Source organism: Pseudomonas sp. PDM26, assembly GCF_019219185.1.
Taxonomy (GTDB): domain Bacteria; phylum Pseudomonadota; class Gammaproteobacteria; order Pseudomonadales; family Pseudomonadaceae; genus Aquipseudomonas.
Genome location: NZ_JAHUWC010000008.1, coordinates 57,672 through 114,929 on the forward strand (window position 1 = coordinate 57,672; position 57,258 = coordinate 114,929).

Here is a 57,258-nt window from a genome sequence, read left to right on the forward strand (position 1 = left end):
CTTTGGCGCTGGTGACCAGCCACCCGAGAATCGGTGTGAAGATCATGAAAATGTACAACGCCCAGTGCATTAGCCTGGCCAGCGTCGTTTGCCAGTGTGGCGAAGCCGGGAAGATCTCCGGGGGGCGGCCGAGACTGCGCGCCAACAATCGCACCCAGACCAGAACGAAAACGGTCAGGCCGAGCATGAAGTGTAATTCAACCATCAGCGTGCGCCCGCCACTGCCCTTGGGAAAGATCCCGCGAAACTCGATACAGGCGTAAACCAGCGCCAGCAGGACCAGCATCAACCAATGCAGTGCGATCGATACGGTGCTGTAGCGCGATTCGGAGTTTTTCCACGGCATACGGTGTTCCTCAGAGGTCCGGTTTAAAGCCACCGTTCTTGTCCGACGGTGAGCGTTAACTGTAATCCTGTTTTACCGGGTTTGCCTGAGGCGATTGGTCGCTGGATGCTCTGCTTCGGGTAACAGGCAGAAAAACACTGTAGGAGCGAGCTTGCTCGCGATGGTCGCCAACGATGACGCATACCCACTGGGTAACCGCGGCATTCTTGAGACCATCGCGAGCAAGCTCGCTCCTACAGGGGGGGAATTGCGTTTTTTAGCTGGACTGCGGCATTTCGCCGTTGGCCAGACGCTTGTTGATGTCAGCGATCACGTCCGGCAGATCGGTGATGGTGTCGATCATGTAGTGCGGGCGCGAACTTTCGAACATCGCGTGGATGCGCTTGCGCTCGCTGTCCAGTTGGTCGCTTTCCAGCGCGCGATAACCTTCGTAGTCCAGGCCCAGGGCGTTACCCGAGCAGATCAGCGCCACGGTCCACATGCCGGCGCGGCGACCTTCGAGAATGCCCGGCACAGTGTCATCGATCTTCACGCACGCGGCGACATCGTCAATGCCCAGGGCGATGACGTTGGCCAGTGCCTGGGCGGGCCATGGGCGGCCGTTCGGGACTTCGTCGGTGGCGACCACGTGATCGGCGACGTAGCCGTTGGTGGCGGCCAGTTCGACCACTTTGTCCATGACCAGTTTCGGGTATCCGGAGCAGGAACCGATCCTGATCCCTTGCTGGCGCAGGTTGGCGATGGTCTCCAGTGCCCCCGGAATCAGCGCCGAGTGTTCGGCGATTTTTTCGATTTGCAGCGGCATGAAGCGTTGGTAAATCGCAGTGACGTCATCGTCGCTCGGCGTGCGGCCGAACACTTTGCGATAACGCTCGGCAACCTCCGGCAGATCGCACAGGGTGCGGATGTGGTCCCACTTGCCCATACCCATCGGGCCTCGGGCTTCTTCGATGGACACCTGGACATCGAACTCGGCGAACGCCTCGACGAAAATCTGTGTCGGGGCGAAGGAACCGAAGTCGACCACGGTGCCGGCCCAGTCGAGGATGGCGGCTTGCAGTTTGGTTGGGTTGGTGTAGTTCATGGTGATCTGAGTCCTGTAATAACTGGCTATTGGAGAGCAGCTTTTACCGTAGGAGCGACGGTGCGGCGATCCGACTTGCTCGCGATGGTCTTTCATTCAACATGTGAGTCGACTGACCGGGCCTCATCGCGAGCAAGCTCGCTCCTACAGGGGAATGCGGTGTGGCTTAGATTTCGAGCACTTCCATCTCGCGCAACACTTCAGCAATCGCCGCCACGGCTTCGCGCATTTCGGCTGGCTGGACATGGCCGATGCAGCCGACGCGGAAGGTTTCGACCTGGGTCAGTTTGCCGGGGTAGAGGATGTAACCCTTGGCCTTGACCCGTTCGTAGAACTCCTTGAACTGGTAGCGAGGATCTTTTGGGGCATGAAAGGTGGCGATGATCGGCGCCTGAATAGCCGCCGGCAGGAAGCTGCGCAGCCCCAGTTTGCCCATCTCTTCCATCAATGCCTGGCAGTTGGCGGCATAGCGTTCGTGTCGGGCCGGCAAGCCACCTTCTTCGTTGTATTGCAGCAGGGCTTCGTGCAGCGCCGCGACCACGTGGGTCGGCGGGGTGAAGCGCCACTGGCCGGTCTTGGCCATGTAGGCGTGCTGGTCCTGCAGGTCCATGGCCAGCGAATGCGAGTTACCGGTGGCGTTGGCCAGGGATTCTTTGCGAGCGAAGACAAAACCCATGCCCGGCACGCCCTCCAGGCATTTGCCCGAGGCAGCGATCAGTGCGTCGAACGGCACTTGCTGCGCATCCACCGGCAGGGCACCGAAGGAACTCATGGCGTCGATGATCAGGCGCTTGCCGTGTTCTGCGACGACCTGGGCGATCTGCGGCAGCGGATTGAGGATGCCGGTGCTGGTTTCGCAGTGAATCAGGGCGACGTGGCTGATGCCGGTGTCGGCACGCAGCAGGCGGTCGACGTCGGCGGCGGTGGTCGGCTCGTCTTCGGCGGTTTCGAAGGTGCTGTAGGCGCGGCCGAGCACTTCACAGATTTTCGCCAGGCGTTTGCCGTAGGCGCCGTTGATTAGTACCAGAATCTTGCCATCGCGAGGCACCAGCGTGCCGATCGCTGCCTCGACCGCGAAGGTGCCACTGCCTTGCAGGGGTACGCAGTGGTGAGTGGCGGCGCCGTTGATGATTGCCAGCAGTTGCTCGCAGAGGCTGGCGGTCAATTGATTGAAACGGTCATCCCATGAGCCCCAGTCGATCATCATCGCCTGACGGGTGCGGGCCGACGTGGTCAACGGGCCGGGGGTGAGCAGGATGGGTTCGGCAGTACTCATTCTCGTGTCCTCGCAATCGATGGGATGAAGCGTTGGTGCCTAAATTGCAATTTGCCGTGTTATCAATCAAATTGTTTGTTGTTATGCCAGCCATCAGTGAGAGTTATTCATGAACCTGTTTCAGCTGCGCGCATTCGATGCCGTGGCGCGGGAAGGCAGCTTTACCCGGGCGGCGGCGCGGCTGTTCATCAGCCAGCCGGCGGTTACCGGGCACATCAAGGCCCTGGAGGAGCACTACCAGATCACCTTGCTGCGCCGCACCGCCCGCCGAGTGGAACTGACGGAGGAGGGCACCAAACTGGCGGCCATCACCCGGGCGATGTTCGGCCTGGCCGAAGAGGCGCAGGTGATGCTCGAAGCCAACCGGCAACTGCTGACCGGGCGTCTGGAGGTGGCGGCGGACGGCCCGCACATGGTCATGCCGATGCTTGCCAGCCTGCGGGCGCGCTATCCGGGGATCACGGTGAACCTGCGCCTGGGCAACGCCCAGGAAACCCTGGCAGCGTTGTTGTCCGAACATGCCGACGTGGCGGTGTTGACCGAAGTCGAGCCGCGCAAAGGCTTGCATCTGCAGGCGCTGAACGAATCACGGATTTGCGCGCTGGTGCCCGCCGGGCATCCTTGGGCGCAGAAGACCAAAGGCGTGCAGCTCAGGGAGCTGGATCAGGTGATCATGGTGCTGCGCGAACCGAGTTCGATTACCCGGCGCACCTTCGATGAGGCTTGCGCCCAGGCCAAGGTCAATCCACGGGTGTTGCTGGAACTGGACAGCCGCGAAGCGGTGACCGAGGCGGTGGCCGCCGAACTGGGGGTGGGGGTGGTGTCGTCGGTGGAAGTCAGCCACGACCCGCGAGTGGCGGCGGTGCCGATTATTGGCGAGGGGTTGGTGAATCGGCACATGATGGGGTGCATGGAGCGGCGACGGGACTTGCGGTTGATTCAGGCGTTTTTCGGGTTGGCGCCAGTGTAGGAGCAGCCTTCGGCAGCTCCTACGCTCAGTCCAGACTTTCGCGCACCATCTCGAGAAAAGTCGCCACCACCCGCCGCGAACTCTGTTCGCGCAAGCACACCAGCGTTTCAGTCAGCCGTCGTTCGCAATCGGTAATCGGCAGTGCACAAACCCTGGAGTCGGCGCCAAACTCGGCAGCCGACACCACGCCCACCCCAATCCCGACCACCACCGCTTCCCGCGCCGCCTCCCGACCTTCGACCTGAATCGCCGGGCGAATGTGGAACCCGGCGCGTTGCATTTCCTCCTCCAGGGTCTGTCGGGTCACCGAACCGATTTCCCGCAACACCAGCGGCGTGTCGTCGAGGTCCGCGAGGGTGATGGATTCGCGATCGGCCCAAGGGTGATTGCGCGACACAAACGCGACCATCGGGTCGTTACGCAGGGGCAGGGAAATCAGGCGTTCATCGCTGACGTCACGGCCCAGTAACGCCAGGTCGGCCTGATAGTTGAACAGTCGAAACAGCGACTCATCGGTGTTGCCGGTTTCGATCTTCACGCTGATCCCGGGGTAGCGTTCGCAGAAGCGGGCAATCTGCGGCAGCACATGCACCGGTGCATCCACCGCCAGAATCAGGCTGCCGGTCTGCAAGGCCTGGGAATCCTGCAACAGCTCCTGGGCTTCGGCCTCAATCACAAAAAGCCTCTGTGTGACGCTGAGCAGGCGCTCGCCCAGATCGGTCAGGCGCACCGAGCGCTTGTTGCGGTGAAACAGCAAGACGCCGTAGCGCTCTTCGAGTTTGCGCACCTGGTCGGAAATCGCCGGCTGCGTCAGAAAAAGCCGCTCGGCGGCTTTGGTAAAGCTTCCATGGACCGCTACGGCATGGAAGGCTTTGAGCTGGGCGTGGGACACCGACATGGGAATCTCCAGTAACAAGCTGACCTTATATTTGAAATACGATAAATCGATTTCACTTATTAATCAGTAATTGTTTTTATCCACCTCAGCACCGCTGACGGGTCAGTCGAACAGCAGCGGGTGCCATGAGCCTGGGCGTGCAAAAACAGGACTCATCTGACCGGTATCCGCCGTAGGGACAGGGCGATATCGCAGTGCTCAACAATAAAAAAACAGGCGTTTTCTTCCAGTTCTGCCGGCACACTCACACCCTGAGGTCAGAACCACAATGAACAAGCACATCGGCACCATCAAGCGTTGGCGCATGCAGATCTTCGCGATCACCTGGCTCGCCTACGCCGCGTTCTACTTCACCCGCAAAGCCTTCTCGGTCGCCAAACTCGGTATTGGCGAAGACCCGACCTTCATGCTCGATAAAATGGCCATGGCCAACCTCGACGCCATCTACCTGACGGCCTACGCCGTCGGCCAGTTCACCTGGGGCATCCTTGCCGACCGCTTCGGCCCGCGGGTGGTGGTGCTCGGCGGATTGCTGATTTCCGCCGCCGTGGCGCTGGTGATGGGCAACTTCGCAACCTTGCCGATTTTCGCCACCTGCATGCTGATCCAAGGGCTGGCGCAGTCCACCGGTTGGTCGGGGCTGTGCAAGAACCTCGGCAGCTTCTTTCCCTCCGAGCAACGCGGGCGGGTATTGGGCCTGTGGAGTTCCTGCTACGCCTTTGGCGGTCTCGTGGCGTCGCCGTTTGCCGGTTGGTGGGCGTATACGCTCATCGGCAGCTGGCATGCGGCGTTTGTTTCCAGTGCGGCGGTGGTTGGGCTGGTCGCCGTGCTGTTTTTTATTTTCCAACGCAACAAACCGGAAGACGTCGGCTTGCCGGCGGTGGAGCCGGAACCCGAGCTGACCGCCGAACAGGCTGACGCGCAAAGCAAAATCAGCATGTGGGAGCCTTTGAAGGAAATCCTGCGCAACCGCACGGTGCTGGTGCTCGGGCTGGCGTACTTCATGCTGAAACCGGCGCGCTACGCGATTCTGCTGTGGGGGCCGGTGATCGTTTTCGAACAGATGCCTTCGGTGGGCAAGGTCGGCGCGGCGATCATTCCGACCTCGTTCGAGCTGGCCGGGTTGCTCGGGCCGATCCTGATTGGCCTGGCCTCGGACAAACTGTTCGGCGCCCGGCGCATGCCGGCCTGCGTGATCAGCCTGTTGGCGCTGACCGTGTCCCTGGCATTTTTCATGGGCGCCCTGCATACCGGCAGCGTGCTGCTGGTGGTGGCGCTGCTGTTCGTCATGGGCCTGACCCTCTATGGGCCGGACTCGATGATCAGCGGCGCGGCGGCCATCGATTTCGGTACTGCCAAGGCCGGTGCCACAGCAGCCGGTTTCGTCAACGGCTGCGGCTCGGTCGGGGCGATTCTCGGTGGGCTGCTGCCAGGCTACTTCGACACCGTTACCGTGTTCATTGTCTTCGCCGGCTGCGCCATGTTCTCGGCGCTGGTGTTGATTCCGCACTGGAACAGCCGCCCCGGTGGCCTGGGTACTCACTTCGCCTACGTACCCAATAAAGCGATGACCATCAAACCCCTGCGTACCTGAATCCTGTCCCTCGTCGCCTGCTGCGTCTGCGGCAGGCTGGCGTGTGGGCCATTGACTGGAGATTTCCCATGAGACCCTTTTGGCTGGACCAGGCCTTGAAGGCTGATGCATCCGAAACCTGTCCGCCACTGGAAGGCGACAGCCGCGCCGACGTGTGCATCGTCGGCGGCGGTTATACCGGGTTGTGGACCGCGATCATGCTCAAGGAGCAGAACCCCGAGCTGGACGTGTTGCTGATCGAAGCGGATATCTGCGGCGCCGGGGCCAGTGGACGCAATGGCGGTTGTGTGCTGTCGTGGTCGGCCAAGTATTTCACCCTTGAGCGGCTGTTCGGCGTCGAAGAGGCCGTGCGTCTGGTCAAGGAGTCCGAGCGCAGCATCCATGCCATCGGCGCCTTCTGCGAACAGTATGCGGTGGACGCCGATTACCGCCTCGATGGCACTCTTTACACCGCCACCAATCGCGCTCAGATCGGCTCGACCGACGCTGTGATCGCGGCGCTGGAGCACAACGGCATCAACTCGTTCACCCGTCGGCCAGTGGCCGATGTGCAGCGCATGGCCGGTTCCAGCAAGCACCTGGAGGGCTGGTTTTCCCCGGCCGCGGCCAGTGTGCAGCCGGGCAGACTGGTGCGTGGCTTGCGCCGGGTCGCCTTGCAATTGGGCGTGAGGATTCACGAAAACACCGCGATGACCGGGCTGGAAGAGGGCAAGCCGGTGGGCATTCAAACCCCCGGCGGCACCGTTCGCGCCGACCGGGTGGTGCTGGCGATGAACGCCTGGATGGCCCGAGCGTTCCCGCAGTTCGAGCGCAGCGTGGCGATCGTTTCCAGCGACATGCTGATCACCGAGCCACGGCCGGATTTGCTCGACGAAATCGGCCTGACCAGCGGCGTCACGGTGCTCGATTCGCGGATTTTCGTGCACTACTACCACAACACCCCGGACGGCCGGATCATGCTTGGCAAGGGTGGCAATACCTTCGCTTACGGTGGACGCATGCTGCCGGTGTTCGATCAACCTTCGCCTTACGCCGGTTTGTTGCAGGACAGCCTGGCGGATTTCTTCCCGGCGTTTGCCGACGTCAAGGTCGAAGCGACCTGGAATGGTCCGTCGGACCGTTCGGTGACCGGGCTGCCGTTTTTCGGGCAGATGAGCGCCAGTGGCAATGTGTTCTACGGTTTTGGCTACTCCGGCAGCGGTGTCGGGCCTTGCCATATGGGCGGGCAGATTCTGGCGTCGATGGTCCTGGGCCTGGACAACCCCTGGACCCGTTCGCCACTGGTCAACGGACCGCTGGGTTTTTTCCCGCCGGAACCGATTCGCTACATCGGCTCGCTGATGGTGCGCAACGCCATCCGCCGCAAGGAGCGCGCCGAGGATCACGGGCGTCGGCCGCGGCATCTGGATGTGCGTCTGGCGAAGTTCGCCGCCGCGGCCGGCAAGGCTGACAAGGGCTGAGTGTCAGGGCGCAAGGTCCGAGCGGCTGAGCAGCCAGGCGAACAGCAGGCGGGTATCGCCACGGGGCTCACGCGGACGAGGGCCGCGAGGTTGTGGCCGAGGGCCCATGGCCGTACAGAGCACCGGGCGATCCGGGTCACTGTCGAGGAAAATCACCAGTACCTCGCTGCCGGCCAAGGGCAGGCGGGACGGATCGAGCCAGTCCTCGGCGGTGGTCAGCGCCAGCGGCAGCCACAGGCCATCGGACGCCTCTGCCACTGATTGTGTGACGGGCCAGAGGTTCACCTGAACCCGGCCATCCTCATCCACCCTCGACGGTTGCCCGACCAGGCCGCACACTTGGCCGGGCTGATACCCGGGAATGCTCGGCCTGGGTTGTTTGAGCGAGGGCCTGAACACTGTCGACCAAGGGATGGCGCTGAATTGATTGCAGTAGCCCGGGGTGATGTCCGGGGAGTCGTCGGACAGAATCGACGAATGATGCCCCTGATGGCGGATTTCGGTGACCAGCCATTGATCATTGAAATTCGCCAGTGGATGTTCGGCCACCTGTACGATCCGGCCGCTGCGTAATGCGCCCTGATTACTTTGGCCGTGGATCTGCAGGTGTCGGCAACGCAGACGTTCCAGTTGTCGACGGCTGAGCTGATCGCGATGTTGTTGTTCGTGGGCGGGAAAGTGTCTTGTCGTGGCGAACGAGTGATTGGCTGCGCCGTCGCTGGTGTCCGCTGCACCAGGATTGCTGGCACCCGGGCGCACGGGGGAGAGCGTCGCGTCATGGCGCTGGAACAGTTCGCTGATCACCGGTTCCTGATGTTCGTCGAGGGCGTCACTGCACATCGGCATGAGCAGCGGTTCCTGGGGGAAACTCAGGCTGTCATCGGCCAACACCAGGACATGGCTGTCGCGTTGATGCTCGAAGTGGTAGTGGATGCCTTCTTCCTCGCACAGTCGTTGCAGCAACGCCAGGTCGGTTTCATCGTATTGAATGCAAAAAGGTCGCAGGGGATAGTGCCCGGTTGCCAGTTCAAAGCGATAACTGCCGGCGGGCAACCCGTGTTCCTCGAGCAATTGGCGCAGGATCATGGGCACGCTGGCGCGCTGGAAAACTCTTCGGCGTCCTTGCTGCTCCAGCACTTGGACACGGGACACCAACACCAGCTTGTAAGCGACCCGGTGCCCGGTTCGATGTTCACAACTGGCGCTGTGCAGCAGGCCATGAATGCCCTGGTCGTGGCCAAATTCGAGGAACGCCGGTTGCTGCAGCAATCGTTCGAGGCTCAGGGCCGGTGCCAGCCCGATAACCTCGATATCGAATCGATAGGGCTGGTTGAGTGCTTCATGACCGCTGAACCGGACTACCTGGAAACTCAGGTCATCGTCCAGAAGCGTCAGAGTGGTGGGACTTTCCTTGTCGTTGTGCATCGAACGCGCTACCGCCGTGGAATAGGGTGCAAAGCGTACGAAACCCCAGCGCATTGCGGGCACGTTAAAGCGACATTTCCGAATCGCCCTACAACCGCTGGTGAAGATGTCGATGCAAGTCGGGATTTTTTGGTCGATTGCCAACTTTAGGCCGTATAAACTTGCACAAAGCGTCGGCCAATAGATGTCTCGGCGCCACAGATGCCACAGATAAGAGAGTGAGAAATGGGCGCACAGTGGAAGGTTAAACACAAAGAAGCGGCAGCCAATGCCAAGGGCAAGATCTTCGGCAAACTGGTGAAAGAAATCACCATTGCTGCGCGCAACGGCGCTGATATTGCTACCAACGCGCACTTGCGCCTGGTGGTTGAACAGGCCAAGAAAGCTTCGATGCCCAAGGAAACACTGGATCGCGCCATCAAGAAGGGCGCGGGCCTGTTGGGCGAGACCGTGCAATACCATCGCGTGACTTATGAAGGTTTCGCCCCGCATCAGGTGCCGTTGATCGTTGAGTGCGTGACCGACAACATCAACCGCACCGTGGCCGAGATCCGCGTGGCGTTCCGCAAGGGCCAACTGGGTGCTTCCGGCTCCGTGGCCTGGGACTTCAACCATGTCGGCATGATTGAAGCGTCGCCGGACACCCCGGACGCCGATCCGGAAATGGCCGCCATCGAAGCCGGTGCACAGGATTTCGAGCCGGGTGAAGAGGGTGCAACCCTGTTCCTGACCGAGCCGACCGACCTCGACGCGGTACAGAAAGCCCTGCCGGAACAAGGCTTCACCGTGCTGTCGGCCAAACTGGGCTACCAGCCGAAAAACCCGGTCAGCGGCCTGAGCGATGAGCAGATGGCGGAAGTCGAAGCGTTCCTCGAAGGCCTCGATAACCACGACGACGTGCAGGACATGTTTGTCGGGTTGGCGGGTTGATCGAACTGGCCTGGATCTGACTTGTGGCGAGGGGGCTTGCCCCCGTTGGACGGCGAAGCCGTCCCAAAAGCGACGGCTGCTGCGCAACCGAACGGGGCGGTTCGGCGTTCCGACAAGCCCCCTCGCCACATTGTTTTGTATTTACAACTTGGACTCAGCTAATTCCTGAACAACTTCATCAAACCCAGGCCGCTCCAGCACCTGCGGCTGACAGCAACGCTGTTCTAAATCCTCCAGCGCCCCACGCAGTGCATCGCTCAACCCCGAGTCGATTCGCGCCAGCAACTCCCCCAGCAACACCCCGAACGCTCGCACCTCGATCCTCTGCAAGGCACAGCTTTCAAGGCTGTCGGAAATCGCGTGGAACGACGCCGCGCCAAAATCCCCCAGCAAGCAATCACCCTGTTCATTCCACAGAATATTGTGCCCATAGAGATCGCCGTGGGTGATGCCATGACCGTGCAGGTGCTCGGCCACCGAGGCAATGCCCGAGGCAATGCGCAGCGCCACCGCGGCACTGAAACGCAAATCGTCGGGGTAAATGTCGCGGCTGCACGACGCCAGGCTCGGCAGCGCGGCGAGGTTGCGAAAGCTCGGCGGGATCAACTGCATGACCAACCCGGCGGTTTGCTGCGGGTGATCGACAATCCGCCCCTCGACGCGGATCAGATTCGGGTGCAGGCCAGCGGTGATGCAGGCGTTCATCTCGTGCAGCGGCGAGCCATCGCTGGTCATTTCGCCCTTGTAGAGCTTCACCGCAACTGGCGTGGCCGGTTGGTCAGCCGGTTGCCAGACGGCCTGATGAATCACCCCGGACGCCCCTTCGCCGAGTTTCTTCTCCAGACGCAGCGCCGACCAGTCAATGCGCGAAGTGGCGTCGAGGGCCGCGGCATCGGCTTCGGTTTCCAGCGGGTTACCGGCGTACGCCAGCCAGGTCAGGCTCGGCAGCTCCAGCAGCCATTGCGGCAACCCGGTCAACCGGTTGGCGGCGATGCGGATCAGTTCCAGCCGATGACACTGACGCAATGACTCCGGCAGCACTTGCAATCGGTTGCCGGCGAGCATGAGCTTTTGCAGGAACGGGCGCTCTCCCAGTTCGGTCGGTAAGGTTTCGATGCAGTTGTCGGTCAGGATCAGCCAGCGCAGCAGCGGTGGCAGCGCCGCTGCGGGCACGTGGGCGATGCGGTTGGCCTTGAAGCCGATCATCGTCAGTGCGGTGCATTGGCCCAGGCAGGCCGGCAACTCGGTGAAACGGTTATCGGAACAGAACAGCACGCGCAAACGGGTCAGGCGATGCAAGTCCTCCGGCAGGGCGCTCAAGGCATTGCCGCTGAGATTGAGCACTTCCAGCGAGTCCGCCAGATCGAAGATCTCCCGAGGGAATTCGGTCAGGCCGTCGACCAGATCCAGCCGCGTGATGCCCGACAACTTGCCGGCACGCAATTGAGCAAGGGTATGCATGAACAGGTTCGCTTTTGATCAAGGAATAGGCGCGTGGCACCGCAAATGCGCGACATGATAGCGGGAAAGATGTGGCGACTGTCAGGCCGCCTTCGTCGGAACGCCGACCGGAGCAAGCCCGCACCCACAAGGTCATGCCGATGCCCACACAGCTGTGCCTGGCCAGTGACCTAGCGCTCGATACTGCGGTTCCACCGCGCACTCCATGCCGGACGTTGTTCGTTGACCTGATCCCAATCCACGGCAATCGCCGTATCGAGGTACTGTTTCATGGCTTCGACCTGACCATGGGTTCGCTCGGTGGTCGGGGTGTTGGGGTTGGACGGAATCTGGTCGCCATCCTCGAGTGCGACGGCCTGGGCTTCGGGGGTCAGCAAGAAGGCGGCAAGTTTTTGCGCCAGCTCCGGTTGCGTGTTGTTGGCGATTGCGCATTCGGCGACGTTGAGCACCACGGCGCCTTCCTTCGGCTGTGCGTATTCCACTGGCATGCCCTTGAGCTTCAGAGCCGTGACCTGGGTCGGCGTCAACGGGAACAGCGCCGCTTCGTCGGTCTGAAGCATTTCGGAGATCTTCGACGAGCTCGGAATGTATTCCAGCACGTTACGCCCGACGGTGTCCGGCCAGGCCTTGAAACCAGGGTCGACATTGGTTTCGGTGCCGCCCTGGATCCGGTTGAACATCAGGAAACCGTGCAAGCCGAACGTCGAAGAGGCCATCGACTGGAACACCAGTTTGTCCTTGAAGCGCGGGTCGGCCATGTCCATCCACGAGGTCGGCGCGCTCCAGCCTTTTTCTTTGAACAAGCGGGTGTTGTATGCCAGCCCGGTGACCCCGAGGCTGACCGCCACGGCCTGGTCCTTGATCCGTCCCTTGGCCGGAATCTGTTCCAGCGTCGGGCTGTCTTCGAGTTTGTCGCACAGACCCATGGAGATCGCGCGGTACATGATGCCGTCGTCGAGGAACATCACGTGCATTTGCGGGTTGCCCTTGCTGGCCTGGACCTTGGCCAGGATATCGGCGGAGGTGCCCGGCACGATCACCACTTTGACGTTGTTGGCCTTCTCGAAAGCCGGCAGCACCTTGTCGGCATAGAGCCGTTCCATGGTCCCGCCGTTCATGCCCAGATAAAGTGTCGGCTCGGCCTGGGCCTCAGTGACCGTGAGCAGGGCGCCCACGCAAGAAAAACTTAGCCAGGAGAAACCGAGCAGTGCACTGCGTTTGACGTTATTCATTGGCGCGACCTTCCTCTATCAAGCTACGGAGATGGAGTGAAACCGGGTGATGGAAAACGCATCCAGCGACGTCTTTGATGCGCCGCTACAGATGATTTCGGTGAGCGCCTGGCCCACCGCGGGTCCGATCTGGAAACCGGCGCCGGCAAAGCCGAACGCGTGCAACAGACCGGGTTGGGTGCCACTGTGGCCGATCACCGGTTGGCGATCGGGCAGATAACCTTCGGTGCCGCTCCAGGTACGAATCGCCTGGGCACCTTCAAGAAACGGGTAGAGCTCGACGGCCTGGCGGAGTATTTCCAGCACTGCGCCTTGACCGGGGCGGGCGCGGGTCTCGTCGAGGGCAAAGCCCTGGCCGCCGCCCAGTACGCAATTTCCCCGGGTAACCTGACGGGCATAAATGCCACCGCCCTCAACGCCGGTGCTGGCATCCATCACCAGCGGCAACGGTTCGGTGACCAGCATCGCCGGATGACCTGAATGCATCGGCACCGGTTCGCCGAACTGCGCGGCCAGGCTGCCGGCCCAGGCTCCGGCGCAGTTCAACAGACAGGGTGCACGCCATTCCTGGCCGGTTTGCGTACGCACACGAAACCGTTGCCCGTCATGTTCTACCGTGCTCACCGCGCATTGTTCGTAAACCTGTGCGCCCTGTTGCCGCGCCGCCCGAGCGAACGCCGGAGACACCAGGCGCGGGTTGGCGTGACCATCGTCCGGGCAATAGGACGCGCCTGCCGCCACGTCTCCAACCCACGGAAAACGCGCGCGCAATTGGCTTCGGTCGAGCACTTGCAGATCGAGGCCGAACCCCCGACTGCTATCGGCGTAGTCCTGCAGGGCTTGCAGATCGTTGAGGCTGCGGGCCAGTTTGAGGTGACCGCTACGCTGGTATTCGCCGTCGATGTCGATCAGTTGTGGCAACTGCGCCCAGATTTCGTGGGCCTTTTGCGACAGCGGCAATTGCGCCAGGGGACGACCCTGACGCCGCACGCCGCCGTAGTTCACTCCGCTGGAATGTGAGCCGCAGAAATCCCGTTCCAGCAGCGCCACGCGCCGGCCGGCCCGACTGAGAAACAGGGCGGCGCTTGCACCGACTATGCCACCGCCAATGATGACTGCATCGACTTCGTTCAAAGCTCGATCTCCAGGCCAAACGGTAGCGGTTTGATCGGTGCCTGGGCGCGCAACCGGCCGATATCGGACACGGCGCGCCGGCTCTGGCAGGCAATGATTTCTGCTGCTGCGGCACCGCACATCCGACCTTGGCAACGCCCCATGCCGACACGACAATGAGCCTTTACCCGGTTGATTTCCCAATGACCTTCGCGCACCACATCGCGAATATCCCCGGCGCGTACTTCTTCGCAGCGACAGACCATCACGTCATCGGCGAGACCAGCGGCCCAGTTGTCGGGAAATGTAAAGGCACGTTCGAGGCCCTGACGAAATTCGCCAATGCGTTCCAGGCGGTGCTCCAGTAGCGCAGGGCGCTGTGCCGGAATCAGATGCCCCATGTCTTCGAGCAGTGCCAAGGCGGCGCGCTCACCGGCCATTTCCGCCGCGTCCGCACCCATGATGCCGGCGCCGTCGCCCGCCAGATAAACCTCGGCGACACTGCTGCGGCCCGCACGGTCACGCTGCGGTAACCAGGCGCGATTGAGCGGGTTCCAGGCGAATTCACAGCCGAGCAGATCGGCCAGTTGGGTTTCACTGCGCAGGCCGTGAGCGAAAGCCACCGCGTCGCAGTCCAGTGAGTGGTTGCCCTTGGCGTTGGACCAGCGCAGCGATTGCACGCGTTGCTCGCCGTCGATGGCTGCCAGGGTCGCGCCTTGATGCACAGGGATGCCGTGCGCGGTCAGCCAGCCGCGGTAATAAATGCCTTTGGCTAGCGTGGACGGTTGCGCCAGCAGGCCAGGCAAGGCTCGGGCCTGTGCGCTGAAGGGTGAGCTGTCGAGCACCGCGACCACGTTGGCGCCAGCCTTGGCGTATTGATAGGCGACCAGGTACAGCAACGGGCCGCTGCCGGCAAACACCACGCGTTCGCCGATGGCGCAGCCCTGGAACTTCAAGGCGATTTGCGCCGCGCCCAGGCTGTAGACCCCCGGCAATGTCCAGCCCGGTACGGGCAGAATCCGGTCGGTGGCGCCGGTGGCGACGATCACCCGGGAGAACGCCAAGCGTGCTGCGCGGCCGTTGCGCAAGGTGTCGAGGGCGCCGTCTTCGGCATTCCACACCAGGGTTTCGGGGCGGTAATCGATTTGTTCGCGCAGTGCGTCAATCGTCTGATGCAGCGCATTGGCTTTGCGTGCTTCAAAGCCATACAGCTTGACCGGCGATCGTTTGAAGTTGGCCGGTTGACGCCGATAAATCTGCCCGCCGCCGCGTGCGGCTTCGTCCAGCAGCATCGGACGCACGCCGTGGGCAACCAGCGTTTGCGCCGCACGAATGCCCGCCGGACCGGCGCCGACGATGACCACAGACTTCATACTCTTACCCCACAAGGGATCCGGTTTCTGCAGATGGAATGTTTATTCATAACGATCGCCCCGGTTCGCGACAGACCTGCTGCCCGGCTTCGAGCAGTGTCGAGCAGGCGCGCACCCGGCGACCATCGCCCAGTCGCACCCAGCAATCCTGACAGGCCCCCATCAGGCAGAAGCCGGCGCGGGGTTCGGCGCTGAAGTCGCTGCCGCGCAGGTGTTCGCTGCAAGTCAGCACGGCGGTCAGCACGGTATCGCCGAGCAAACCGCTGACGGGATGGCCGTCGAGGGTAAAGTCCAGGGCCGGGCGGTCAGCTTCGGCCAGTCGTTTCAGCAGAGCCATGGCGCCCTCATTGTTTACCCACCAGCACCCGATCCAGGCCGTAGACCCGATCAAGCAGAATCATCGTCAGCGCGGTCAGCGCAATCACCAGTGCCGACACCGCCGCCATCATCGGATCGATGGACTCAGTGGCGTACACATACATGCGCACCGGCAGGGTTTGTGTGGCCGGCGAGGTGACGAAAATCGACAGCGTGACTTCGTCGAAACTGTTGATGAACGCCAGTAACCAGCCACCGGCCACCCCCGGCAGAATCATCGGCAGGGTGATCTGGCGGAACAGCGTGAAGCGCCCGGCGCCCAAGGATTGCGCAGCGTGTTCGGCGCTGCGATCCAGGCCAATGGCCGAGGCCAGCACCAGACGCAGCACATACGGTGTAATCACCAGCACGTGGGCGAATATCAGCCAGACGAAGCTGCCATTGACACCCAGCAACGCAAACAGGCGCAGCAACGCCACACCGAGTACCAGGTGCGGAATGATGATCGGTGACAGAAACAGGCCGTTGAGAAAGTCTCGACCGGGAAACTCGAATCGAGTGATCGCCAGCGCGGCGGGCACCGCAATCAGCGTCGCCAGGGTGGCGGCACTGAACGCCAGGATCAGGCTGTTGTAGAACGCGTCGACAAAATCGGCACGCTCGAACACCGCGCGAAACCAGCGTAGAGAGAACTCCGTGGTCGGCAGGCTCAGGGTGTTTTCCGGGGTGAAGGCCACGAGGCAGACCACCACCAGCGGCGCCATCATGAACAGCACCACCAGGGTATGAAACAGCAGGGCGAAAGGACCGTTCCTGGACATGACGAATTATCCCAATGACTTCTTGTAGCGGCCTTCGATCATGCGATTCCACGACAGCATGATCAGCAGGTTGATGAGCAGCAGAGCCACGGCAATAGTCGCGCCCATGGGCCAATTGAGTTCCGACAGGTATTGGTCGTAGATCAGCGTGGCAACCATCTTCAGCCGACGACCGCCGAGCAGGCCGGGGATCGCGAATGAGCTGGCGGCCAGGCCAAACACGATCAATGTGCCGGACAATACACCCGGCATGACCTGTGGCAGCACGACCTGGCGAATCACCGTGAAGTGACTGGCACCCAGCGACTGCGCGGCTTGTTCGGCGGCGGGATCGAGTTTCTGCAGCGAGGTCCAGACCGGAATGATCATGAACGGCAGCATCACGTGGACCAGCGCAATCACCACCGCGAACGGTGTGTAGAGCAGCTTCATCGGTGAGCCGCCGAGGGCTTGCAGGGTCTGGTTGACCAGGCCGTCGGCGCCGAGCAACAGGCTCCAGCCGAAGGCGCGCACCACCACCGAAATCAGCAGCGGAGTGAGGATCAGAATCAGGAAAATCGAGCACCAGGGTGTGCCCATGCGGCTGAGGATGTAGGCCTCGGGCACGCCGATCAGCACGCAGAGCAAAGTGGTCAGGGCGCTGATCCACAAGGTGCGCAGAAAGATCTCGTAGAAATACGGATCGCCCAGCAGGTTGCTGTAGTGCTCGACGGTGTAGGCGTCGCCGTTGATCCCCGAGCTGTAGTCGAAGACGTTGAACGACAGCACCAGGGTCAATCCCAGCGGGATGATCAGCAAGCCGAGGTACAAGGCCAGGGCCGGTGCGGACAGCCAATACCCCTGGCGTCCCTGGCGGGTGGCGGTGAGCGTACTCATGCTGGCACCTCGTCGACACTCAGCACTCGCAGCAGCGCCGCGTCCCAGTCCAGGCCGACTGCAGTGCCTTCGTTCAAGGGGGCTGAGCCATCGTTGCGGCGCACGACGCAGAGCTCGCCCAGGCTTGTCCCGACGCCGTACAGCCATTGGCTGCCGAGGAAAAACCGACTGACGATCTTGCCTTGCAAGCGACCGTGGCCGGCATCGCGCAGATCGATTTTTTCCGGGCGCAGGCTCAGGGTCAGATCACCGTTGCCAACACTGCACACCTGAACCGCGCCGGCACCATTGCGCTCGCCGGGCAGCAGATTGGCCTTGCCGACGAATCCGGAAATGAACTCGGTGCGCGGGTGTTCGTAGAGGGTGTAGGGCGCGTCGATCTGGGTGATGCGCCCGGCCTGCATCACCACGACACGGTCGCTGATGGACAGCGCTTCCGACTGGTCGTGGGTGACCATCAGCGTGGTGATTGCAACTTCGCGCTGGATGCGGCGGATCTCGAATTGCATCTCTTCGCGCAAATTGGCGTCGAGGTTGGACAGTGGCTCATCCAGCAAAAGCACCGGCGGCTGAATCACCAGGGCGCGGGCCAGGGCGACGCGCTGGCGCTGGCCACCGGAAAGCTCCCGCGGGTAACGCTCGGCAAGCTGATTCAGGCGCACCAGTTTGAGTACCCGGTCGACTCGCTGCTGGATATCGGCGTTCGGCACTTTGCGCATGCGCAGGCCGAAGGCGACGTTGTCCTTGACGGTCATGTGCGGGAACAGCGCGTAGCTCTGGAACACCACCCCCAATCCGCGGCTGGCGGGTTTGGCGTGGGTGATGTCGCGGCCATCGAGCACGATGCGCCCGCTGGTGACTTCGACGAAGCCGGCAATCATTTGCAGAGTGGTGGTCTTGCCGCACCCCGAGGGGCCGAGCAAGGACACGAACTCACCTTTCTCGACCGAGAGGTCGGTGGCGACGACGGCGTCGATTTCGCCGTAGCGTTTGCAGAGTTTTTCAAGTTGCACAAAAGCCATGACCGCGCTCCACCTGAGATTGTTATGCGTCACCCAAAGGCGCGCTTTTTTGTATGGGCAGATACGAAAAGATGTTGCCGGGGTGCGTGGCGCTCGACTTGAGTCGGCTGCCGCTGTTGTTCGAATCGCCCCTGTCTGGACGCAGAGTAGGACGAAGACTAGGATGGGCTCAATGGTCTATTTCACTGAGGCGATGACTATTTTAAGTTTTATTCGATCAGTAAATTAATAATCGGAAAATAAGATGCAAGATTCCATTGAGCGGAATGAAAGCAGAAATGAAGTCGGTGTTGGCGCCGTCTCAAGATTGTTTGCGGTACTGCGAACACTGGGTGATACCGTCGAGGGCGGCGAGCGGGTGACGCAACTGGCGCAGCGCATCGGTTTATCGCAACCGACGACCCATCGGTTGCTGCGCAGCCTGATGGACGAGGGCATGGTCGAGCAGGATGCGCGCAGTAAACGCTATCGCCTGAGCCTGGATTTTTTCGCTTTGGCGGCTCGTGCGGGCAACACCGGAAACTTGCGCGAACTGGCACGGCCGGCGCTGCTGAGACTCTCGGCGTCGCTGGGTGATTCGTTGTTTTTGCTGGCGCGCTGCGGCTTTGATGCGATCTGTCTGGACCGCAGCGAAGGGCCGTTCCCGATCCGCACCTTTACCGGGGACATCGGCGGGCGTGTGGCGTTGGGCGTGGGTCAGGGCAGCCTGGCGATTCTGGCGTTCCTGCCGGAGGAAGAACGCGACACCGTCATCCATTACAACTTGCCGCGCCTGAAAGACTTCCACCTGTATGACGAGGTGTTCCTGCGCTCGGAAGTCGACAACGTGCGTGCCCTGGGTTACGCCGGGCGCAATACCGGCGTGCTGCAGGGCATGGCCGGGGTGGCCGTGCCGATTCTCGATCGTGAAGGTCGTGCGGTGGCGGCGTTGAGTGTGGCGACCGTGAGTGACCGATTGGGCCCGGATCGACTGCCGACGGTGGTGGACATGCTCAAGCGCGAAGCGGCGCTGATCGGGCCGCGGATCAATCCGTTCGACCCGCTACTGCGCCGGCCTTCGCAGGTGTTTGGGCAGGGATGAAAAGATCGCAGCCTGCGGCAGCTCCTACAGGGAAATGCATTCCAAATGTAGGAGCTGCCGCAGGCTGCGATCTTTTGATCTATCAGAACCGGGTGGTTTGCCTCAACATCCGCGCCGCCGGCGTATCCGTCGGGCTGACCATCGCATAGTTGTAGCCGCTCCCGGACCAATACTCGGCCTGCAGGCCGCCATCACTACGGCTGCCCCTGGGCAGCAGGAAGTTTTTCGGCCCTGGCGGGCGTACGTAGAAACTGACTTTCTGCCCGCCCTGGTTCTCGTAGACCACCATCGCCGCCGGGCCTTGCTCGGTGCTCAGCAGGCGCCCGCTGACCGGTTTGAAACCGGCATCCGAAAGGTCGGGCAGGCGATTGGCCTGAGTGAAGTAACGGTCGAGCCAGCCTTGCATATCGCCGTCCGCGCCGACTTTGTAATCGGCCGGCAGGATGCCTTGCTGGGCAATCAGGCGATAGGCCTGCATAGCGTCGGCCATCGGTGCCGGGGCGCTGACCAGGGTCATTTCCCGTGCTTGCCAACCGCTGAAACCGCCGACGCTGACCGCGATCAACAGCACCGCCGCGCTGGCCAGATGCCGACGGGACTGGCGTTTCAGGTGTTGGCGAATCACGGCTGGATCGAGGTTCGGATTGACCGGTTGCTGCAAGGCGCCACTGAGGGCCGCGCGCAGTTGCTGGGCGTCCAGTTGCCAGGCGCGCACTTGCGCAGACATTTGCGGATTGCTTGCCAGAAAAGTCTCTACCAGGCGTCGGTCGGCGTCGCTCAGTTGGTGGTCGACGTAGGCGTGCAGGTCACGCTCGCTGGGGGGCATGCTGATCATTTGAGTCTCCGCAGGGAAGGGCGGTTGATTTCGCCATCACTGAGTTGGCGCAGGGCCTGGCGAGCCCGGGACAGGCGGGACATCACGGTGCCGATGGGGACGTCGAGAATCCCGGCGACTTCTTTGTAGCTCAGGCCTTCCACCGACACCCAGAGCAGCAGCGCACGTTGCTCGGTGGGCAGTCGGTCGAAAGCGCTGAGGGTCGATTGAGCGATAACGGTGCGCTCCACCGAGGGCTGGGCATCGTCACGCCCGATGAAGAATTCAAGCATGCGCGCATAGCGTCGGGAGCGGCGGTGCGCATCGAGAAACTGCCGATAGACAATCGAGAACAGCCAGGCGCGCAAGTCGCCCTCGGCGCGTTTACCGCTCCAACTCGACAATGCCCGCTCCAGGCTCGCCTGCACCAGGTCGTCAGCGCTGCTGGTGTTGCGCGTCAACGACACGGCAAACCGTCGCAATCCTGGAATGATTTCCCTCAGTTGTTCGTCGATATCGTTCATGAAGCTCTGACTAGTCGCTACGCTTGGAACTAGGAAGACGTCCGGTACCGGAGGTTATTCCACGTCAGAAAAAATAAACACCGCATGTGGGAATAAACCTGCGTGCGGTTCGTCTGCTTGATTCTTCTCACTTGTGGCCGATGGCCCTGGAGTCTTTCATGGTAGATCGATCATCACCGCCCCCCCGGCCACCCTTGAGTGCGGCGAGCCTGACATTGCGTCTGGCTGGCATTGCCGTGGTCGTTGCCGCAGTGGCTGCGGCATTTGCCTACGTCAACGGCACCCTGGACCCACAGCGCCTGACCCCGAAAAAACTGATCAACGTGCTGGAAGCCAACAACGGCGTGCATCCGGGTTTCCGTCGCAACCATTCCAAAGGCGTGTGCGTGATCGGGCATTTCGAGAGCAGCCTTGAAGCGCGCAGCTATTCCACCGCTCAAGTGTTCAACGAAGCACGGACACCGGTGGTGGGGCGTTTCGCCTTGGGGGCCGGTAACCCAAACGCGCCGGACAGTGCCGCGCCGATCCGCAGCATGGCCTTGCGCTTCACTCAGGCCAACGGCCAGCAGTGGCGCACCGGGATGAACAGCATGCCGGTGTTCCCGGTGGGCACGCCCGAGGCGTTCTATCAATTGCAAAAAGCCCAGTCGCCAGACCCGGCCACCGGCAAACCGGACCCCAACACGGTATCGGCGTTTTTTGCTTCGCACCCGGAAGCCGCACCGTTCCGGGCCTGGATCAAGACCGCCAAGCCGTCGGCCAGTTACGTGACCGAAAACTACAACAGCGTGAATGCGTTCTACCTGGTCAACGCGGCCGGCCAACGCCAGGCCGTGCGCTGGAACATGGTGCCACTGGCCCAGGATGCACCGGGGGGCACAGCACCGGAGGGCAATGATTTCCTGGAGAAAGACCTGATTCAGCGAATCGCCGCCGGCCCGTTGCGCTGGCAGTTGAACATCACCCTGGCCAACCCCGGCGATCCGGTCAACGACGCCAGCAAGGCCTGGCCCGAAGGGCGCAAGGTGTTGAACGCTGGCACCCTGGTGCTTGAAAAGACTCAACCGCAACTCAACGGTGAATGCCGTGACATCAACTATGATCCGCTGGTGTTGCCGGCCGGGATCGAAGGTTCCAACGACCCGTTGCTCGCCACCCGTTCAGCCGCTTACGCCAATTCCTACCTGCGTCGCACCAGCGAAGTCAGCCAGTTGCCCGCCGCCAAACAGGAGGCCCAGCAATGAGCAACCAACCGAACCACTTCGCCCCGCTGGCGCGCCTGCTGCACTGGCTGATGGCGCCGATGATCATTGCGATGCTGTTTATCGGCGCCGGCATGGTCGCCTCGGTGTCCGAGCGTCATGAATGGTTGATTCATCTGCACAAACCCTTGGGCATCGCGATTTTGCTGTTGGTGATCGTGCGCCTGGTGGTGCGTTTCTCCACCACACAGCCACCATTGCCGGCGGACTTGCCGGGTTGGCAGGCGCGAGCGGCCAAGGCGTCGCATGTGTTGCTGTACGCCTTGATGCTGGTTCTGCCGCTGCTGGGCTGGGCGATGATTTCGGCGTCGGGCGAGCCGGTCATGCTCAGCAGTTCATTGCTACTACCGTCGATTGTGCCGGCGAACGCGCAGGTGTTTGCGTTTTTGCGCAAGGCGCACGGGTATCTGGCGTATCTGCTGTTTCTGACTGTGTTACTGCATTTGGCGGCGGCGTTGTTTCACGGTTGGGTGCGTCGCGATGAGGTGCTGGACAGCATGTTGCGGGGCAAGGATCGCGGATAATAGCCGAGCGAAAAAAGATCGCAGCCTGCGGCAGCTCCTACATTGGAATACGTTTCCCTGTAGGAGCTGCCGCAGGCTGCGATCTTTTGATCTTAAAGGGCAATCAACGCAGGCTATCAACCATCTCGGCCGCGGTGGTCAACACATCCTTCCCCAACTGTTTCGACCGCTTGCCCGACCAGCCCGTCAACGGGTTCGGATGATCGTCGTGATCCTTGAACGGCATTTCCAGGGTCAACGACAGGCAGTCGTACTTCTGCCCGACGCTATTACAGGCCAGCGTCATGTTGGCCCGGCCCGGTTCGTCACGGGCGTAGCCGTACTTGGTCTGGAAGTCTTTGGTGGTGTGCTTCAGATGGCTGCGGAAGTGTTCCTCAAGCTTTTCGATTCGCGGCGTGTAACCAGGGTTGCCTTCGCAACCGGCGGTGAATACGTGGGGGATTTCCTCGTCACCATGGACGTCGAGGAACATGTCGACGCCGTATTTTTCCATCTGCTGCTGAACGAACAGGACTTCCGGGCTGATTTCCTGACTGGCGCTTTGCCAGGCGCGATTGAGGTCCTGGCCCATGGCGTTGGTGCGCAGGTTGCCGTGGAAGGCACCATCCGGGTTCATGTTCGGTACCAGGTACAGGTCGGCGCTGGCCAGTAGTTTATTCAGCACAGGGTCGTCGTGTTTTTCCAGGCGTTCGATCACGCCTTCCATGAACCACTCGGCCATGTGTTCACCCGGATGTTGCTGGGCAATCATCCATACCTTGCGTCGGCCCTCGGCCCCAGTGCCTTTGCGCAACAACTGGATGTCTCGACCTTCGACACTTTTGCCGGTGGCCAACAGTTCGGTGCCGGCCTTGGTCAGCGCCTGCTCGACCAGCCAGTCGTGGCGGCCGCGGCTGTAGGGTTCGAAGTAGGCGAACCAGGCGTGGGTCTGCTCGGCTTCAAGGCTGAAACGCAGGCAGTCGCCTTCGAAAATGGTCGGTACGCGGAACCAGTTGACGTGATCGTAGGACGCCACCGCCTGATAACCGGTCCAGGCTTTGTTATAGGAGGATTGGCTGGCATTGTTCAGGCGAAACCAGTGTTCCTGGCCAACATGCAGGCCGCTGGCCTTGAAGTGGAACCATTGGAAATGGTTGCTTTTGGTATCGGGGCGGATCGCCAGCAGGGGCTTGAGCGGGTCGCTGACATCGATTACCTGGATGTTGCCGCTGTCGAAATTGGCACTGATGTCGAGGGAGGATTTAGCCACGGTTGGGTTCCTGATCAAGATTTTTATGGCGGCCACTTTACACGCAAGTGCAGGGCCTTAGGAGCGCAGAAAAACCGTCTCACCACCAAGACGCCTGTTCACTTTGCGACTCAAGGTTTGCTACGAAGTCCTCCAACCAAGCGTAGCGATCATCCGTGTTACCACCAGCACCGTTTTGAAGCCTTCAGGTGACAGGATGGGGCATTTCAACTCGTTCCGGATCAATACCCTTGTCTGCAACCAGCCGTCGTGATGGCTGATACATCAATGCAATCAAATACCTGCAATCGATGCGCTGAATCTGGCACGCAATGTGCTTTTTTGGATTTATGGATAATTGGATACAAAAATACAAAAGGTGCACTGATGAAATTCGCCCCTGCCTATACCGAGCGCCAGCCTGTTACTGCTGAGGAGGAGGCTTACAACTTTCTCCTGGAAGCCATTTGCAAAGGACGTTACCGCACCGGCGAACGGCTGATCGCCGAGGACATCGCCGGTGAAATCGGCATGAGCCGCATGCCGGTGCGCGAAGCGTTCCGTCGTCTGGATGCCGACGGCCTGGTGACGTTGCGGCCCAATCGCGGCGCCATCGTACGGGGTCTGAACATCGACGAAATGCGTGAAGTGTTCGAGATGCGCAGTGCCCTTGAGGGGCTCGCCATCCGGGTGGCTGTCAGCAAAATGACCGAGCGCCATTTCAGCCATCTGGAGCGTCTGCTCGACGAGATGGACGACTACCGCGAGGACGGTGCCGAGTGGGTCAGCCGTCATCGCGCCTTCCATGAATACCTGTGCAGCCTGAGTGAACGCCCGCGCCTGATGCGGCAAATTTCGGCGCTGTACTCGGTGATCGAGCCGCACATGCGCCTGTGGCTGCAACACGCCGACAAGCCCCGCAGTGCCCGGGACGAACACGCCTCGATCGTGGCCGCGTTGCGTTCCGGCGATCCGGATAAAGCGGCGGCGGTGGTGTGCGAGCACATCGAAGGAACGATTCCGCGTCTGATTCAGTTTCTTGAGGCTCATCAATAGAAGAACAAACACATTTCCCGTAGGAGCTGCCGCAGGCTGCGATCTTTTGATCTTTTCAGAAGCAACATCAAAAGATCGCAGCCTGCGGCAGCTCCTACCGGACATTCGTTGCAGCCACCTGGAGTATTGCCATGTACAAGCCTTGCGCGTTAGCTGCTGTCCTTTCCTTAAGCCTCTGCTCGCAATGGGCGCTGGCGGCGCCTGAACTTCCCGAGCGGTTAAGCAAGAGCGAGAAGATCGTCTATTGCTCCGGCATGGATTCGCCACCGCTGGTGTCGTTTGACCTCAAGCAAAAACCGGTCGGACTTCAGGTGGATATGGGCGAGGCGATTGCCCAGCGCCTGGGTGACAAAAAAGTCGAATGGCGGATCTCTCCGTTCGCCGGGCTGATCCCGGCGCTGCTGGCGCAGCAGTGCGACATGATCGTCGATCAATTGTTCGACAAACCCGAACGCCGTGAAGTGATCGACATCGTCAACTTCATGTATTCCAGCCAGTCCATCGTGGTGCCCAAAGGCAATCCGAAATCGGTGAACACGCTGGAAGATCTATCGGGGCTCAAGGTCGCGGTCAGTAATGGTTCAACCATCCGCGTGCTGCTGGGCAAAGAGAACGAAAAACTCGAAGCGGCCGGCAAGGCACCGATGAAGCTGGTGGTCTACAACGTCGACGCCGATGCGTTCCAGGCCTTGCGCATCAACCAGGTGGACGCTTTCGGCACCACGGTCGAGTCTGCCGGTCATTACCAGCAACTGGCCCCTGACTTGTTTCAATCAGCGGTGCCTGCTTTCAACCGCATCCTGACCGGTTTCGGTGTGCGCAAAAGTGATCCGCAATTGACCGTCGCATTGACCGAAGTCTTGCAAGGCATGCGCGCCGACGGAAGTTACGAAGCGCTCCTCAGTAAATGGCATGTCGGCAGCGACAAACTGGACTGAGGACGAACCTGATGAACTTCAATTGGAATGTGTTCTGGCAATACCTGTTACAGCCCAGTGATGTCTACCTGACGGGATTGTGGCTAACGTGCCTGATCAGTGTGTCGGCGATGTTGCTCGGCTGTGTACTGGGGTTGATCGCAGCGTTGATGAAGCTGTCGAGTAACCCGCTGTTGCAATACCCGGTGCGCTTTTATGTGTGGCTGATGCGCGGCACGCCGCTGCTGGTGCAGATCGTGTTTCTGTACACGGCGTTGGCGGCGGGCGGGATTTTCCGCTTCGAAGACCTGGACCTCGGCTGGTTCATCGTGCCCGGCAACATTCAGGCGGCGATCATCGCTCTGGGCCTCAACGAAGGCGCGTACATGGCCGAGATCATTCGAGCCGGTATCGGCGCGGTGGACAAGGGCCAGTACGAAGCCGGGCGGTCCCTGGGCATGACGTTTCCCAAGTTGATGCGCCGTATCGTGTTGCCCCAGGCCTTCCGGGTCATCGTTCCGCCGCTGGGCAACGAGTTCAACGTGATGTTGAAAAACACCACACTGGTCAGCGTGATCGGCGTGCAGGAGTTGTTGCTCAGCACGCAAATGGTGACCTCGGCGACCTTCCGGGTGTTCGAGTTGTATCTGGTGGTTGCCATTTACTTCCTGGCCTTGACCACGCTCTGGGGCTTTTTCCAGCGCTGGCTGGAGACACGCTTCGGCCAGTCCGATCGTCCGGCTCCGGCCGCCAGCCGCATGTTCGGTCGCAACACCATGAAACTGTTGAGAGGGCGTTGAGATGGCGCACATGAGTGAAGAGCTGGTCATCGAAGCGCTGGATATTCACAAGTCGTTTGGTGACCTGGAAATTCTCAAGGGCATTTCGCTGCAAGTGAAACGGGGTGAAGTGGTGGTGCTGATCGGCGCCTCTGGTTCAGGCAAAACCACCTTTATTCGCTGCATCAATCTGCTTGAGGACATTCAGTCCGGGCAAATCCGTGTCAGCGGCCAGCCCATGGGTTACCGCACCCGCGCCGATGGCAGCCTGGTCCGGGACTCGGAGCGCAACATTGCGCGTCAGCGCCGGGACATCGGCATGGTGTTTCAGCGTTTCAATCTGTTCCCGCACATGACCGCCCTGGAAAACATCATCGAGGCGCCCATCCATGTGCTCGGCGTGCCTCGCGCGGCAGCGGTGGAGCAGGCGCAGGCGTTGCTCAAGCGGGTCGGGCTGGCCGAGAAGGCGGATCACTACCCATCGATGCTGTCCGGCGGGCAGCAGCAGCGGGTGGCCATCGCCCGGGCGCTGGCCATGAAACCCCAGGCGATGTTGTTCGACGAGCCCACCAGCGCCCTTGACCCGGAGACGGTGGGTGAAGTGCTGCAAGTCATGAAGGAGTTGGCCGAGGAGGGCATGACCATGGTCGTGGTCACCCACGAAATGGGCTTTGCCCGCGAAGTGGCCGATCGGGTGGTGGTCCTCGATCAAGGCGAGCTGATCGAGCAGGGGCCACCCGAGCAGATCTTCAGCCAGCCGAAGCACGCCCGTACCCGCGCCTTTCTCAGTCGCGTGTTGTAGGAGCGAGCCGGCTCGCTCCTACAGGTTTTTATGAACATTACTTTTGTGTGAGTCCTGCCATGTTCAAGTTATCTGCCCACGAGTATCCCTACACCTCACAACGTCAAAGCGTTTTCGCCAAGCGCGGCATGGTCGCCGCCACGCAACCGCTGGCGGCCGAAGCCGGAATTGAAATCATGCGTCGCGGCGGCAATGCCATCGATGCGGCCATCGCCACGGCAGCAGCATTGACGGTGGTCGAGCCCACCGGTTGTGGTATCGGTGGTGACGCTTTTGCCTTGGTCTGGACCCAAGACAAACTGCACGGCCTGGCTGCCAACGGCGCCGCCCCGCAAGCCCTGAGCATTGAGGCAGTGAAAGCGGCCGGTCATGAAAGAATGCCGCTGCATGGCTGGACGCCTGTCACTGTTCCTGGCTGCCCGTCGGCCTGGGCGCAATTGTCCCGGCGTTTCGGTCGTCTGCCCTTTGCGGACTTGCTGCAACCGGCGATCAGTCTGGCGCGGGACGGATTTCCCGTTTCGCCAGTGGTGGCCTTGCAGTGGCAAGCCGCGCTGGAGGATTTCACCCCGGACCGTAGCGACGTGCTTGAGAGCTGGTTCGAGACCTTCCTGATCGAAGGCCGTGCCCCCCGCGCCGGCGAGCTGTTCCGTAACCCGGCCCAGGCACGAACCTTGAGCGAATTGGCCGCCACCGAGTGTGAAAGTATTTATCGTGGTGCGCTGGCGCAGAGGCTGGATGCGCATTCGCGGGCCACCGGCGGCTATCTGCGCGCCAGTGATTTGCAGGACTACAGCGCCCAGTGGGTTGAGCCGATCAAGGTCAACTATCGTGGTGTCGACGTCTGGGAGATTCCTCCGAGTGGTCAGGGACTCGTGGCGTTGATGGCGTTGAAGATTCTCGAGGGCTTTGACTTCGATCATCGCGACAGCCAGCAGACCTGGCATCGTCAACTCGAGGCCATGAAACTCGCCTACAGCGATGGTTTGCACTACATCACCGATCCGGTGCACATGCGGGTGGCGGTGGACGATCTTCTCAGCGATCACTATTGCGCTCATCGCCGGGCGCAGATTGGTGAACAGGCCGTGGCGCCCCTGCCGGGTGATCCCCACGCCAGTGGCACGGTCTATCTGGCCACCGCCGATGGGGAGGGCAACATGGTTTCGTTCATCCAGAGCAACTACCACGGCTTTGGTTCCGGCGTGGTGTTGCCTGACAGCGGTATCGCCCTGCAAAACCGCGGTGAAGAGTTCAGCCTTGATCCCGGGCACTCCAATTGCCTGGCGCCTGGCAAAAAGACCTTCCACACCATCATTCCAGGGTTTCTTACAAAAGATGGTGAAGCGATGGGCCCCTTTGGTGTCATGGGCGGCTACATGCAACCGCAAGGGCATGTGCAGATGGTCATGAATCTGGTGGATTTCGGACTCAACCCTCAAGCCGCGCTGGACGCACCGCGTTGGCAATGGTTGGGGGACATGAAGGTGGGCATTGAGCAGGACGCTTCGCGGGATATGGCGGCGGCGCTGGCGCGTCGCGGGCACGAGGTTGAGGTGGCATGCGATCTCACCAGTTACGGGCGTGGGCAAATTATCTTGCGCGATCCTGAAACCGGTGTGTTATGCGGTGGGACAGAGCCACGAGCGGACTCACATATAGCGGTGTATTGAAGAGCAGGAGAGGGGGCGAGGAGTTGGGGGCGTCCTCCTTGACGCCGCCGCAGCTTAGAGAGTGTGCGACTGATTCTCAAGTGCTATCTGTCGTTGGTTTGAACCAATGATGCCGGGCTTTTCTTGCCAACTGGAATTCTTTTGATATCATCCGCGCCATCGAATTTTCGGCACCCAAAGACTTCATTAGCCTGAAGCCAAAGCCAGAAAAACTGGCAAAAAAAGACCCGGCAAAAAGCCGGGTCAAAAACCGTGTTTAGCCTGATGAGGAGATAGTCCAGGAGACCGACCTAAGGTCACCTGGTCCATCGACTGATCTCGCGACCAGATAATGCAATAGTAATCATTCTCGTTTGCAAGTCAATCGTTTTTACTTGCTCGATAGGAAAATTCTTTCCTGTCTTCTCGATTTGCGTTCTCACTTCAACAGTTTTCATACTTCTCCAGCGATCGATCGACCATCGCCTTGGCCATGTCGATCATGTGCACCGTCGAAAATGCCAGGTCGCGGTTTGCGCCTTGCAGGTGATTGGCTGATTCGGACGCGGTGGCGGCAGCACAGCGCAACAGGTCCAAAGCATGGACCAGCGCCTCTTCGCCGGTGATGTTGCGGTTCACATCAAAAAAACGCGGTTCGGTCACTTCCTCTGAAATAGCTGGTTTCAAGTAATAGTCCAGCGCGCGTTGTGCCGCCGCTGAGCCCTGGGGCGATGTAAGGGTGGTGTCGATTTGCATGTCCGACAGGTCATTGGCGGGTGGGTTCATGGTGATGGCAAGCTCCGTGTTGGATTCAGATCCGTGAATCGATCCTAGTACGAAATGTATTTGTGACGATAATTTAAATACTACAATTTGTGTTTTGATGGCCGGAGTCGTCCACGTATCGTGCCGCACATGGATAAATGGATTGAATTGGTCAAGGCCAAGATGAGTGAACTCAAAATCACTCAAGAGATACTCGCTGAGCGCCTCGGGATGTCCCAGGGCGGCATTGGCCACTGGCTCAACAAACGTCGTGAACCCGGCATCGAAGACATGAACCGTGTCCTGCGGGCGCTGGGTCTTGAGTTTCTCGAAGTGGCGCTGGTAATCCGGGAACCGCAGGCGTCAACGGACGACGAAATCCCTCTGACACAGAAGTACAATCCGTACTTCCGCTACCCGGTCAGTGACTGGCGCGAACCTGCCGAAGTGCGCGATGGCGAGGTCGCGGTGTATGGGAAAGGGCACTTTGAATTGTCCGATTATCACGCGCAGGGACCGGCATTCTGGTTGAGAGTGTCAGGTGATGCGATGACCGCACCCACTGGTATCAGTATTGCGGAAGGCATGCTGATCCTGGTGGACCCGGCGGTGGAAGCGGTGCCCGGCAAACTGGTCATTGCCCGGTGGCCGGACAGCGCCGAAGCCACGTTCCGCAAGCTCATCGAAGAGGGCGGGCAGCGTTATCTGGTGCCGCTCAATCCGACGTATCCGAAAGCCCTGTACGCCGAAGATTGTCGAATCATCGGCGTAGTGGTTCAGGCAACTGCCAGGTTCTGATCAGATCGGTCCTCGCGATGCGTAGGACCGATCTTCATTTCACGCTTCTTCCAGTTCGACCAGTGCACTACCTTCGCTGACCATCTCGCCTTCCTGGCAATACAGCGCCTTGATCACCCCGGCATGGGGCGCGCGAATGCTGTGCTCCATCTTCATCGCTTCCAGTACCACCAATTGCGCCCCGGCTTCGACCGATTGCCCGGCCTCCACCAGCACGCGGACGATGCTGCCGTTCATCGGTGCGGTCAGCCCGCCATGATGGCTGTGGCTGGCCTCGACGGCGCTGATCGGGTCGTAAGCCTCGATGCGGCGCAACTCGCCATCCCATTGCAAATACACCTGTTCGCCACGGCGTATTGCGCGGTGTTGACGGCGCACACCAGCCTGCTCGGTCAGCAGCTGCTCGCCCTTGAGCCGAGCGCTGTGGGCATCGATGTCGCCCAGCGTGAGCGCCCGGTCCTGGCCTTCACAACTCAGGTGCAGGGTGATTGCTCTCGGCAAACCGGCACGCAGGCCATTGCGCGCCGCCCACGGCGAACCCGGGTCATCGGCGCGGGTTGCAGGCGGCTGGCTCTGGGCAAACGCCTGGGCGGCGGCCTGCCAGAAATCATCGCTGAGTTCCGCCGGCGTCGGCAGCAACTGTTCCTGATAGCGCGCAATGAAGCCGGTATCGAGTTCGGCAGCGGCAAATGCCGGGTGACCGATGATGCGCCGCAGGAAATTGATGTTGGTCTTCAATCCGCCAATGGCGAATTCGTCGAGCATGCTCAACAGGCGCAATCGCGCCTGTTCACGATCTTCGCCCCAGGCAATCAGCTTGCCGAGCATCGGGTCGTAGAAAGGCGAAATTTCATCGCCTTCTTCAACACCGCTGTCCACTCGACGCCCCGGCCCCTGGGCGGATTCACGATACAGCTCCAGGCGACCGGTCGCCGGCAGGAAGTCATTGCCCGGATCTTCGGCATACAACCGCACTTCGATCGCGTGCCCCACCAGCGGCACCTGGTCTTGCGTCATCGGCAACGCTTCGCCGCGTGCCACGCGAATCTGCCAGGCCACCAGGTCGAGGCCGGTGATGGCTTCGGTGACCGGGTGTTCTACTTGCAGGCGGGTGTTCATCTCCATGAAGAAGAACTCGCCCCGCGCATCCAGCAAAAACTCAACGGTGCCGGCACCGACATAACCGATGGCCTGCGCTGAACGCACAGCGGCTTCGCCCATGGCGCGTCGCAGCTCCGGGCTCAGGCCAGGTGCTGGCGCTTCTTCGACGACTTTCTGGTGACGGCGCTGAATCGAGCAGTCGCGTTCGTTGAGGTACAGGCAGTTGCCGTGCTGGTCGGCGAACACCTGGATTTCCACGTGACGTGGTTTAAGCAGGTACTTCTCCACCAGCATCCGCGAGTCGCCAAACGACGATTGCGCTTCGCGCTGGGCCGAGGCCAGGGCTTCGGCCAGTTGGCTGACGTCCTCGACCACTTTCATGCCTTTGCCGCCGCCACCCGCGGTGGCCTTGAGCAGCACCGGGTAGCCGATGCGTTCGCAGGCGGTGCGGAAGGTTTCCAGGTCCTGGGCTTCGCCGTGATAACCGGGCACCAGCGGCACGCCAGCGGTTTCCATCAAGGCTTTGGCCGCGGACTTGCTGCCCATGGCGTCGATGGCCGAGGCCGGCGGGCCGAGGAAAATCAGGCCGGCGTTTTCGATGGCGCGGGCGAACCCGGCGTTCTCCGACAAGAAGCCATAGCCGGGGTGAATCGCCTGGGCGCCGCTGGCTTTGGCGGCGGCGATCAGTTTGTCGATCTGCAGATAACTGTCGGCGGCTTTGCTGCCACCCAGGTCGACGCGAATGTCGGCTTCGCGGCTGTGCCGGGCGTCACGGTCGGTGGCGCTGTGTACGGCCACGGTGGTCAGGCCCAGCGCCTTGGCGGTGCGCATCACCCGGCAAGCGATTTCGCCACGGTTGGCCACCAGCAGGGTGGTGAGGACAGGTGCGCTCATCAGCGGGGCTCCTTGGTGGATTCGGCCTGCCAGCTCGGCGGACGTTTTTGCAGGAAGGCACGCAAGCCTTCCTGGCCTTCGGGGCTGACGCGAATGCGGGCGATGGCGTTTTCGGTGTAGCGGCGCAGCGCCGGGGTCAGTGAGCCGTCGCCGACTTCACGCAGCAAGTCCTTGCTGGCGCGCATCGCGGCCGGACTGTTGAGCAGCAGATTGTCGATCCATTGCTCGACTTTCTGTTCCAGCTCGGCACTTGCATAGCTCTCCGACAACAGACCGATTTCCCGCGCCCGTTGCCCGCCGAAGCGCTCAGCAGTCAGCGCATAACGACGTGTCGCGCGCTCGCCGATAGCCTGGACCACGAACGGGCTGATGACCGCCGGTGCCAGGCCGATGCGTACTTCCGACAGGCAGAACTGCGCGTCATCGGCACCGATGGCCATGTCGCAGCAACTGATCAGGCCCAGCGCGCCACCAAAGGCTGCGCCTTGCACCACCGCCAGGGTCGGAACTTTCAGCTTGGCCAGGTTGTACATCAACTCCGCCAGTTCCCGGGCGTCGTCGAGGTTGGTGGCGTAATCGAGTTCGGCCGATTGCTGCATCCAGGCCAGGTCGGCGCCGGCGCTGAAATGCTTGCCGCGACCGCGCACGATCAGAAATCGCAGGCTGGCATCGCTCGCGACTTTGTCGAGGGCGAGGATCAGTTCGCGGATCATTTCGGCGTTGAAGGCGTTGTTCTTTTCTTCACGGCTGAGCCACAGCGTGGCAAAACCACGGGGGTCGGTCAGCAGTTCGAGGGTGTTGAAGTCGCTCATATTCGTCCGTCTCCACGGTCCTTGCGGGGGCGGGCTGGTTCGCGAAACGATTTTACGATTGCTCTGCAATCGAACGGGAGCAAGCTCCCTCGCCACAAAAGCCCGCGCCCACAGAAAATCACATCCGGAACACGCCGAAGCGGCTCGGTTCGATTGGCGCGTTCAACGACGCGGACAAGGCCAGGGCCAGTACGTCGCGGGTCTGGGCCGGGTCGATGACACCGTCGTCCCACAGGCGCGCGCTGGAATAGTAGGGGTGACCCTGTTCTTCGTACTGGTCGAGTATCGGTTGCTTGATCTCGGCTTCCTGCTCGGCGCTGAAACCCTGGCCACTGCGTTCGGCCTGCTCACGCTTGACCTGCACCAGTACGCCGGCCGCCTGCTCGGCGCCCATCACGCCAATACGCGCATTCGGCCACATCCACAAAAAGCGCGGATCGTAGGCGCGACCGCACATGCCGTAGTTACCGGCACCGAAGCTGCCGCCGATGATCACCGTGAACTTCGGCACCTTGGCGCAAGCCACCGCCGTCACCAGTTTCGCGCCGTGCTTGGCAATACCGCCGGCTTCGTATTTCTGGCCGACCATGAAGCCGGTGATGTTCTGCAGGAACAGCAGCGGGATGCCGCGTTGGCACGCCAGTTCGATGAAGTGCGCACCTTTCTGCGCCGCTTCAGCGAACAGGATGCCGTTGTTGGCGAGGATCGCGATCGGGTAACCGTGCAGGTAAGCAAAACCGCAGACCAGCGTTGTCCCGAACAGCGCCTTGAACTCGTCGAACACAGAACCATCCACCAGTCGCGCAATCACTTCGCGTACGTCGAACGGTTGCTTGGCGTCGGCCGGAACCACGCCGTACAACTCGTCGCTGCTGTAGAGCGGGGCGATTGGTGTGCGTTGCTGAACCTCACCTTGCTTGCGCCAGTTGAGGTTGGCGATGCTGCGGCGTGCCAGTGCCAGGGCGTGTTCATCGCTCTCGGCGTAATGGTCGGCCACCCCGGAAATCTTGCAGTGCACATCGGCCCCGCCAAGGTCTTCGGCGCTGACCACTTCACCGGTCGCGGCTTTCACCAGCGGCGGGCCGGCGAGAAAGATCGTCGCCTGTTCGCGGACCATGATCGCTTCGTCGGCCATCGCCGGTACATAGGCGCCACCAGCGGTGCAGGAACCCATGACCACGGCAATCTGCGCAATGCCCATGGCGCTCATGTTGGCCTGGTTGAAGAAGATCCGCCCGAAGTGCTCGCGGTCCGGAAACACTTCATCCTGGCGTGGCAGGTTGGCACCTCCGGAATCCACCAGGTAGATGCACGGCAGGCGGTTCTGCTGGGCGATGGTCTGGGCGCGCAGGTGCTTTTTCACGGTCAGCGGGTAATACGAGCCACCTTTTACCGTGGCGTCGTTGGCGACGATCATGCACTCGACGCCTTCAACGCGGCCGATCCCGGCAATCACGCCAGCGGCGGGGACGTCCTCGCCATACACCTCGTACGCCGCCAGTTGGCTGATTTCCAGAAACGGTGAGCCCGGATCCAGCAAGCGGTTGATGCGTTCGCGAGGCAGCAATTTGCCTCGCGAGGTGTGGCGTTCTTGCGCCTTCGGGCCGCCACCTTGCGCCACTTGGGCGAGCAGGGTGTGCAACGCGTCGACCTGCTTGAGCATCGCCGCGCTGTTGGTGGCGAACTCCGCTGAACGGGGGTTGAGCTGGGTATGCAGGGTAGCCATGTGCAGCTCCGTTTAGCGGGTTTCGTTGAACAGTTCGCGACCGATCAGCATGCGACGGATCTCACTGGTGCCCGCGCCGATTTCGTACAGCTTGGCGTCACGCAACAGACGGCCGGCCGGGAATTCATTGATGTAGCCGTTACCACCGAGAATCTGGATCGCGTCGAGAGCCATTTGCGTGGCGCGTTCGGCGCTGTAGAGGATCACGCCGGCGGCGTCCTTGCGCGTGGTTTCGCCGCGCTCGCAGGCCTGGGCCACGGCGTACAGGTAGGCGCGACTGGCGTTGAGTTGGGTGTACATGTCAGCGACCTTGCCCTGGATCAGCTGGAATTCGCCGATGCTTTGGCCGAACTGCTTGCGGTCGTGGATGTACGGCACGATCAGGTCCATGCACGCCTGCATGATCCCGGTCGGGCCGCCGGAGAGCACGACGCGCTCATAGTCGAGGCCACTCATCAGCACTTTCACGCCGCCGTTGAGCACGCCGAGGATGTTTTCTTCCGGCACTTCGACGTCATCGAAAAACAGTTCGCAGGTGTTCGAACCGCGCATGCCGAGCTTGTCGAACTTGTTGCTGCGGCTGAAGCCTTTCCAGTCGCGTTCGACGATGAAGGCGGTGATGCCGTGGGGGCCCTTTTCCAGGTCGGTCTTGGCGTAGATCACGTAGGTGTTGGCGTCCGGACCATTGGTGATCCAGGTCTTGCTGCCGTTGAGCACGTAGTGATCGCCACGCTTGTCGGCGCGCAGCTTCATCGAGACCACGTCGGAGCCGGCGTTCGGTTCGCTCATGGCCAATGCGCCGATGTGCTCGCCGCTGATCAGCTTGGGCAGGTATTTGGTTTTCTGTTCGTGATTGCCATTGCGGTTGATCTGGTTGACGCAGAGGTTGGAGTGGGCGCCGTAGGACAACGCCACCGAGGCCGAGCCACGGCTGATTTCTTCCATTGCGACAACGTGGGCCAGGTAACCCAGGCCGGCACCGCCGTACTCTTCCGGCACGGTAATGCCCAACAGACCCATGTCGCCGAATTTGCGCCACAGGTCAGCGGGGAACAGGTTGTCGATGTCGATCTGAGCGGCGCGCGGGGCGATCTCCTTGGCGACGAAGGACTGGACCTGATCGCGCAGCATGTCGATGGTTTCACCGAGGGCAAAGTTCAGGGATGGATAGCTCATGGGTCACCTTTTGGCTTTTTTGTCGGTTGGTGAGACTGTCAATGGGTTCTCACCTTTACGTTAACGTAAGCCTGTGACGAATGGCTGTCAATCACCCTTTACGTTAACGTCAACTTGAGCGAGAGTAGGGCCAATGAATCCTGTAGGAGCGGCGGTGCGGCGATCCGACTTGCCCGCGAAGGCGTCGGATCCGTCGAAATCGATGTTGAACGTGCTGGCCTCTTCGCTGGCAAGCCAGCTCCTACAGGGGACCATTCGCAGCCCATAAATAAAGACAATAGGGGTCGTCATGGATCAACCCAGTGCAAGCCCGCAACGCAGTTATACCCACGGTTCCCAGGACAAAGCCTTGCTGGCGATGACCATCGGCCAGGCGTTCGATAACACCGTCGCGCAATACCCGGACGGGGAGGCGCTGGTGGTGCGCCATCAACAGCTGCGTTTCAGCTGGCGGCAATTGGCCGAGGCTGCGGACCTGCACGCCAGAGCACTGCTGGCGTTGGGTCTGCAGACGGGTGACCGTCTCGGTATCTGGGCGCCCAATTGTGCGCAATGGTGCATCAGCCAGATCGCCACGGCGAAAATCGGCGTGATCCTGGTCAACATTAACCCCGCCTATCGCAGTTCCGAACTCGAATACGTGTTGAAGCAATCCGGTTGCCAATGGCTGGTGTGTGCCGGGGCCTTCAAGTCTTCCAACTATCACGCCATGTTGCAGAGCCTCGTGCCGGAACTGGCGGAGCAGTCCATCGGCAAATTGCTCAGCGAGCGGCTGCCGGAGTTACGTGGCGTCATCAGTCTGGATGCGCAGCCTCCGTCGGGGTTCCTGCCATGGTCGCAACTGGCCGATCTGGCGGGCAGCGTGACGGTCGAGCAACTGCATGAGCGCCAGGACAGCCTGCATTTCGATCAGCCGGTGAATATCCAGTACACCTCTGGTACGACCGGTTTCCCCAAGGGCGCGACCCTCAGTCACTACAACATTCTCAACAACGGCTACATGGTCGGCGAAAGCCTGGGCCTGACGGCGGCCGATCGGCTGGTGATCCCGGTGCCGCTGTATCACTGCTTCGGCATGGTCATGGGCAACCTCGGCTGCATCACCCATGGCAGCACGATGATTTACCCGAACGACGCGTTCGATCCGTTGCTGACCCTCAGCACAGTGGCCGACGAAAAAGCCACGGCGTTGTACGGCGTGCCGACCATGTTCATCGCCATGCTCGATCAGCCCCAACGTACCGAATTCGACCTGTCGAGCCTGCGCACCGGGATCATGGCGGGCGCAACCTGTCCTATCGAGGTGATGCGTCGGGTCATCAACGAAATGCACATGAGCGAAGTGCAGATTGCCTACGGCATGACGGAAACCAGTCCGGTGTCGTTGCAGACCGGTCCTGCAGACGACCTGGAGCTGCGCGTGACCACCGTCGGCCGCACCCAGCCACAACTCGAAAGCAAGATCATCGACGAAGCGGGCAACCTGGTGCCACGGGGCACAATCGGTGAGTTGTGCACCCGTGGTTACAGCGTGATGCTGGGTTATTGGAACAACCCTGAAGGCACCGCAGAAGCCATCGATCAGGCAGGCTGGATGCACACCGGTGACCTGGCGAGCATGAACGATGAGGGTTACGTGTGCATTGCCGGGCGCAACAAGGACATGATCATCCGCGGCGGTGAGAATATTTACCCGCGGGAGCTGGAGGAGTTTTTCTTCACTCACCCGGCCATTGCGGACGTTCAGGTGATAGGCATTCCTTGCTCGCGCTACGGCGAAGAGATCGTCGCCTGGATCAAGTTCCACCCCGGCCACAGCGCCACCGAGCAAGAACTGCAAGCCTGGTGCAAGGAGCGCATCGCGCACTTCAAGACGCCGCGTTACTTCAAGTTCGTCGAGGAGTTTCCGATGACCGTGACCGGCAAGATCCAGAAATTCCGGATGCGCGAGATCAGTATCGCGGAGCTCAAAGCGATACGGTAGGAGCTGCCGAAGGCTGCGATCTTTTAGGGTTGGCGAAGGTCAAGATCAAAAGATCGCAGGCTGCGCCAGCTCCTACAAGGTTGTGATTCTCTTGGAAATCTCAAACGCCAGACAGCACAAAGGGGAGCCGAAGCTCCCCTTTAATTTCGTTGCGCGTGCTCTTTTTTTATTATTGAGGGTCGGTCTGTTGTTGTTTTTGGCAACCGTTGCCCTTTACCGCTGTTTTTGGCGATCCCCATCCGGGATCAAGAGCAAACGTATTTTTTTGAGCGCTGATCTACTTTCTCGCTGAGCGATCCAACCGAATCGGGAGCTACCTGAAGGTAGTTTTATTATTCTCTGCCCGGTTGCGGGTAACTCCGAAAAGCACCCTGAAAAGCACATCTTCTCCAAAAAAATCTGTTAGCTGCGTCTCTGCCGTGTTGTTTTTGTTATGTCAGAGTCGTTACGTCTTGTTTTTATTAGGTTTGCCGCAATTTTTTTATTCTTGTTGTGCGATAGATATAGCAGGAGCCATGCCAACTTTTTAAAAGTCTTTAAAATCAACGATTTGGAGATTTGTGAGGTTTTGCGCTTCAGACAAAACCTCATATTTTGTTTCCGTGTTACTCGCTTGCGCCCACGTTTGAGTCCGCGCGGTAACACCCGGACACACTCAGCGCACTCACTGTGCGCTGCGGGCCTTGGCCACGCGGGAACCGGTAGGGCGACCCAGTACGGTACAAATCTGTTGACCGGCAACCATCAAGGCGTCGAGGTCGATTCCGGTGTCGATGCCCAGGCCATTGAGCAGGTAAACCACGTCTTCGGTCGCGACGTTACCGCTGGCGCCCTTGGCATAGGGGCAGCCGCCCAGACCGGCGATGGAGCTGTCGAACACCGAGATGCCTTCCAGCAGGCTGGCATAGATGTTGGCCACGGCCTGACCGTAGGTGTCGTGGAAGTGCCCGGCGAGTTTTTCCCGGGGCACATCCTTTGCTACCGTTTCAAACATCTTGCGGGTTGCGCCAGCGGTGCCGGTGCCGATGGTGTCCCCCAGCGACACCTCATAGCAGCCCATGGCATACAGTTCACGTGCGACTACGGCGACTTGTTCCGGGGCGACGTTACCTTCATAGGGGCAGCCCAGCACACAGGACACATACCCGCGCACGGTAATTCCGTGTTGTCTGGCGGCGTCCATGATCGGCGCGAAACGCTCCAGGCTTTCGCTGATCGAGCAATTGATGTTGCGTTGGGAAAACGCCTCTGAAGCCGCCGCGAACACGGCCACTTCCTTGACCCCGGCGGCGAGGGCATCTTCAAAACCGCGCAGGTTGGGAGCGAGCGCGCCGTAGACCACGCCCGGTTTGCGCTGGATCTGCGCGAAGACTTCGGCGGAGCCGGCCATCTGCGGCACCCACTTGGGCGACACGAAACTGCCGACTTCTATATAGCCGAGCCCGGCTGCGGTCAGTGCATCGACCAGTTGTACCTTGTCGGTAACACTGATGGGTTGGGCTTCGTTTTGCAGACCGTCGCGTGGGCCGACTTCGACAATGCGTACGTGGGTGGGGAGGGACATGGGGTTCGACCTGTTGTTATTGTCTGAATGCGCTGAGAACCCTGTGGGAGCGATCTGTGGCGAGGGGGCTTGCCCCCGTTGGGCTGCGAAGCAGCCCCAAAATTTCCGATGTATCGAAGATCTTGTGAGTGCTGCGCACTCAAACGGGGGCAAGCCCCCTCGCCACAACCCGCTCCCACAGTGGATAATGTGGATTTACTGAACTGATTCCTGGCTTTTGAGCGTCTGCTCCAGCGCCTGCACGCAGCGCTCTTCAGCGGTATCCAGCTCAAGCTTCATCTGTTCGATGTCCAGCAACTGCTGTTCAAGCTGCTCACGGCGCTCGCTGATTTTCGCCAGCATGCTGTGCAACTGCTTGGTGTTACCGCTGGACGGGTCGTAGAGCTCGATCAGTTCGCGGCATTCAGCCAGCGAGAAACCGATGCGCTTGCCCCGCAGGATCAGCTTCAGGCTGACCTTGTCGCGGGGTGAGTAAATGCGTTCCTGGCCACGACGCTCAGGGCTGAGCAGGCCTTGCTCTTCATAAAAGCGAATGGCCCGGGTGGTGATGTCGAGCTCGCGGGCGAGATCGGAAATGCTGTAAGTCTGGCTGCTCATGGACGCGCTCGCAAAAAGGTCATGGCGCTAAGCTAATGGCAGGTTGACGTTTACGTCAAGGGGCGGAAAAAAGGATCGCTGCCTGCGACAGCTCCTGCAGGAAAATGCATATCCATGTAGGAGCTGCCGCAGGCTGCGATCTTTTGAACGGCTTTACGCCGTTTTAGTGTCGAGCTTCTTCTCCTGCGCCGTCACCTGCTGGCACAACTCGATCATCTGCTCGCGCATCCAGCGGTTCGCCGGGTCCTGGTCAGTGCTTTCGTGCCAGTAAAGATGGGTTTCCACTGGCGGCACATCGTTGACCGGCAGATAAAAGGCGTGCAGGTCGTTACGCCGGGCGAAACGTTCCGGCACGGTCATGACCATGTCCGTCTGTTGCAACACTTGCGAGGCCATCAGGTAATGCTGGGAGCGCAGGGCGATCTTGCGCTGGATGCCCATCTTGCCCAGCGCCAGGTCGACATAGCCGAGGCCGCTGCGGCGGCTGGAAATATGGATGTGGGTCAGGCCCAGGTAATCATCCAGGGTGAATTTCTCTTTGCCCGCCAGCGGGTGCCCCTTGCGCATGGCGCACACGTAGCGGTCCTCCATCAACTTGACGTGACGTACCTGCGGGTCGGTGTTGAGCGGCGCATCGACCGCGAAGTCGAGGCGACCGGCCGCGAGTTCCTTGGTGGTTTCGCGGCGTTTGGACAGGAAGCTTTCGATGATCACCGTCGGCGCCAGGCGGCGCAGGCGCTGGAACAGCGGCGGCAGGATCACCGCTTCGGTGAGGTCGGTCATGCTGATGCGGTAGGTCTTGACCGCTTGCTGCGGGTTGAAAATGCGGCTTTCCTGCACCGATACGCGCAGCAGCGAGAGGGCGTTGCGCACCGGGCCGATGATGTTCTGCGCCATGGGCGTGGGCACCATACCCTGGGCAGTGCGCACGAACAACGGGTCGTTGAAGGTCTCGCGCAGACGCGCCAGCGCGTTCGACACCGCCGGCTGGGTGATGCCGACGATTTGCCCGGCGCGGGTCAGGTTGGCTTCGGTGTAGATCGCGTCGAAGACGATGAAAAGGTTGAGATCGACCTTGCTCAGATTCATTACGCGGCTCTCTTATTGTGTGGGCAGACTGACCTTGACGATCAGCCGATCATATATCGGTGATGAATGTTTATACACGCCGAGAATAGGCTAGGTAAATTATCAGCGCTGTTCTAGCATCGATTGCATGACCTAAACAACCTCCCCCAAGAAGGTATCTCGCTCATGGATTTCGCTTATTCGCCCAAGGTTCAGGAACTGCGTGAGCGCGTAACAGCGTTCATGGACACCTACGTTTATCCCGCCGAAGCCGTGTTCGAGCGCCAGGTTGCTGAAGGCGATCGCTGGCAGCCGACCGCGATCATGGAAGAACTCAAACTCAAGGCCAAGGCCGAGGGCCTATGGAATTTGTTTCTGCCTGAGTCCGAACTGGGTGCCGGGCTGACCAACCTCGAATACGCTCCGCTGGCGGAAATCATGGGCCGCTCGTTGCTGGGGCCAGAGCCGTTCAACTGCTCGGCACCGGACACCGGCAACATGGAAGTGCTGGTGCGTTACGCCAACGAAGAGCAGAAACAACGCTGGCTTGAACCCCTGCTGCGCGGCGAGATCCGCTCGGCCTTCGCCATGACCGAACCGGACGTTGCGTCCTCCGACGCCACCAACATGGCTGCCCGTGCGGTGCGCGATGGCGACGAGTGGGTGATCAACGGCAAGAAATGGTGGACCTCGGGTGCTTGCGACCCGCGCTGCAAAATCCTGATTTTCATGGGGCTGAGCAATCCTGACGCGCCACGCCACGCGCAGCACTCGATGATTCTGGTGCCGGTGGATGCTCCCGGCGTGAAGATCGTGCGCCCGCTGCCGGTGTTCGGTTACGACGACGCTCCCCACGGTCACGCCGAAGTGCTGTTCGAAAACGTCCGGGTGCCGTACGAAAACGTCCTGTTGGGGGAAGGCCGCGGCTTCGAAATTGCCCAAGGTCGCCTTGGCCCGGGCCGGATTCACCACTGCATGCGTTCGATCGGCATGGCCGAGCGCGCACTGGAACTGATGTGCAAGCGCTCGGTGAGCCGCACCGCATTCGGCAAACCCTTGGCGCGGCTGGGCGGTAACGTCGACAAGATCGCCGACTCGCGGATGGAAATCGACATGGCACGCCTGCTGACGTTGAAAGCGGCGTACATGATGGACACCGTCGGCAACAAAGTGGCGAAAAGCGAGATCGCGCAGATCAAGGTCGTCGCGCCGAACGTGGCGCTGCGGGTGATTGACCGGGCGATCCAGATCCATGGTGGAGCAGGGGTTTCCAACGATTTCCCGCTGGCCTACATGTACGCGATGCAGCGTACCTTGCGCCTGGCCGACGGCCCGGACGAAGTGCACCGAGCGGCGATCGGCAAGTTCGAAATCGGCAAATATGTGCCGAAGGAGATGATGCGTAGCGGGCAGTAAGACCGCGTTATCGTTCATCGCGAGCAGGCTCACTCCCACAGGTTCACTGCGATCCCTGTAGGAGTGAGCCTGCTCGCGATGGCGTCAGTAAATTCACCCTCTCAACCTCAACCTCAACCTCAACCTCAACCTCAACCTCAACCTCAACCTCAACCTCAATATACCCAAACCTCAACCCGCCGATTCTTGATCCTTCCCTCATCGGCGCTATTGGCCGCCACTGGCATTTCGGCACCGAATCCGCGTATCTCGCGAAACACCACGCCGCTCTTCACCAATTCCCGCCGTACTGCCATGGCCCGCAGCTTCGACAACAGATCGGCGCGCGCCGGGTCGCTCTTGGCATCGCCAAACCCCACCAGCGTCACTTGCCCGGACATTTTGTCTTGCTGCTTTATATAGTCGAGCACTCGCGTCAGGTCTTGCCGCGCCTTGTTGTCCAGGCTGGCACTGCCTTCTTCGAAGCGAAAATTCACCGACAACCGCTGGGCATGACGACTGAGGGACTGGTATCCCTCGGGCATCAATGCATTGGGGGTGACGGCCATGGCCTGGATGGTTTGTGCAATAAAGCCGTTGGCGGCCACAATGGCCTGACCGTTAGTACTTTGGGCAAAGGCCACCAGGGCATTGGCCCAGGGATTTTTGCCACTGGGTGGCAGATAGAAGAACAACCGACGGGACAGCGGATAATCTTCCGTGGCAATCAGGCTGTTGAGCGGCAACATGGCTTGCGATTGCCCGTCGACAATGGCCACGGCTTTGGCCTGGCGCACGTAGGGCAAACCGATAAAACCGATGCCTTGCGGATCGGCGCTGACCGCATCGGACAGTTGCTCGCTGGATTCGAAGCGCTTCGCCGCGCCGCTCAGGTTTTTCCCGCGGCTGCTGAGGAGCAGTTCCTTGAAGGTGTCGTAGGTCCCGGACTGATCATCCCGTGCATACAGATGAATCAGCCCGCCGCGGCCACCGATGTCTTCCCAGGTTTTCACCTCGCCACTGAATATGCGCGCCAGTTGCACGGTGTCGAGTTGGTTCAGCGGGTTGTCCGGATGGAGGATGATCGCCAGGCCATCGATGGCGATGACCTGTTCGGCGCTCGGGCTTTTCAGGTCACCGAGGGATTCGAGGCTGGCCAGTTCGCTGTCCTTGATCGGGCGCGAGGAGGCGGCCAGGTCGGCGCTGGCTGCTTTGAGCGCAGTGAAACCGGTGCTGGAACCATGGGCCGCCACCTCCACCTCGACCCGCCGGCCCTGAACGGTTTCGCCGACGATGCGCAGTTCGTTGGCGGTGTCCGGGGTTTCGCGGTGGATCTTGCGCAGGCCTTGTTCACTCATCAGGCCCTCGACCAGCGCCGGTCCCAATGCCGCACCGATGGTGTTGGAACCCTGAATGCGTAGCACCGGGCCGTGTTCGGTTGTCGGCAAGTCGCCGGCCGGAGCCGCCTGCGGCAAGCCCATGCACAGCATCAACAGGAACAGCACGCGCAGCATCATGCCGGCACCTTACATAGCCAAAGGAGGTGTCGGGAGATTAAGTCAGTAAGGTTTCCAAAAAATGACAGCTAAAAGATCGCAGCCTGCGGCAGCTCCTACAGGTATAGGTAGGAGCTGCCGCAGGCTGCGATCTTGTGCTTTTTAGCTCAACTCAAGCCAGATCGGCGCATGGTCCGAAGGTTTTTCCATGCCGCGCAGTTCGTAGTCCACCCCTGCGGCCTTCACCCGTGGCAGCAAGCCCTGGGAGGCGAGGATCAGGTCGATGCGCAGGCCACGCTTGGGTTCGTCTTCGAAGCCACGGCTGCGGTAGTCGAACCAGCTGAAGGTGTCGGTGACGTCCGGGTTCAGGTGACGGAAACTGTCGACCAGGCCCCAGTTCTTCAAGCGGGCCATCCACTCGCGCTCTTCCGGCAGGAAGCTGCATTTGCCGGTTTTCAGCCAGCGCTTCATGTTGTCCGGGCCGATGCCGATGTCGCAGTCTTCCGGGGAAATGTTCACATCGCCCATCACCACCAGTGGCTGGTCGTTCTCGAACTGGCTTTCCAGCAGTTGCTGCAAGTCGCTGTAGAAGCGTTCCTTGGCCGGGAATTTGGTCGGGTGGTCGCGGTTTTCGCCCTGTGGGAAATAACCGTTCATGATGGTCACCGGCACACCATTGGCGTCGGCGAAGGTGCCCCAGATGAAGCGGCGTTGGGCGTCTTCTTCGTCGGTGGCGAAACCTTTATGCAGGGCCAGCGGCTCCTGGCGCGAGAGCAGGGCGACGCCGTAGTGGCCTTTTTGCCCGTGGAAATACACGTGATAACCCAGGGCCTGCACCTCGGCCAGCGGGAATTGATCGTCGTGGACCTTGGTTTCCTGCAAGCCGATCACATCGGGCTGGTGCTTTTCGATCAGCGCCGCCAACTGATGGGGGCGGGCGCGCAGCCCGTTGATGTTGAAGGAAACGATCTTCATGGCCGGCAGTCCTGGCAAAAGGGCGATGCTAGCTGACATGTGGGAATCGGGCCAGTGTGGGGTGAGGGTATTCGGTTTTGTCAGTCAGTTGTGTATGGGCAGTGATGGCCCCTTCGGGCGGCGTTCCGACGAAGGCAATTTCATTGCCTACACTGATTGCGGATCTGTAAGGAACTGTGTCAGCGTCGATCAGCTCGTAACAACAAGCGTGCAGCCACCCGAGCTGTGCCGGGGAGATCAACCGTCATGCCCGAAACCTCGACCGCCATCGCCGATATTCACATGCTCGACAGCGGCTACGCCCACGAAGCGCGTTCGCTGCTGTACCAGGCTTATCGACACGAGCCGACTTTCGGCTATTTGTTCGAAGCCGAACGCCCCGGTTACGAACACCGGGTTCGCGCCACCGTGCGCGAACTGGTGACCCAGCATTTTCTCCAGGACCTGCCGGCCATCGGCCTGCTGGTCAACGACCGCCTGATCGGCATCGCCCTGATCGCACCGCCGCAACGTCGTCTCGGTGTCACCGAAAGTTGGGCCTGGCGCCTGCGCATGGTGCTCAGCACGGGATTTCGCTGCACCCGTCGCTACCTCGAATACCACGCTGCCGTGGAGGCCTGTGTGCCGAACGACTCGGTGCACGTCCTGCCGTTGCTGGGGGTGCATCCGCAATTCCAGGGCAAACATTTCGGTGAGCAGTTGTTGCAGGCCGTGCACAACTGGTGCGCGGTGGATGAAAACTCACAGGGCGTGATTCTCGACACCGGGAATCCTCGCTATCTGGAGTTCTATAAGCGTCAAGGCTACGAGGAAATCGGTGAGGTCGCCGTAGGACCGATCCGCGAGCACGTGTTTTTTCACCCCAATCCCCAGGTGTTACATACTGCAACGGCTTGAGCGGCGAACTTTCCGGGTCTGTCAGGCTCTATCACGCTCTCAAGCTCGTGATAGCATCCGCGCCTATGAAGTTTCCAGGAAGAATTACCAGCGGTGTGCTGATGCTGATGACCAGCTGCACGGCGCTGGCTCAAAGTGAATTGGATGTACGGATCAAGCCGTCCAATGATGAGTTGAAGGCCAATATAGAGGGCTATATCGGCAGCCTCGGCGATCGCGACGAGCAGGCATTGCTGCGCTTCAGCCGCGGCGCCGAAGAACAGGCGCACAAGGCCGCCCAGGCCTTGGGCTACTACCAGCCGCACATCGACAGCGAGGTGAAGGGTGGCGACACGCCGCGCCTGGTGCTGACGGTCGACCCCGGCGAGCCGGTGCACTTGCGTAACGTCACGGTGCGTGTCGACGGTCCGGCAGCCTCCCTCAAGTCCTTTCGAGTCCCCAAAAGCGACGCGCTCAAGCCCGGCGCTGTGCTCAATCATGGCCATTACGAGGACGCCAAGCGCCTGATCCAGAATCAGGCTTCGCGCTATGGCTTTTTCAGCGGCCGCTTCACCCGCTCAAAATTGTCGGTCGACCCGCGTGCCGGCGTCGCCGATATCGAACTGATCTATGAAAGTGGCCCGCGCTATACCTTGGGCAAGGTCAATTTCGAGGGTGATACGCCGTTCGACGACGAGCTGCTGCAACGCATGGTGCCATTCAAGGCCGGCGAGCCGTATGACTCGGAATTGATCGCCGAACTCAATCAGAACCTGCAATCGAGCGGCTACTTCGAAGGCGTGCGCGTGGACGCGGCACCCAAGGCGTCCAGGGACGATGCGATCCCGGTGGACGTCAAGCTCGAAACCCGCAAGCCGCGGACCATGGGCCTTGGCCTGGGGTTCTCCACAGACGTCGGCCCACGTGCCAAGGCCAACTGGACCCGACACTGGGTCAACGCCCAAGGGCACAGTTATGGCTGGGAAACCGAAGTCTCGGCGCCGCGGCAAAACGTCGGGCTGTTCTACGACATTCCACTGGACCCGCCACTGACCGACAAACTGCGTTTTGCCGGCGGCTATCAGAATGAGGACATCGCGGGCACCGACACCCACAGTAAGCTGCTGACCCTCGGCCCCGAGTGGCACAGCAAATTGCCCAGCGGCTGGCAACGGGTGGTGTCGCTGAAGTGGCAGCGCGAGGATTACCAACTTGGCGATGACTCCGGGCTCAGTAACCTGCTGATGCCCGGCGTGAATTATTCATACCTGAAAAGCGACAACCGCATCGACCCGCATAACGGCTATCGGCTGCAATTCGAATCCAGAGTGGCCAAGGAAGGTTTGGGTTCCGACAGCAACCTGCTCTACGGCACGGCGCTGGTCAAAGGCTTGACCACGGTGTTCGACAACCATCGTTTCCTCGGAAGGGTGCAGGTCGGCGGCAGTGCCACCAACGGCTTCAAATCGGTACCGCCATCGCTGCGCTTCTTCGCCGGTGGCGATCAGAGCGTGCGCGGTTACGACTATCAGAGCCTGTCCCCGGAAAACTCCGACGGCGACCGCATCGGTGGTCGCTACATGGTCGCCGCCAGCGCGGAATATCAGTATTCCGTCGCCGAAAAATGGCGGATCGCGACCTTTGTCGATCAGGGCAACGCCTTCAATACACTCGAACTGCCGAACCTCAAGACCGGGGTCGGTATCGGCGTGCGCTGGGTTTCGCCGGTGGGGCCGATTCGCCTCGACCTGGCCCACGCGCTGGACGACGATGGCGGCATTCGACTGCACTTTTCCATGGGGCCTGAGCTGTGAAGCGTGGTTTGAAAGTAACGTTGCTGGCGATAGCGGCGCTGTTGATGCTGGTTGTCCTGACGCTGGCCACAGTGTTGGGCACAGCGACGGGCAGCCGCTGGGCGTTGGGCTTCGTACCAGGTTTGACCCTGGACAACTTCCAGGGCCGGCTGGGCGGGCAGTGGAGTGCCGATCGGGTGTTGTGGCAACAGGCCAACAATCGGGTTGAGCTGAGCAAGGTGATTTTTGCCTGGTCGCCGTTGTGCCTGTCCCGCAGGGCCTTGTGCATCGAGCAATTGCAGGCCGATCAGGTCAGCCTGACGTTCCCGCCCGGTGCCGAAGAGCCAGACAGCGGCCCGATCACGCTCCCGGAGCTCAGGTTACCGTTGGCCCTGGAACTGGGGGAGATCAAGGTCGGCAGCCTGTTGTTCAACGGCAGCGAAGCGCTCAAGGGCTTGCAACTGGCGGCGCACTGGACGGCGGCCGGTTTGAGGATCGATTCGGTGGCGTTGCAGCGCGATGACCTGAGCCTGAACCTGTTCGGCCTGCTGCAACCCTCCGGTAACTGGCCCCTCAGTGCCGAAGGCAAGCTGACCCTGTTGTCGACGCCTGAGCCATTGGCGCTGGCGCTGAAAGTCGACGGCGACCTGCTCAAGACTCTGAATCTGAAAGCCGACAGCAGCGGTTACCTCAATGGGCAACTGAGCGGCGAACTGCAACCGCTGGTGGAAAACCTGCCGGCCAAGGTGCGGATCACCGCCGATGGCTTCAAGCCCGGTGCCGATCTGCCGGACACCCTGCAACTCAATCAGCTTGAGCTCACGGGGGCTGGCGACTTGATGAACGGCTACGCGCTGCTCGGCAAAGCCACGCTGCCCGCCGAGCAAGGGCCAGTCGCCCTGGCGCTGCAAGGCAAGGTCGACGCCAGGGGCGCACAGATCGCCGCGCTGGACCTGACCGCCAACGACAAGCAAAGCCTCAAGCTCACAGGGCAGCTGGATTGGAGCGAGGGCTTGAGCGCTGAGGCGAAGATCGACTGGCTGGACTTTCCGTGGCACAGGCTTTATCCGCTCATCGACGAACCGCAAGTAGCGCTTCGCACGTTCACCGGCGAAATCTCCTACACCGACGGCAAGTACCTTGGTCATTTCGCCGCGGCGGCAGATGGTCCGGCCGGCGCCTTCACCCTGGCCAGCCCTTTCGCCGGCGACCTGACGAAAATCTACCTGCAACAGATTCAACTCCAGGCCGGGCAGGGCAAGGCTGAAGGGCACCTGAACCTGCAATTCACCGACGGCATTGCCTGGGACACCGCGCTGGACCTATCGGCAATCAACCCTGCGTACTGGGTCGCGGAGCTACCGGGTACGCTGGCCGGGCCGTTGCGCAGCCAGGGCGAGATGAAGAACGAAGTACTCAGCCTCAATGCCGACCTGGACCTCAAGGGCAAACTACGCGGTCAACCGGCAGTGATCCAGGCCAAAGCCGATGGCCGTGGCGAGCAATGGAACCTCAATGCCCTGCAAGTTCGTCTCGGCGATAACAGCATCACTGGCAAAGGCAGCCTGCAACAGAAACTCGCCGGCCAGATCGATCTCAAGCTGCCACGCCTGGCCCAGCTCTGGCCACAGCTGCGCGGCCAGCTCAATGGCCACGTGGATGTCGCCGGCACGCTCAAGGCGCCCCAAGGCAAGCTTGACCTGCAAGGCTCGCAACTGGCTTTCCAGGACAGTCGCCTGCAAAGCCTGAACCTGGACGCCACGCTGGACAGTGCGCAACGGGCGAAAATCGATCTCAAGGGCAGTGGCATCCGGGCCGGTGACACCTCGCTGGGAACGTTGACCGCCAGCGGTCAGGGCGACATCAAAAACCAGAAGCTGAGCCTCGATCTGCAAGGGCCGAAGCTGAAACTGGCGCTGGGTCTGGACGGTGCGCTGGACAAGGGCAATTGGCGCGGACGCCTGGCCAGCGGTGATATCCAGGCCGGTGGCCAGGACTGGAAGCTGCAAGGGCCGGCGAAACTCGAACGCCTGGCGGACGGCAAAATCAATTTTGGCGCCCATTGCTGGGCATCCGGCCAGGCTAGCCTGTGTGGAGAAGACTCGCGCCTGATGCCCGAGCCGAAGCTGCGTTATCGCCTCAAGCAGTTTCCGATCGACAGCCTTGCGCAATGGTTGCCGAAGGATTTCGCCTGGCAGGGCCGCCTCAACGCCGACCTGCAACTGGACCTGCCGGCCAGTGGCCCGAACGGCCAGATCAGCGTCGATGCCGGCGGGGGCACGTTGCGCATCAAGGACAAGGACCAGTGGCTGGACTTCCCCTACCAGACCCTGAAACTCACCAGCAAACTCACGCCCAAGCGCATCGACAGCGAGCTCAATTTCGTCGGTGGCAAACTCGGTGAGCTGATGGTGCAGGCGCAACTCAATCCGTTGCCGAAGAACAAACCGTTGAGCGGCTCGTTCCGCTTGAGCGGGCTGGACCTGTCGGTGGCGCGGCCGTTTGTGCCAATGGTCGAAAAGCTGGCCGGGCGCCTCAATGGCAGTGGCACGATTTCCGGTGGGCTGTTGGCGCCACAGGTCAATGGCAGCCTGCAACTCAGCGACGGCGTGATTGCCGGACCTGAACTGCCGATGGAGCTGCAAAACCTGCACGTTCAAGCGCTGATCGCCGGCGAAAACGTATCGATCAATGGTGGCTGGAACAGCGGCAAGGTTGGGCAGGGCAGCCTGAACGGCAACATCGCCTGGGGTCAAGCGCTGGTGGTGGACCTGGCGCTCAAGGGCTCGCAGTTACCGGTCACCGTCGAGCCTTACGCCAAGCTTGAGGTCGCACCGGATCTGAAAATCTCGATGAAGGATGGCGAATTGGCCATCGCCGGCAAAGTGCTGGTGCCCAAGGGCGAAATCACCATTCGCGAATTGCCGCCGTCGACGGTCAAGGTCTCCAATGACACGGTGATCGTCGGTCAGCAAACCGATGAGGGCAAGCCGCCGCTGGCGATGAAGATGGACATCGAAGTGCTGGTCGGCGAGGACAAGTTGAGCTTCGCCGGGTTTGGCTTGACCGCGAATGTGCAGGGGCATGTGCACATCGGTGACGACATGGACACCCGTGGCGAGCTGTGGCTGAACGATGGCCGATACCGCGCCTACGGCCAGCGGCTTTCGGTGCGCCGGGCACGCTTGCTGTTTGCCGGGCCCATCGATCAGCCATACCTGGACATCGAGGCCATTCGCAAGACCGACGATATCATCGCCGGCATTCGCCTGAGTGGCAGCGCCGAGCAGCCGACCACACAGATCTTTTCCGAACCGGCCATGAGCCAGGAGCAGGCCTTGTCCTATCTGGTACTCGGGCGTCCGCTGAGCAGCAATGGCGAGGACAACAACATGCTCGCCCAGGCGGCCCTCGGTCTGGGCTTGATGGGCAGTTCCGGAGTGACCAGTGGCCTGGCCAAGAACCTGGGCATCCAGGACTTCCAGCTCGACACCCAGGGCAGCGGTACTGCCACCAGTGTGGTGGCCAGCGGCAATATTTCCGAGAAGCTCAGCCTGCGCTACGGCGTCGGTGTGTTCGAACCGGCCAACACCATTGCCTTGCGCTACAAGCTGAGCAAGAAGGTCTACCTCGAAGCCGCGGGTGGCGTGGCCAGTTCGCTGGACATCTTCTACAAGCGGGATTTCTAGGCCCGCCTGAATCAAAAGATCGCAGCCTTTGGCAGCTCCTACGGGTGTACATAAAACCCTGTAGGAGCTGCCGAAGGCTGCGATCTTTTTGCATTGTCCGACACCATTGGTCAACTACTTACCAAGCCTGCTAACTATTTCGTTGACATTCGCTGCCTAGGCAGTAACATCTCGACATACATTCACTGCCTAGGCAGCTAACTGGTGGTCAGATGAAGCATTTCTCTCCAGACGATTTCCACAATTGCCATCTCGGCCTGCTGCTCGGACGTGCTGCGTTGCTCAAGGACCGGATCATCGACACTCACATGGAACCCCACGGCATCACTGCCGCGCAGTTCAAGGTGTTGATCATCATGGCCCAGTTCGGCGTCGATTCGCCGGGCGAGTTGTGCCGCCACTTGTCCCTGGACAGCGGCTCGATGACGCGCATGCTCGATCGCCTGGAACAGAAAGGTTTCCTTGCGCGTCAACGCTCCGAGGCGGACCGCCGTCAGGTGCAGCTTGTACTCACGGAAGAAGGGCAGAAGCTCGCCGGGCTGTTGCCGCACATCGGCGCCGAAGCCATGAATGAACTGGCCGGCGCCATCACTCCAGAAGAATTGAAAACCCTGGAGCTGATCCTGAAGAAAATTCTGGTGGCAGCCGGTGACGCGATCACCCTGCTGCGGGTAGGTGACAAGTGAGCAGTAACCCCTTGCGTACCGGCCTGAGTCTGGTGTTGTTGGCCATGAGCCTGGCCGGTTGCGCCAGTTACAGCGGCTTGAAAACCCAGGGCGTCAACCTCGATGCGAAGAGCCTCGAGGCCGGGCAATCCCTTGGCGGCGTGACCCTGTCGCCAGCCGCCTGGCCGAAAAGCGACTGGTGGAAAAGCCTCGGCGACCCGCAACTCGACGGCCTGATCCGCGAGGCCCTGCGTGACAGTCCGGACATGCAGATCGCCGACGCCCGTGCCCATCAGGCCAGCGCTGCCGCTTCCGCAGCCGACGCCGAGCGGATGCCGACCCTGGATGCCAGCGCCGGTGTCAGCCGCTCGCGCCTGGCCCGGGACCAGGACCCGCGCGGGCAGGGTGATGCGTACGCCACCATTCGCAACATCAGCACCCGTTTCAATTACAACTTCGACCTGTGGGGCGGTCAGCGCGATGCCTGGGAAGCGGCCCTCGGCCAGGCCCGAGCCGCCGAAGTCGACCAGCAGGCTGCGCAACTGACCCTGGCCGCCGATGTCGCCCGGGCCTACAGCGATCTGGGGCAGGCGCACATCGTCTATGACCTGTCCAGCGAAGACCTCAAGCGCACCCGACAAATGCTCGAGCTGAGCCAGCGGCGCCTGACTGCCGGGATCGACAGCCAATACCAGTTCCAGCAGACCGAAAGCCTGGAAGCCACTTCCCAGGCCAACCTGATCGACGCCGAAAAACGCCTGAACAGCACGAAAATCGCGCTTGCGGTGCTGCTCGGCAAAGGCCCGGACCGTGGCAATGAAATTGCCCGTCCAAACATTCTTCAGCCGAGTGCGGTAGCGCTACCTTCAGTGCTGCCGGCCGAGTTGCTCGGGCGTCGCCCGGACCTGGTGGCCGCGCGCTGGCGGGTCGAGGCGGCGAGCAAAAACATCGATGCCGGCAAGACCCGGTTCTATCCCAACCTGAACCTCAGCGCCGCTGCCGGTGCTGAATCCCTGTTGGGCGATGCGATGTTTGGTTCGGCCAGCCGTTTCTTCAACATTGCACCGACGATCTCGGTGCCGATCTTCGACGGTGGCCGCCTGCGCGCCGACCTCGATTCGAGCGACGCCGATTACGACCTCGCCGTGGCGCAGTACAACAAAAGTCTGGTCAAGGCGCTGGGGGATGTCAGTGACAGTATCAACCAGTTGCGCGATATCGGCCGGCAGATCGCTGCCCAGCAGCACGCCACCGACATCGCCCAGGATTCCTACAACACCGTGGTCCAGCGTTACGGTTCCGGCATCGGCAACTACCTGGACGTGCTCAGCATCGAGCAGCAACTGCTCCAGGCCCAGCGTCAGTTGGCCAACCTGAATGCCGAGCAGATTGACCTGTCGATCCAGTTGATGCAGGCGCTGGGCGGCGGTTTCCAGCCTGAGGCCATCGCCTCGGCCAACGCCCCCCAGCCACGTTGACCCACTAATTCAAGGTATTTGTCATGGCCACTGCCGATACAACTCAACCGCTTGAAATCACCCAGGGCAACCCCAATTCGGGCAAGCGCAAATTCATGCTGTTGGTACTGGCTGCCGCCGTCGCGCTCAGCGGCGCAGGCGTCTGGGCCTACCACGAGTTTTACGGGCGCTGGAGCGAAAGCACCGACGACGCCTACGTGAACGGCAACGTGGTGGAAATCACGCCACTGGTCACCGGCACCGTGGTCAGCATCGGCGCTGATGATGGCGATCTGGTCCATGAGGGCCAGGTGCTGGTGAATTTCGACCCGAACGATGCCGAAATCGGTCTGCAAAACGCCCAGGCCAATCTGGCCCGCACCGTGCGTCAGGTGCGTGGCTTGTACAGCGATGTAGATGGCATGAAAGCCCAGGTCAACGCCCAGAAAGCCGAAGTGCAAAAGGCCCAGGACAATTTCAACCGACGCAAGAACCTCGCCGCTGGCGGGGCGATTTCCCAGGAAGAGCTGTCCCACGCCCGCGACGACCTGACCTCGGCGCAAAACGCCCTGGCCAACGCCGAACAAAAGCTCAAGACCACCAGCGCGCTGGTCGATGACACCGTGGTTTCGTCGCACCCGGACGTGATGGCCGCCGCCGCACAACTGCGTCAGGCCTACCTGAACAATGCCCGCAGCACCTTGATCGCACCGGTGACCGGATACGTGGCCAAACGTACCGTACAGCTTGGCCAGCGCGTGCAACCGGGTACCGCGCTGATGGCGGTGATTCCGCTGGATCAGCTGTGGATTGACGCCAACTTCAAGGAAACCCAGCTGCGTGACATGCGTATCGGTCAGCCGGTGGAGATCGAAACCGACCTCTACGGCAGCGACGTGAAGTACAGCGGCACCATCGACAGCCTCGGCGCCGGGACCGGCAGCGCATTTGCCTTGCTGCCGGCGCAGAACGCCACCGGCAACTGGATCAAGATCGTGCAGCGCGTGCCGGTGCGGATCCACGTCAACGCCGAAGAACTGGCCAGGCACCCGTTGCGGGTGGGCCTGTCGACCATGGTCGATGTGAACCTGCGCGACCAGAGCGGTCCGGTGCTGGCGCAACAGCCGCCGCAGAAAGCTTCGTTCAGCACCAACGTCTACGACCGTCAGTTGGCTGAGGCCGACGCGATGATCACCCAGCTGATCCACGACAACAGCGCCGCGGTCAGCAAGACCGTGCAACGCTGATTTGCCAATCCGTCATCACTTCGACCTCTGTGGGAGCGACCTGTGGCGAGGGGGCTTGCCCCCGTTTGAGTGCGCAGCACTCACAAGATCTTCGATACATCGGAAATTTTGGGGCTGCTTCGCAGCCCAACGGGGGCAAGCCCCCTCGCCACAGCTCCCACAGGGTCAGTTGCGCCGGTAACAGGCGCAGTGTCAATCAGGTTTCAAAGGATTCGCGATGAGCAATAACGCGTCTTTCACACCGCCCAGCCTGTTGCTCAGCACCATCGGCCTGTCGCTGGCGACCTTCATGCAAGTGCTCGACACCACCATCGCCAACGTGGCGTTGCCGACGATCTCCGGCAACCTGGGCGTGAGTTCGGAGCAGGGCACCTGGGTCATCACCTCGTTCGCCGTGAGCAACGCCATCGCCTTGCCGTTGACCGGTTGGCTCAGTCGCCGTTTTGGCGAGGTGAAGCTGTTTGTCTGGGCGACACTGCTGTTCGTGCTGGCCTCGTTTTTGTGCGGGATTTCCACCTCAATGGCTGAGCTGGTGGGCTTCCGGGTGCTGCAAGGGGTGGTGGCGGGGCCGCTGTACCCGATGACCCAGACCCTGCTGATTGCAGTTTACCCCCCGGCGAAACGTGGGATGGCACTGGCACTGCTGGCAATGGTCACGGTGGTCGCGCCGATTGCCGGGCCAATCCTTGGCGGCTGGATCACCGACAGCTACAGCTGGCCGTGGATTTTCTTCATCAACGTGCCGATCGGCCTGTTCGCGGCATGGGTGGTGACCCAGCAGATGAAAAAGCGCCCGGTGGTCACCAGCCGCCAACCGATGGATTACGTGGGTTTGATCGCGCTGATCATCGGCGTCGGCGCGTTGCAGATCGTGCTCGACAAGGGCAACGACGCCGACTGGTTCGAATCGAGCTTCATCATTGTCGGTTCGGTGATTTCGGTGGTGGCCCTGGCGTTCTTCGTGATCTGGGAAATGACCGACGAACACCCGGTGGTCAACCTGCGCCTGTTCGCCCATCGCAACTTCCGCTACGGCACCATCGTGTTGATTCTGGGGTATGCCGGGTTCTTCGGGATCAACCTGATCCTGCCGCAGTGGCTGCAGACACGCTTGGGCTACACCGCGACCTGGGCCGGTTTTGCCGTGGCACCGCTGGGGATCCTGCCGGTGCTGCTGTCGCCGTTTGTCGGCAAGTACGCGCCGCGATTCGACATGCGCGTGCTGGCGGGCGGGGCGTTCCTGGCCATCGGCCTGAGCTGTTTCATGCGCGCAGGCTTCACCAATGAAGTGGACTTCCAGCACATCGCCATGGTGCAACTGTTCATGGGGATTGGCGTGGCGCTGTTCTTCATGCCGACCCTGACCATCCTGCTCTCGGACCTGCCACCGAGCCAGATCGCCGACGGTTCGGGGCTGGCGACGTTCTTGAGGACCCTGGGCGGTAGTTTCGCGGCGTCGCTGACCACCTGGATCTGGATTCGTCGTGCCGATCAGCATCACGCCTACCTGACTGAAAGCATCACCCCGTTCGATCCGGCGACTCGCGAAGCGCTGACCCATCTGGGCGGGGCAGGGGCCAAGGCCTACACGCAGCTGGAGCAGACGGTGATCAGCCAGGCGTACATCATGTCCACGGTGGATTACTTCACCTTGCTGGGCTGGATGTTCATGGGGCTGATCCTGATCGTGTGGCTGGCCAAGCCGCCGTTTACGGCAAAGGCCGGGCCTGCGGCCTCGGCTGGACACTAACTCTGTAGGGGCTGGCTTGCCAGCGAAGGGGGCGTATCTGATACACCGCGTCGTCTGGTTCGCCGGCAAGCCGGCTCCTACAGGTGCGCGATGAGGCTACGGGTGGGGAAGCGCAGGCGTCGGCGGCGGGGCGAAATCAAAGGGCGCCAGCGCAAACCCTTGCTCATCCACCTGCAACGCCCAACCCTGACGATCCCAATCCCCCAGCACAATGCGCCTGGCCGCTTGCTCGCCAAGCTGCAGCTTATGAATCGCGGGACGGTGGGTATGCCCGTGGATCAAGGTCTTCACGCCGTATTGCTGCATGATCCGCGGAATTTCCAAGGGCGTGACATCGACAATGTCATTGGCCTTCATCCGCGTTTGCGCACGGCTTTCACTGCGCAGCTTGCGCGCCAGTTTATGCCGGGTGCTCAGCGGTAAGTGCCGCAGGATGAACAGGGTGATCGGGTTGCGCAGGTAGCGACGCAGCTTCATATAGGCTTCGTCACGGGTGCAGAGGCTGTCGCCGTGCATCAGCAGCACCGGCTCGCCGTTGAGTTGCACGACACTCGGATCTTTCAACAAGGTGCAGCCGGCCTGTTTGCAGAACGCC

The 57,258-nt window shown here is 61.0% G+C and carries 49 protein-coding genes (2 of these 49 running past the window's edge); 22 read left to right on the forward strand and 27 right to left on the reverse strand.

Annotated elements, in window-relative coordinates; all coding sequences use genetic code 11:
• The 3 genes from KW849_RS16625 to KW849_RS16635 form a co-directional block, all read right to left on the reverse strand.
• On the reverse strand, positions 1-346 hold the 5' portion of the coding sequence (locus KW849_RS16625) for a cytochrome b (RefSeq protein WP_218430419.1). It extends 215 nt beyond the left edge of the window; 346 of the gene's 561 nt are visible here — the first part of the coding sequence; the start codon lies at positions 344-346; the stop codon falls past the left edge of the window.
• A gap of 256 nt (positions 347-602) precedes the next feature.
• The gene (phnX, locus tag KW849_RS16630; protein WP_218430420.1) at positions 603-1,430 is read right to left on the reverse strand and encodes a phosphonoacetaldehyde hydrolase; all 828 of its coding nucleotides are present in this window, start codon (positions 1,428-1,430) and stop codon (positions 603-605) included.
• Positions 1,431-1,596: 166 nt separating this feature from the next.
• Entirely contained in the window at positions 1,597-2,706 is a 1,110-nt protein-coding gene (locus KW849_RS16635) for a 2-aminoethylphosphonate--pyruvate transaminase (RefSeq protein ID WP_218430421.1), read from the reverse strand.
• Between the two features lie 109 nt (positions 2,707-2,815).
• Here KW849_RS16635 and KW849_RS16640 point away from each other — a divergent pair, with 109 nt between their 5' ends.
• Positions 2,816-3,676 carry a LysR substrate-binding domain-containing protein gene (locus KW849_RS16640; RefSeq protein ID WP_218430422.1) on the forward strand — a complete coding sequence of 287 codons (861 nt, stop codon included), beginning with the start codon at positions 2,816-2,818 and terminating at the stop codon, positions 3,674-3,676.
• A 25-nt stretch (positions 3,677-3,701) separates the two neighbouring features.
• Here the strand turns inward: KW849_RS16640 and KW849_RS16645 are convergent, their stop codons facing one another.
• The gene (locus KW849_RS16645; RefSeq protein WP_218430423.1) at positions 3,702-4,574 is read right to left on the reverse strand and encodes a LysR family transcriptional regulator; all 873 of its coding nucleotides are present in this window, start codon (positions 4,572-4,574) and stop codon (positions 3,702-3,704) included.
• Positions 4,575-4,842: 268 nt separating this feature from the next.
• Between KW849_RS16645 and KW849_RS16650 the strand changes: the two genes are divergently transcribed.
• Positions 4,843-6,168, forward strand: coding sequence for an MFS transporter (locus tag KW849_RS16650; RefSeq protein WP_218430424.1), 1,326 nt, complete (start codon positions 4,843-4,845; stop codon positions 6,166-6,168).
• Between the two features lie 68 nt (positions 6,169-6,236).
• Positions 6,237-7,628, forward strand: coding sequence for an FAD-dependent oxidoreductase (locus tag KW849_RS16655; protein ID WP_218430425.1), 1,392 nt, complete (start codon positions 6,237-6,239; stop codon positions 7,626-7,628).
• 3 nt (positions 7,629-7,631) lie between these two features.
• Here the strand turns inward: KW849_RS16655 and KW849_RS16660 are convergent, their stop codons facing one another.
• Positions 7,632-9,053 carry a type VI secretion system Vgr family protein gene (locus KW849_RS16660; protein WP_218430630.1) on the reverse strand — a complete coding sequence of 474 codons (1,422 nt, stop codon included), beginning with the start codon at positions 9,051-9,053 and terminating at the stop codon, positions 7,632-7,634.
• A gap of 225 nt (positions 9,054-9,278) precedes the next feature.
• Here KW849_RS16660 and KW849_RS16665 point away from each other — a divergent pair, with 225 nt between their 5' ends.
• Complete coding sequence (locus tag KW849_RS16665) at positions 9,279-9,983, forward strand: YebC/PmpR family DNA-binding transcriptional regulator (protein ID WP_008051121.1); 705 nt, start codon at positions 9,279-9,281, stop codon at positions 9,981-9,983.
• Positions 9,984-10,124: 141 nt separating this feature from the next.
• Here KW849_RS16665 and KW849_RS16670 read toward each other — a convergent pair whose 3' ends face one another.
• The 8 genes from KW849_RS16670 to KW849_RS16705 form a co-directional block, all read right to left on the reverse strand.
• Positions 10,125-11,444: a leucine-rich repeat-containing protein kinase family protein gene (locus KW849_RS16670; protein WP_218430426.1), complete on the reverse strand. Its 1,320-nt coding sequence runs from the start codon at positions 11,442-11,444 to the stop codon at positions 10,125-10,127.
• Positions 11,445-11,614: 170 nt separating this feature from the next.
• On the reverse strand, positions 11,615-12,676 hold the full coding sequence (locus KW849_RS16675; protein WP_218430427.1) for an ABC transporter substrate-binding protein: 1,062 nt from the start codon (positions 12,674-12,676) through the stop codon (positions 11,615-11,617).
• Between the two features lie 18 nt (positions 12,677-12,694).
• The gene (locus KW849_RS16680; protein ID WP_218430428.1) at positions 12,695-13,810 is read right to left on the reverse strand and encodes an FAD-binding oxidoreductase; all 1,116 of its coding nucleotides are present in this window, start codon (positions 13,808-13,810) and stop codon (positions 12,695-12,697) included.
• A complete protein-coding gene (locus KW849_RS16685; protein WP_218430429.1) occupies positions 13,807-15,162 on the reverse strand; it encodes an NAD(P)/FAD-dependent oxidoreductase in 1,356 nt (451 codons plus the stop codon). Before KW849_RS16685 ends, KW849_RS16680 begins: the two co-directional genes overlap by 4 nt.
• Positions 15,163-15,208: 46 nt before the next feature.
• Positions 15,209-15,499: a (2Fe-2S)-binding protein gene (locus tag KW849_RS16690; protein ID WP_218430430.1), complete on the reverse strand. Its 291-nt coding sequence runs from the start codon at positions 15,497-15,499 to the stop codon at positions 15,209-15,211.
• A gap of 7 nt (positions 15,500-15,506) precedes the next feature.
• Positions 15,507-16,301 (reverse strand): ABC transporter permease, encoded by a 795-nt coding sequence (locus KW849_RS16695; protein ID WP_108219103.1) that lies wholly within the window; start codon positions 16,299-16,301, stop codon positions 15,507-15,509.
• A gap of 6 nt (positions 16,302-16,307) precedes the next feature.
• Complete coding sequence (locus KW849_RS16700) at positions 16,308-17,177, reverse strand: ABC transporter permease (RefSeq protein ID WP_218430431.1); 870 nt, start codon at positions 17,175-17,177, stop codon at positions 16,308-16,310.
• Complete coding sequence (locus KW849_RS16705) at positions 17,174-18,199, reverse strand: ABC transporter ATP-binding protein (RefSeq protein ID WP_218430432.1); 1,026 nt, start codon at positions 18,197-18,199, stop codon at positions 17,174-17,176. The genes KW849_RS16700 and KW849_RS16705 overlap by 4 nt, the downstream gene beginning before the upstream one ends.
• Positions 18,200-18,443: 244 nt before the next feature.
• Here KW849_RS16705 and KW849_RS16710 point away from each other — a divergent pair, with 244 nt between their 5' ends.
• Positions 18,444-19,280: an IclR family transcriptional regulator gene (locus KW849_RS16710; protein WP_218430433.1), complete on the forward strand. Its 837-nt coding sequence runs from the start codon at positions 18,444-18,446 to the stop codon at positions 19,278-19,280.
• An 82-nt stretch (positions 19,281-19,362) separates the two neighbouring features.
• On the opposite strand, the gene KW849_RS16715 is transcribed toward KW849_RS16710, so the two are convergent.
• A complete protein-coding gene (locus KW849_RS16715) occupies positions 19,363-20,115 on the reverse strand; it encodes an anti-sigma factor (RefSeq protein WP_218430434.1) in 753 nt (250 codons plus the stop codon).
• Entirely contained in the window at positions 20,112-20,618 is a 507-nt protein-coding gene (locus tag KW849_RS16720; RefSeq protein WP_218430435.1) for a sigma-70 family RNA polymerase sigma factor, read from the reverse strand. Before KW849_RS16720 ends, KW849_RS16715 begins: the two co-directional genes overlap by 4 nt.
• 158 nt (positions 20,619-20,776) lie before the next feature.
• Here KW849_RS16720 and KW849_RS16725 point away from each other — a divergent pair, with 158 nt between their 5' ends.
• Together KW849_RS16725 and KW849_RS16730 are read left to right on the forward strand one after the other, a co-directional pair.
• Positions 20,777-21,862 carry a catalase family peroxidase gene (locus KW849_RS16725; protein WP_218430436.1) on the forward strand — a complete coding sequence of 362 codons (1,086 nt, stop codon included), beginning with the start codon at positions 20,777-20,779 and terminating at the stop codon, positions 21,860-21,862.
• The gene (locus tag KW849_RS16730; RefSeq protein WP_218430437.1) at positions 21,859-22,404 is read left to right on the forward strand and encodes a cytochrome b; all 546 of its coding nucleotides are present in this window, start codon (positions 21,859-21,861) and stop codon (positions 22,402-22,404) included. The genes KW849_RS16725 and KW849_RS16730 overlap by 4 nt, the downstream gene beginning before the upstream one ends.
• 103 nt (positions 22,405-22,507) lie before the next feature.
• Here the strand turns inward: KW849_RS16730 and KW849_RS16735 are convergent, their stop codons facing one another.
• The gene (locus KW849_RS16735) at positions 22,508-23,653 is read right to left on the reverse strand and encodes a M14-type cytosolic carboxypeptidase (RefSeq protein WP_218430438.1); all 1,146 of its coding nucleotides are present in this window, start codon (positions 23,651-23,653) and stop codon (positions 22,508-22,510) included.
• Between the two features lie 366 nt (positions 23,654-24,019).
• Here KW849_RS16735 and KW849_RS16740 point away from each other — a divergent pair, with 366 nt between their 5' ends.
• The 5 genes from KW849_RS16740 to KW849_RS16760 all read left to right on the forward strand — a co-directional run bounded on the left by KW849_RS16740 (position 24,020) and on the right by KW849_RS16760 (position 28,856).
• A complete protein-coding gene (locus tag KW849_RS16740) occupies positions 24,020-24,688 on the forward strand; it encodes a GntR family transcriptional regulator (RefSeq protein ID WP_218430439.1) in 669 nt (222 codons plus the stop codon).
• A gap of 131 nt (positions 24,689-24,819) precedes the next feature.
• The gene (locus KW849_RS16745) at positions 24,820-25,626 is read left to right on the forward strand and encodes an ABC transporter substrate-binding protein (RefSeq protein WP_218430440.1); all 807 of its coding nucleotides are present in this window, start codon (positions 24,820-24,822) and stop codon (positions 25,624-25,626) included.
• A gap of 11 nt (positions 25,627-25,637) precedes the next feature.
• The gene (locus tag KW849_RS16750) at positions 25,638-26,405 is read left to right on the forward strand and encodes an amino acid ABC transporter permease (RefSeq protein ID WP_218430441.1); all 768 of its coding nucleotides are present in this window, start codon (positions 25,638-25,640) and stop codon (positions 26,403-26,405) included.
• 1 nt (position 26,406) lies between these two features.
• Positions 26,407-27,186, forward strand: a complete 780-nt coding sequence (locus KW849_RS16755) for an amino acid ABC transporter ATP-binding protein (RefSeq protein WP_218430442.1) — start codon at positions 26,407-26,409, stop codon at positions 27,184-27,186.
• A gap of 59 nt (positions 27,187-27,245) precedes the next feature.
• On the forward strand, positions 27,246-28,856 hold the full coding sequence (locus KW849_RS16760; protein WP_218430443.1) for a gamma-glutamyltransferase family protein: 1,611 nt from the start codon (positions 27,246-27,248) through the stop codon (positions 28,854-28,856).
• 423 nt (positions 28,857-29,279) lie between these two features.
• Here the strand turns inward: KW849_RS16760 and KW849_RS16765 are convergent, their stop codons facing one another.
• Positions 29,280-29,621: a DUF6124 family protein gene (locus KW849_RS16765; RefSeq protein ID WP_218430444.1), complete on the reverse strand. Its 342-nt coding sequence runs from the start codon at positions 29,619-29,621 to the stop codon at positions 29,280-29,282.
• Positions 29,622-29,750: 129 nt separating this feature from the next.
• Here KW849_RS16765 and KW849_RS16770 point away from each other — a divergent pair, with 129 nt between their 5' ends.
• A complete protein-coding gene (locus KW849_RS16770; protein WP_218430445.1) occupies positions 29,751-30,398 on the forward strand; it encodes a LexA family transcriptional regulator in 648 nt (215 codons plus the stop codon).
• Between the two features lie 39 nt (positions 30,399-30,437).
• On the opposite strand, the gene KW849_RS16775 is transcribed toward KW849_RS16770, so the two are convergent.
• From KW849_RS16775 to KW849_RS16790, 4 genes are all read right to left on the reverse strand, one after another.
• Complete coding sequence (locus tag KW849_RS16775; RefSeq protein ID WP_218430446.1) at positions 30,438-32,393, reverse strand: acetyl/propionyl/methylcrotonyl-CoA carboxylase subunit alpha; 1,956 nt, start codon at positions 32,391-32,393, stop codon at positions 30,438-30,440.
• Complete coding sequence (locus tag KW849_RS16780) at positions 32,393-33,205, reverse strand: gamma-carboxygeranoyl-CoA hydratase (RefSeq protein WP_218430447.1); 813 nt, start codon at positions 33,203-33,205, stop codon at positions 32,393-32,395. The genes KW849_RS16775 and KW849_RS16780 overlap by 1 nt, the downstream gene beginning before the upstream one ends.
• Positions 33,206-33,323: 118 nt before the next feature.
• The gene (locus KW849_RS16785; RefSeq protein ID WP_218430448.1) at positions 33,324-34,931 is read right to left on the reverse strand and encodes a carboxyl transferase domain-containing protein; all 1,608 of its coding nucleotides are present in this window, start codon (positions 34,929-34,931) and stop codon (positions 33,324-33,326) included.
• Between the two features lie 12 nt (positions 34,932-34,943).
• Positions 34,944-36,107 carry an isovaleryl-CoA dehydrogenase gene (locus KW849_RS16790; protein ID WP_108219085.1) on the reverse strand — a complete coding sequence of 388 codons (1,164 nt, stop codon included), beginning with the start codon at positions 36,105-36,107 and terminating at the stop codon, positions 34,944-34,946.
• Positions 36,108-36,396: 289 nt separating this feature from the next.
• Here KW849_RS16790 and KW849_RS16795 point away from each other — a divergent pair, with 289 nt between their 5' ends.
• Entirely contained in the window at positions 36,397-38,091 is a 1,695-nt protein-coding gene (locus KW849_RS16795; RefSeq protein ID WP_218430449.1) for an AMP-binding protein, read from the forward strand.
• 664 nt (positions 38,092-38,755) lie between these two features.
• Here KW849_RS16795 and KW849_RS16800 read toward each other — a convergent pair.
• The 3 genes from KW849_RS16800 to KW849_RS16810 form a co-directional block, all read right to left on the reverse strand.
• Complete coding sequence (locus KW849_RS16800) at positions 38,756-39,655, reverse strand: hydroxymethylglutaryl-CoA lyase (RefSeq protein ID WP_218430450.1); 900 nt, start codon at positions 39,653-39,655, stop codon at positions 38,756-38,758.
• Between the two features lie 195 nt (positions 39,656-39,850).
• Positions 39,851-40,252, reverse strand: coding sequence for a MerR family DNA-binding transcriptional regulator (locus KW849_RS16805; protein WP_007992801.1), 402 nt, complete (start codon positions 40,250-40,252; stop codon positions 39,851-39,853).
• Between the two features lie 153 nt (positions 40,253-40,405).
• Positions 40,406-41,341: a LysR family transcriptional regulator gene (locus KW849_RS16810; RefSeq protein ID WP_108219081.1), complete on the reverse strand. Its 936-nt coding sequence runs from the start codon at positions 41,339-41,341 to the stop codon at positions 40,406-40,408.
• A gap of 165 nt (positions 41,342-41,506) precedes the next feature.
• Here KW849_RS16810 and KW849_RS16815 point away from each other — a divergent pair, with 165 nt between their 5' ends.
• A complete protein-coding gene (locus tag KW849_RS16815) occupies positions 41,507-42,736 on the forward strand; it encodes an acyl-CoA dehydrogenase (protein ID WP_218430451.1) in 1,230 nt (409 codons plus the stop codon).
• A gap of 155 nt (positions 42,737-42,891) precedes the next feature.
• Here the strand turns inward: KW849_RS16815 and KW849_RS16820 are convergent, their stop codons facing one another.
• A complete protein-coding gene (locus KW849_RS16820; protein ID WP_218430452.1) occupies positions 42,892-44,232 on the reverse strand; it encodes a phosphate ABC transporter substrate-binding/OmpA family protein in 1,341 nt (446 codons plus the stop codon).
• A 141-nt stretch (positions 44,233-44,373) separates the two neighbouring features.
• Positions 44,374-45,186 carry an exodeoxyribonuclease III gene (gene xthA, locus KW849_RS16825; RefSeq protein ID WP_218430453.1) on the reverse strand — a complete coding sequence of 271 codons (813 nt, stop codon included), beginning with the start codon at positions 45,184-45,186 and terminating at the stop codon, positions 44,374-44,376.
• Positions 45,187-45,432: 246 nt separating this feature from the next.
• On the opposite strand from xthA, the gene KW849_RS16830 reads away from it, so the two are divergent.
• The 7 genes from KW849_RS16830 to KW849_RS16860 all read left to right on the forward strand — a co-directional run bounded on the left by KW849_RS16830 (position 45,433) and on the right by KW849_RS16860 (position 56,663).
• Positions 45,433-46,083: an N-acetyltransferase gene (locus tag KW849_RS16830; protein ID WP_218430454.1), complete on the forward strand. Its 651-nt coding sequence runs from the start codon at positions 45,433-45,435 to the stop codon at positions 46,081-46,083.
• Between the two features lie 65 nt (positions 46,084-46,148).
• Positions 46,149-47,876: an autotransporter assembly complex family protein gene (locus tag KW849_RS16835; RefSeq protein ID WP_218430455.1), complete on the forward strand. Its 1,728-nt coding sequence runs from the start codon at positions 46,149-46,151 to the stop codon at positions 47,874-47,876.
• A complete protein-coding gene (locus tag KW849_RS16840; protein WP_218430456.1) occupies positions 47,873-51,544 on the forward strand; it encodes a translocation/assembly module TamB domain-containing protein in 3,672 nt (1,223 codons plus the stop codon). Before KW849_RS16835 ends, KW849_RS16840 begins: the two co-directional genes overlap by 4 nt.
• Before the next feature lie 212 nt (positions 51,545-51,756).
• Positions 51,757-52,230, forward strand: a complete 474-nt coding sequence (locus KW849_RS16845) for a MarR family winged helix-turn-helix transcriptional regulator (RefSeq protein ID WP_218430457.1) — start codon at positions 51,757-51,759, stop codon at positions 52,228-52,230.
• Positions 52,227-53,687: an efflux transporter outer membrane subunit gene (locus KW849_RS16850; protein ID WP_218430458.1), complete on the forward strand. Its 1,461-nt coding sequence runs from the start codon at positions 52,227-52,229 to the stop codon at positions 53,685-53,687. The genes KW849_RS16845 and KW849_RS16850 overlap by 4 nt, the downstream gene beginning before the upstream one ends.
• Positions 53,688-53,710: 23 nt before the next feature.
• Complete coding sequence (locus KW849_RS16855; RefSeq protein ID WP_218430459.1) at positions 53,711-54,913, forward strand: efflux RND transporter periplasmic adaptor subunit; 1,203 nt, start codon at positions 53,711-53,713, stop codon at positions 54,911-54,913.
• Between the two features lie 217 nt (positions 54,914-55,130).
• Positions 55,131-56,663, forward strand: coding sequence for a DHA2 family efflux MFS transporter permease subunit (locus KW849_RS16860; protein WP_218430460.1), 1,533 nt, complete (start codon positions 55,131-55,133; stop codon positions 56,661-56,663).
• 96 nt (positions 56,664-56,759) lie between these two features.
• Here KW849_RS16860 and lpxH read toward each other — a convergent pair whose 3' ends face one another.
• Positions 56,760-57,258: the 3' portion of a UDP-2,3-diacylglucosamine diphosphatase gene (gene lpxH / locus KW849_RS16865; protein WP_218430461.1), read on the reverse strand. The gene runs 254 nt beyond the window's last position; the window shows 499 of its 753 coding nt (coding positions 255-753); its start codon lies beyond the right edge, outside the window; its stop codon occupies positions 56,760-56,762.

Excerpts from the sequence above, each read along its gene's own strand:
- xthA (WP_218430453.1), bottom strand. The coding sequence starts at position 45,186 with ATGAAGATCGTTTCCTTCAACATCAACGGGCTGCGCGCCCGCCCCCAT.
- KW849_RS16745 (WP_218430440.1), top strand. The coding sequence starts at position 24,820 with ATGTACAAGCCTTGCGCGTTAGCTGCTGTCCTTTCCTTAAGCCTCTGC.
- KW849_RS16690 (WP_218430430.1), bottom strand. The coding sequence starts at position 15,499 with ATGGCTCTGCTGAAACGACTGGCCGAAGCTGACCGCCCGGCCCTGGAC.
- KW849_RS16815 (WP_218430451.1), top strand. The coding sequence starts at position 41,507 with ATGGATTTCGCTTATTCGCCCAAGGTTCAGGAACTGCGTGAGCGCGTA.
- KW849_RS16760 (WP_218430443.1), top strand. The coding sequence starts at position 27,246 with ATGTTCAAGTTATCTGCCCACGAGTATCCCTACACCTCACAACGTCAA.
- KW849_RS16750 (WP_218430441.1), top strand. The coding sequence starts at position 25,638 with ATGAACTTCAATTGGAATGTGTTCTGGCAATACCTGTTACAGCCCAGT.
- KW849_RS16710 (WP_218430433.1), top strand. The coding sequence starts at position 18,444 with ATGCAAGATTCCATTGAGCGGAATGAAAGCAGAAATGAAGTCGGTGTT.
- KW849_RS16695 (WP_108219103.1), bottom strand. The coding sequence starts at position 16,301 with ATGTCCAGGAACGGTCCTTTCGCCCTGCTGTTTCATACCCTGGTGGTG.
- KW849_RS16830 (WP_218430454.1), top strand. The coding sequence starts at position 45,433 with ATGCCCGAAACCTCGACCGCCATCGCCGATATTCACATGCTCGACAGC.
- KW849_RS16670 (WP_218430426.1), bottom strand. The coding sequence starts at position 11,444 with ATGCATACCCTTGCTCAATTGCGTGCCGGCAAGTTGTCGGGCATCACG.
- KW849_RS16770 (WP_218430445.1), top strand. The coding sequence starts at position 29,751 with ATGGATAAATGGATTGAATTGGTCAAGGCCAAGATGAGTGAACTCAAA.
- KW849_RS16810 (WP_108219081.1), bottom strand. The coding sequence starts at position 41,341 with ATGAATCTGAGCAAGGTCGATCTCAACCTTTTCATCGTCTTCGACGCG.
- KW849_RS16730 (WP_218430437.1), top strand. The coding sequence starts at position 21,859 with ATGAGCAACCAACCGAACCACTTCGCCCCGCTGGCGCGCCTGCTGCAC.
- KW849_RS16845 (WP_218430457.1), top strand. The coding sequence starts at position 51,757 with ATGAAGCATTTCTCTCCAGACGATTTCCACAATTGCCATCTCGGCCTG.
- KW849_RS16780 (WP_218430447.1), bottom strand. The coding sequence starts at position 33,205 with ATGAGCGACTTCAACACCCTCGAACTGCTGACCGACCCCCGTGGTTTT.
- KW849_RS16795 (WP_218430449.1), top strand. The coding sequence starts at position 36,397 with ATGGATCAACCCAGTGCAAGCCCGCAACGCAGTTATACCCACGGTTCC.
- KW849_RS16855 (WP_218430459.1), top strand. The coding sequence starts at position 53,711 with ATGGCCACTGCCGATACAACTCAACCGCTTGAAATCACCCAGGGCAAC.
- KW849_RS16675 (WP_218430427.1), bottom strand. The coding sequence starts at position 12,676 with ATGAATAACGTCAAACGCAGTGCACTGCTCGGTTTCTCCTGGCTAAGT.
- KW849_RS16685 (WP_218430429.1), bottom strand. The coding sequence starts at position 15,162 with ATGAAGTCTGTGGTCATCGTCGGCGCCGGTCCGGCGGGCATTCGTGCG.
- KW849_RS16650 (WP_218430424.1), top strand. The coding sequence starts at position 4,843 with ATGAACAAGCACATCGGCACCATCAAGCGTTGGCGCATGCAGATCTTC.
- KW849_RS16740 (WP_218430439.1), top strand. The coding sequence starts at position 24,020 with ATGAAATTCGCCCCTGCCTATACCGAGCGCCAGCCTGTTACTGCTGAG.
- KW849_RS16665 (WP_008051121.1), top strand. The coding sequence starts at position 9,279 with ATGGGCGCACAGTGGAAGGTTAAACACAAAGAAGCGGCAGCCAATGCC.
- KW849_RS16785 (WP_218430448.1), bottom strand. The coding sequence starts at position 34,931 with ATGGCTACCCTGCATACCCAGCTCAACCCCCGTTCAGCGGAGTTCGCC.
- KW849_RS16700 (WP_218430431.1), bottom strand. The coding sequence starts at position 17,177 with ATGAGTACGCTCACCGCCACCCGCCAGGGACGCCAGGGGTATTGGCTG.
- KW849_RS16860 (WP_218430460.1), top strand. The coding sequence starts at position 55,131 with ATGAGCAATAACGCGTCTTTCACACCGCCCAGCCTGTTGCTCAGCACC.
- phnX (WP_218430420.1), bottom strand. The coding sequence starts at position 1,430 with ATGAACTACACCAACCCAACCAAACTGCAAGCCGCCATCCTCGACTGG.
- KW849_RS16640 (WP_218430422.1), top strand. The coding sequence starts at position 2,816 with ATGAACCTGTTTCAGCTGCGCGCATTCGATGCCGTGGCGCGGGAAGGC.
- KW849_RS16715 (WP_218430434.1), bottom strand. The coding sequence starts at position 20,115 with ATGATCAGCATGCCCCCCAGCGAGCGTGACCTGCACGCCTACGTCGAC.
- KW849_RS16655 (WP_218430425.1), top strand. The coding sequence starts at position 6,237 with ATGAGACCCTTTTGGCTGGACCAGGCCTTGAAGGCTGATGCATCCGAA.
- KW849_RS16660 (WP_218430630.1), bottom strand. The coding sequence starts at position 9,053 with ATGCACAACGACAAGGAAAGTCCCACCACTCTGACGCTTCTGGACGAT.
- KW849_RS16645 (WP_218430423.1), bottom strand. The coding sequence starts at position 4,574 with ATGTCGGTGTCCCACGCCCAGCTCAAAGCCTTCCATGCCGTAGCGGTC.
- KW849_RS16790 (WP_108219085.1), bottom strand. The coding sequence starts at position 36,107 with ATGAGCTATCCATCCCTGAACTTTGCCCTCGGTGAAACCATCGACATG.
- KW849_RS16800 (WP_218430450.1), bottom strand. The coding sequence starts at position 39,655 with ATGTCCCTCCCCACCCACGTACGCATTGTCGAAGTCGGCCCACGCGAC.
- KW849_RS16635 (WP_218430421.1), bottom strand. The coding sequence starts at position 2,706 with ATGAGTACTGCCGAACCCATCCTGCTCACCCCCGGCCCGTTGACCACG.
- KW849_RS16820 (WP_218430452.1), bottom strand. The coding sequence starts at position 44,232 with ATGATGCTGCGCGTGCTGTTCCTGTTGATGCTGTGCATGGGCTTGCCG.
- KW849_RS16765 (WP_218430444.1), bottom strand. The coding sequence starts at position 29,621 with ATGAACCCACCCGCCAATGACCTGTCGGACATGCAAATCGACACCACC.
- KW849_RS16720 (WP_218430435.1), bottom strand. The coding sequence starts at position 20,618 with ATGAACGATATCGACGAACAACTGAGGGAAATCATTCCAGGATTGCGA.
- KW849_RS16755 (WP_218430442.1), top strand. The coding sequence starts at position 26,407 with ATGGCGCACATGAGTGAAGAGCTGGTCATCGAAGCGCTGGATATTCAC.
- KW849_RS16835 (WP_218430455.1), top strand. The coding sequence starts at position 46,149 with ATGAAGTTTCCAGGAAGAATTACCAGCGGTGTGCTGATGCTGATGACC.
- KW849_RS16705 (WP_218430432.1), bottom strand. The coding sequence starts at position 18,199 with ATGGCTTTTGTGCAACTTGAAAAACTCTGCAAACGCTACGGCGAAATC.
- KW849_RS16775 (WP_218430446.1), bottom strand. The coding sequence starts at position 32,393 with ATGAGCGCACCTGTCCTCACCACCCTGCTGGTGGCCAACCGTGGCGAA.
- KW849_RS16805 (WP_007992801.1), bottom strand. The coding sequence starts at position 40,252 with ATGAGCAGCCAGACTTACAGCATTTCCGATCTCGCCCGCGAGCTCGAC.
- KW849_RS16725 (WP_218430436.1), top strand. The coding sequence starts at position 20,777 with ATGGTAGATCGATCATCACCGCCCCCCCGGCCACCCTTGAGTGCGGCG.